Below are 57,162 nucleotides of genomic sequence, written 5' to 3'. Positions count from 1 at the left end.
CTGTCTACTGCGGCCCGGCTCGTGGAACTGGCATGGAACGACAAACTACGTCCGCTGGGGTTGACCTATCCGGCGGTCCTTACGCTCGACGCGGTCGCAACAGGGGGACCCATCACGCCCGGGGATCTTGCCCGCAGCGTCCGGGTTCAAGCCCAAACCATGGGGCCCCTGTTGACCAGGCTTGAATCGCGTGGCTATATCCGCCGTGAGCCCAACCGCTTCGACCGCCGCAGCCAATTGGTATTGATCACCGACCTGGGCCTGAGCCTGCTGGAGCAATCCCATGACCAGGAGAGCACGGTCCTCTCAGCGGTTGATCTGGACTCCGAGGGCCTCCGCGAAGAGCTCCTCGCAATCGTGCGCCACACGAATTTCCACTAAGCGCAGGTCATCCCGCGTAGACGAAAGTTCTTCTATCAAGCAGTATGGAGTTATCCGCTGATGAAGTCCGGCGTCCCAAGGAGAAAACCTCTCCAACCACAACACCGGGCTAATGACACTGACAGTGATGCCCGGACGAGTAAAAAAGGGCATCATGAGTGAACTTCAAATAGGTGACAATTTGCCGGTGGACCTCCTGAGCTTCAGGGCAGCTGAGTGCCTTGTTTCAACGGGAGCACCTGAATCCGAGGACGTGTGCGTCCTCGACGCAGGCCACACAGGAAACCATTTGGCCGCGGGGGCAGACATGGTGGTTCGGGCCGTCTGGGCCTAGACCGCGGGAAGCCTGGACCAAAAGAACAATAAGGTGAGGGCAAGCGACGCCGTACGGCCCGCTTGCCCTCAGCGTTCCTAGGTGCCGCAGAAAGTCCGGTACGGGCCGAAGCTTTCCGGTGCAGGCTCGGCATACTTTTCCAGTCCAGGGCGTTCGCTGTACGGCTCGGACAAGACCGCCACCAAACGCTCCGTAGGGCCCGTGTCCCCTTCCGTGGCCGCAGCAAGGGCTTCTTCCACCAGATGGTTCCGCGGGATGTAGACCGGGTTCACCCTGTCCATGGCATCGGCATCCGGAGACAACGCCCGCCATCGATCCAACCAAGCATCGAACGCAGCCAGATCCAGGATTTGCCTGCGCGAGGGTTCGGTTTCCCCACGGGCTGCCTTGCCGAGGCTCCGGAAGAACGAGGTGTAGTCCGCGCGCGCCTCTTGAACCAACTGCAGGAGCTCATCCACCACAGGTGAGGCAACGTCGTCGTCAATTGCCTCCGGCAGCCCCAGTTTGGCCTTCATTCCGTTGAACCATGTTGCGCTGTACTCCTGGCGGAAACCCTGGAGCGCTTCAACGGCGAGGGCCACAGCCTGCTCCTCATCCTCATGGATCAGGACGGCGATTGACTCAGCAAAGCGGGCAAGGTTCCACTCAGCAACCACCGGCTGGTTCCTGTAGGCGTAGCGTCCCATCTCGTCAATGGAGCTGTAGACCGCCCCCGGATCGAAGCCTTCCATGAAAGCACACGGGCCATAATCGATGGTTTCACCGGACACCGTCATGTTGTCTGTGTTCATGACGCCGTGCACGAATCCCACCAGCATCCACTGCGCCACAAGTTTCGCCTGTACCGAAATGACGGCCTTGAGCAGCGCGAGGTAGCGGTTGCTTTCAGCGGCCGACGACGGGTGGTGGCGTTCGATTGCATGGTCGGCAAGGCGGCGAAGCAGGTCCAGGTCATTGGAGGCCCTGGCGTACTGGAAACTGCCAACCCGCAAGTGGCTTGCCGCCACCCTGGTCAGGACGGCCCCCGGAAGTAGTGCCTCCCTCTGAACCTGCCGCCCAGTGGCAACCACCGCGAGCGACCTCGTGGTGGGAATGTTCAGCGCATGCATCGACTCGCTCACGATGCACTCCCGCACCATGGGCCCGATCGCGGCCAGGCCATCGCCGTTCCGGGCAAAGGGCGTGCGCCCCGAACCCTTGAGGTGTACATCGCGGAGCTTTCCGTCAGCATCTTCAACCTCACCCAGCAAGAGGGCGCGGCCGTCCCCCAGGCGAGGCGAATAGAAGCCGAACTGGTGCCCGGCATACCCTTGGGCCACCGGCGTAGCTTCCTCCGGCAGGGCATTGCCGGTCAGCAACCGCACGCCCTCCGGGGTCCGGAGGAAATCGGGATCAAAACCAAGCTCGACGGCGAGTGGCTGGTTGAGCATCAGAAGCTGCGGATCCGGGGCTTCCTCCGCCCGCCACGGCACAGCCAACTCCGGCAACGCTCCGGCGAACTGCCCTTGGAAGGTGATGGTGGAACGCGCTACGTCACTCATCTCTTAAGGATATAGACGCAGTTCCCCGCTCGAAAGGACAAGCAGCCCGGATAGCATGTGAACTTACTACCCATCCATGGAGGGCAGGCAGGGATCTCCCCGCACTCGCGATAGGCTGGTAGAGGTGCGCCGGGAAGTCTGGTCGGCATAGTTTCGTCGACCCCTTGCAAAGGACACTTGTATGAACAACAACCGGACCGACCCACCGCGCTCCTCCATCCTTGGACGTGGAAGCTACGCCGAATCGCTGCGCATTGGGGCAATCCTCCGTAAGGAAACGGTAGGCGGCGCCCTGCTGGTCGCCGGTGCCGTGCTTGCCCTCATCTGGGCCAACTCCCCCGCCGCGGACAGCTACTTCGCCTTGCGGGACTTCAAGATCGGCTATGAGCCGTGGCATTTGGAACTCAGCCTGGGTGCCTGGGCAGCCGACGGCCTGCTGGCCATCTTCTTCTTCCTCGTAGGGCTGGAACTCAAACGTGAGTTCGTGGCCGGAGACCTTCGTCAGTTCAGCAAATCAATCGTCCCCATCGCGGCGGCGGCCGGCGGAGTGGTGGTCCCAGCCGTCATTTACGCAATCATCAATGCGAGCAGTCCGGAAACCCTGCGCGGTTGGGCCATCCCGACCGCCACGGACATTGCTTTCGCGGTTGCAGTGTTGGCCATCATCGGGTCACATCTGCCCAGCGCCTTGCGCATTTTCCTTCTGACATTGGCCGTGGTGGATGACTTGATCGCCATCAGCATCATCGCCCTCTTCTACTCCTCCGACATCCAGGTCACGCCGCTGCTCTTCGCCTTGATCCCCCTGGCGGCCTACGCGTTCCTGGCCCAAAAGTACCGACGCTTCTTCGGCACCAAGCCCATGGCAGCCTGGCTTATCCTGCTCCCCCTCGGTTTGGCCGTCTGGGCGCTCATCCATGCCTCCGGTATCCACGCCACCGTTGCAGGTGTGCTCCTGGGCTTCGCCATCCCCGTGATCCGTTCACAGGCAAGCGGCGGACCCGAGGCAGGTCCAGGGCTTTCCGAAATTTTTGAGCACCGCTTCCGGCCAATCTCGGCCGGAATCGCAGTCCCGGTCTTCGCCTTCTTCTCCGCCGGCGTCGCAGTGGGTGGCTGGGAAGGACTTGGTTCGGCGCTGACGGACCCCGTCGCCATCGGCATCATCGTGGCGCTGGTCCTGGGCAAGCCAATCGGCATTCTCGGGACAACCTGGGTCCTCACGAAAATCACCAAGGCTTCCCTGGACAGCTCCTTCAAATGGATCGATGTCCTGGGTGTTTCAGTGCTGGCAGGAATCGGCTTCACTGTTTCCTTGCTGGTGGCAGAGCTCAGCTTCGGCCAAGGCAGCATTCACGATGATCACGCCAAGGTGGGGATCCTTGCCGCCTCATTGTTGGCGGCACTGCTGGCCTCCGTTGTGCTGAGCACCCGCAACCGCCAGTACCGCATTGCCGAGGCACAGGAAGCCATCGATTCCGACGACGACGGCATACCGGACGTTTACCAGCAGGACTCCCGTCCCTGAGAAGCAGTCCGGGCGGCCAGCCGCCACAGCTACTTCCGTTGCCGGCCGTCGCCCGGCAGCAACGGCCTGCTCATCGGCACTTGTTCGGTATAGGGCGCGCGGGGCCGGGCGGGCAGCTCATCAATGAGCTCATTTGCAGCATGTGCCAGCAGGTCCCTCTGCAACGGTGGCAGCGAGTGCAGTGATTGGAGGTAGGCATCCACTTCGTATTCGCCCACCATGCCGCCGATGGAAAAGTAGCGCAGCCATAAATCCTCACCGGGGATACCAGCGCTTGCCAAGGCTTTGCGGAGACCCTTGAGCTGGAGTTGTTCTTGAAGGGACAGTCCCTGGCAATCGTTACTCCCGGCTTCCGTCATATGTTCCTTCCCTGCTCCCACCCGTGAGGATCCCGGTGCTGACGGATGCCAGTGACTGCATGGATTCCTGGGACAGCAGAAGAAGTTCCCTGATCGCCTCCTCCTCGGTCAGGCCACGCTGGCCCATGAGATAACCCTGGGCGCGGCTGATCGCGTCACGGCTGTTCAAGGCGTGGACGAGGCCATCGCTGAACCGTTTGGGTGTCTCCGAGGTTTGTATGTTGTCCAGGAGAATCGCGGCACTGCCGGCAAGCTTTTCCAAGGATCGGGCCGTCGCTTGGCCATAGGCGCCAGGGGCAGCGGAATAGAGCTTCATGGCCCCCAGACACCGGGCTCCCCTCACCAACGGGACGCTGATCACGGAAGAGATCGAAAGTTGCACCGCGGCTTCAGCCCACTGCGGCCACCGCTGATCCGTGCCGGCATCATCAACGATCACTGTCCGCTCGGTTGCCCACGCGCTCAGGCAAGGGCCCTGCCCCAACCGGTACTGGGATTGGTCGCCCTCGATCACCAAGGGATCGGTGGCCCCGGCGCTGGTTCTGTTGCCCTGACCATCGATCAGGGACACTCCTGCGCCTGCGCTGCCGGGAAAGGCATCACGGATTCCCTCGGCCAATAATTGAACAGCCCGGTCCACCTTTTCCTCCGTCAGGAGCAATCCCTTGATGCGGGCCAGAGTCAGGGTGAGTTCGTCGAGGGGAAGTTGCTGGGACATAAGACAAAGACCTTTCGCGGGATCAACGTTCCCGCCCAATGGCTTAGGCCGCTTGCTGGACCTGATCGTTTCAACGATCCATTCTCAGAATAGTCACAGCAGTATTCCCTTCTCAACGACCCTGCCGCTGGCAGACCGCCGGACCCATCCGTCCGGCCTTGGGTGCAGGCAATTTTCAGAACCACCCGTACTGCACGCTCCCCCGCATTTAGCGTGGCCGGAAGGCAAGCAAAAGCGCGTCGGATGGGACGAGCTGTATTCTCTACTTGAGCCACATCTTGATGGCCTTTTTTGGTTTGGAACCACGCCCTAAAGGTGCTGAACCATTGACGTTCCTGGGGGAACCATGATTCAGTCCCGATCCTCGCGGGCCCTTGCGGGCATCACGTCAATTGGATTCCGGATCGCCGCCGTGGGCGCCGCGATGATGCTGTCGGCGTGCACCATGATTCCCCTGCCGGTAGAACCCACAGCAACCACGCCTCCAGCCAGCGCGGCTCCGGCGGCGAGAAATACAGAAACCGCGACGGCGGCATGGGAAGTACCGCTCAATCCCATCGGTCAGCCTGTGGTTGCCGACGGCGTTGCCTTGGTTTACGCGAAAACTGCCACCGGGGTGAATGCCCATGCGTTCTCTGTTGCTGACGGCAAACTGTTGTGGACGCAGCCTGTTCACCCGGGGCTCGATGCGCCTTGGGTTCCGTTGGAACCCGTGGTGAGCAGGACAGCCTCGGGCCGAAGCGCCGCGATCTTTCTCCAGGCAGCCACTGCTCCCGTTGACTTCGACGGTGACAAGAACTGGTGGACTGCTCCTGTTGCCTATGATCTGAGCACCGGCAAGGAGCTATACCGCGGACGGCCGGAACTGGTCAGCACCCGGCCTTTTGCCTGCGACGGACTCTTTGACCTGTGCTTTATCACCTACGGTGGGGCATCCCAGGCATCGGAACATTGGGTGGCCATTGACTCCGGTGAGGAGTCTGCAGGTGCTGACATCAACTCTCTTTCCGGGATTTTCTGGCCAGTGGGTGAAGAACTGTATTCGGTGTGGAAGGACGACGTTCAAAAGTTGGCCCGCGTCTCTCACGGCGAAGTTCTGTGGGAAGCGGACTTAGAAACCATTTTTGGTAAGGGCGCCACCACGGACATGGGCTGGCACTTCAAGTACTCGAAAGAATTGGATCTCTATGTTGGCTCTGTCGGCGTCAACCCCACGAATTTTCCCCTCGACACCTTCACGGAGCAAACCTTCTCGCTGAACCTTCGCGAGACAACAACAACAGTCGGGTTCCGGGCCTCCAACGGCAAGATCCTGTGGACGGCCGACGGCTCGCAGCTCGAATGCGCCAAAACAACCGGAATCAAAGCCACCAAGTTGGAGGGCGGCGAGGCCTTCCCGGTCCGATGTGAGTATGTAGACGGCTTCATTGAATTTCCTGCGGGCACGTACCGGGGTGGACATTCGAAAGTGGTGGGTTACAACCCCTTAACCGGTCGTGCCGAATGGGAATCCAAACCGGTGGAAGTGCACGGCTGGGGCGTCAGCGGCCTCATACCGTCAGCCGGCCAGGGTGACTTTGTCATAACCGGCACCCCTTGGGACTCAAACCTGCTGGACACCCGGACCGGCACACCCCGCGGAGCCAGCTTCGAGGATGCATTTGTGTGCTGGGAGCAGACCTCATATGAAGTGCCCGCGAACGGCACCGAGAAAGATCAACCAGGCGACGGCACAGCCGCCGGCTCACAAATCGCTTTCCCATGCCTCAAGAGCGGCAGCCCGGCTCCGGCACTGACGTACGGCGCACTCACTGACGTCAGCACCCAGGACCAGGACACTGCCGTGATCTCCTTGGAAGGAAAAGTGGCCGGGTACAAGCTCCTCAAGGACTTCGTCTAGGCCCTGGCCCCACGAAACATGCCCTTGTCCGTCCCACTCAGCGCACTACTGCGAGGGGGACGAACAAGGGCGGGATCCAGCGCGGAAGCGGAAGCGGGAGCTACCCCTTGAAAACGGGTGCCCGCTTCTCCTGGAAGGCACGGAAACCTTCGGCGTAGTCATCGGTCTTGCAAAGACGTGCTTGCTCCGCGTTTTCCTCGGTCATGGAAGCCCACAGGCCCAGGCGCTGGTCGCGGATGTGCGCTACGAGTTCCTTGGAGGCGTTGAACGCCTCGGTCGCTCCGAGGGCCACGCGGGAAACGATCTCCCGCGTTACCGGCAGCAGGGAATCAGCCGGCATCGCCCGGCTGAACATCCCCTGCTGCACAGCTTCCGCCCCGGAAATGAGGTCGGCGGTGTAGATCAGGTCAAGTGTGCGGTGCATGCCCAAGCGCTCAGTGAAGTACCAGTGCCCGCCGGAATCCAAGGTGGCCCCCAGCTTGGCAAAGGGTGAACCGAACTTGGCGTTGTCCGCCACGTACACAACGTCCGTGGCCAGCAATAACCCCAGCCCCACCCCCAGGCAAGCACCGTGCGCGGCAGCGAACGTGGGCGTGGGGAAGGCAGCCATCTTCTTCAGCAGCGGCTCGACGAGTCCGCCGAGGTAGGCCTGGGCGTCGTCGGTTTCGGGAGTGACGGCAGCAATGTCGCGGCCGGCGCAGAAGGCGCGGCCTTCACCGCGAAGAAGCAACGCCCGCACCTCGCCGCGTGAGGCGGCGGCAGCGGCGTCGTCGTACGCTTTATCCAGTTCGGCAAGCGCGTCCTCGTTGAGGGAGTTCAGCTTGTCCGGGTAGTTCAGGACAATTTCGGCAATGCCATTGGCAATGGAGAGCTCGATCATGGGGACTCCTTAGACGTCGAAGTCGACGGTAACTTCTTCGCTGGTGGGGTGGGACTGGCAGGTCAGGACGTAGCCCTTGTCCAGCTCGTCCTGTTCAAGCGCGTAGTTCTCATCCATGGTCACCGTACCGGTGATCAACTTGGCGCGGCAGGTGCCGCAGACGCCACCGGCACACGCGAAGGGAACGTCGGGCCGTACGCGCAAGGCCGCGTTGAGGATGGATTCGCGGGCGTGGGTGGGACTGGCGACGTCACCGGTCAGTCCGTCCAAGGTAAAGGTGATCTTGTACGTGTCCTGGGACTCGTCCTCCACAACCGGGCGGCCGGAGTTGCCTTCGGGACGGTCCGGACGGCCGGTAGTGAACAACTCAAAACGCACGTGCTCGGGCTCAACGCCGCGGGCAGCGAGAGTGTCGCGGCACAACTGGACCAGCTCGAACGGCCCGCACAGGAACCACTCGTCCACATCCTCGGAACGGATGGCACTGCTGAGCAGGGCCTGCAGCTTCTCCGAGTCAATGCGCCCGGTCATCAGCGGAGCGATGCGCTGCTCACGGGACAGTACGTGGTGCAGCGCCAGACGGGAGGGATACTTGTCCTTCAAGTCCGCCAGCTCTTCAAGGAACATGACGTCCATGGCCGCTTTGTTGGCGTACACCAGGTCAAACGTGGTCTCCGGGTTGGCCGCCAGCAATGTGCGTGCGATGGCGATGACCGGCGTGATGCCCGAGCCAGCAGCGATCGCCACGAAGTTGCCAGGCTCCCCCGCCAATTCCTCCGGGTGGTTCATGGAGTTCATGACGTTGTGCTGGACCGAGGCGCCGTCCTTGCCATGCCGGGAGATGAACGCACCCTGTGGACTCATGACGTCCAGGACATCGCCGGCTTTGAGTTCGGCGTTGGCCCAGGTGGAGAAAAGGCCGCCGAGGTCCTTTTTGATGGCCACGCGGATCTCGCTGCTGCCGTCCTCGAAGCTGCGCGGCTCTGCGCAAATCGAGTAGCTGCGGCGGACTTCGTGCGGCTCGCCCTGCTCATCCGGCAGTGTGGTGCGCAGTGCCACGTACTGCCCGGGAAGGTAGTCGTACTGACCTGCCAGCTCGGCGGGAACACCAAAGGTGACCTCAATGGCATCGTCCGTCAGGCGCCGGACTTCCGAGACGGTCAGGTTGTGGAAAGACGCACGACGGCGGCTGGCCGTCTGGGTTTCGGTGGTCATGGAATTCCTTAGAGGACTTTGAAGTAGTCGAACGGTTCCTTGCAGTCCTGGCAGACGAACAACGCCTTGCAGGACGTGGAACCAAAGCGGGTGAGTTCCTTGGTGTTCAACGACGAACACTGCGGGCATTTCACGGCCAGGCTCAAACGGACAGGACCGGAATGGCCACCCGCGGCAGCCATGCCACTGGGCGGGGCAATCCCGTACTCCTCCAGCTTGGCCTTGCCGGAATCGGTCATCCAGTCAGTGGTCCACGCCGGGGAGAGCACCAGGTTGATGTGCACGCTCGCGTAGCCCTCCTTTTCGAAGGCCGTCCGCAGGTCGTCACCGATGGCGTCCATCGCCGGGCAGCCCGAGTAGGTGGGCGTGATGGTGACCTCGACGGCGGTACGTGACGTGCCGCCGTCGTGCAGGCCATGCTCGGCGGCCGCCTCAGGCGGGTCAACAACGCGCACGCCGCGCAGGATCCCGAGGTCCTCAATGGTGAGGACCGGGATTTCCGGGTCGCAGACCGTGGACGCGATGTCCCAGGCCCGCTGCTCTGCGGTGTTCAGCTGCGTTGGTGACTGCGTATGCGACTGCGTAGCCATGCTGCTCACCAGCTCGCGCCGGGGTGCTCGCGGGCCAGGACCTGCATTTCGGCGAGGATGTAGCCCAGGAACTCGGAGTGCTTGCCACGGCGTCCGCCGCCGAGGGACTGCGGGACGCCCGGAATCTCCAGCTCGGCCTCGGCCATGACCTCACCTGTAAGGCGATCAAATTCAGCGCGGAGGCTGGAAGGCTGAACCGCAACGCCGGCCTCGGCAAGGCGGGTGGTGAGCTCGTCGTCCTCGAAAAGTTCGTCCACATACGGCCATACGAGCTTGAAGCCCTGGATGATGCGCTCCCGGGACTCCTCGGTGCCGCCGGCAAGTCGAAGCACCCACTGGGCACTGTGATCGCGGTGGTAATCCACTTCCTTGACGGCCTTCGCGGAGATGGCTGCAAGGGTCGCGTCCGAAGACCCGGTCAGTGCGGTGTAGAGCTGGTACTGGTAGTAGCTCACGATGAACTGCCGGGCGATGGTTACTGCGAAGTCGCCGTTGGGCTGCTCGAACAAGTGGGCAGAACGGAACTCGTGCTCGCGGCGGAAGTAGGCGAGGTCGTCCTCGGACTTGCCCCAGGCTGCGCCGGCATAGGTCAGGAACGAGCGCGCGTGTCCCAACTGGTCCAACGCGATGTTGCCCAGCGCAATGTCTTCCTCAAGCTCCGGAGCACGGGAAATCCAGTGGCCCAGGCGCTGGGCGAGGATCAGGCCGTCGTCGCCGATGCGCAGGGCAAACTCTGCAACATCCTCGCTGGGCTTGACCTGCCCGCGGCTGATCTCGAGCGCGATGTCCTCCGGACGCAGTGCGTTGCCCGGCGTAATGCGGGTGGCGCTGGCCGAGCCGTCGCCGGAAGCACCGGCGCCGTGGACGCCAACGGAAATGTCGCCGTGGCCTTCGATGGCGAAGTCGGTGTCTTTAGCAGTTTCTTGAGTGCTCACGTCTTTGATGCTCACAGGTGCTTCACGCCTTCGCTCTTGGTGTAGTACGTCGCGTGGCGGTAGTCCTTGCCCTGCGGCGACTCGAAGAAGGAGCCTTTGGAGTCGGGATCGCTGGAGGAAATCGCCTCGGCCGGGACAACCCAGATGGAGACACCCTCGTTGCGGCGGGTGTACAGATCACGGGCGTTCCGGAGGGCCATGGCCGCATCGGGCGCGTGCAAGGAACCTGCATGGACGTGGGACAGGCCCCGGCTGGAGCGGACGAAGACTTCCCACAGGGACCACGGAGACTCTTCATGGGCGCCACGCGGGGTGACGGCCGGGGCTGAGGCGGGTGTCGTCGTCGTGCTTTCAGCGTTGGTTGCCGCAACCTTGGGGGCCTCGCGGTTGATTTCGCTGGCGGCGCTGGCCGGTGCTTCCGGGTTGCCGTGAGGGCTCATGCTGCGTGTTCCTTCTGTGCTTGCTTGCGGGCGTAGGCCACTGCGGCTTCGCGAACCCAGGCACCGTTTTCGTGTGCCTCGCGGCGGCGCTCGATGCGCTGCGAGTTGCAGGGACCGCGGCCGGCCAGGACTTCCTTGAACTCGTTCCAGTCCAGGGGTCCGTGCTCCCACTTCTTGGTTTCTTCGTTGAAACGGATGTCCTCATCGGGCAGGGTCAGGCCGAGGACCCGGACCTGCTCCACCATCATGCCGACGAACCGGCTGCGCAGCTCGTCATTGGAAAAGCGCTTGATGTTCCAGGCCATGGACTGCTTGGAGTTCGGTGAATCATCATCCGGCGGGCCGAACATCATCAGCGACGGCGCGTACCAGCGGTTCACGGCATCCTGGGCCATCTGCTTCTGCGCAGGCGTGCCGTTGGAGAGCTCCAGCAGGATCTCGAAACCCTGGCGCTGGTGGAAGGACTCTTCCTTGCAGATGCGCACCATTGCGCGACCGTAAGGACCGTACGATGCACGGCACAGGGGCACCTGGTTGCAGATGGCCGCGCCGTCAACAAGCCAGCCGATGGCTCCCATGTCTGCCCAGGAAATCGTGGGGTAGTTGAAGATCGACGAGTACCGCGCCTTGCCGGCGATCAGGTCTTCCATCATCTGGTCCCGGGACTGGCCCAGGGTCTCGGCAGCCGAGTACAGGTACAGGCCGTGGCCGGCCTCGTCCTGGACCTTGGCCATGAGGATGGACTTGCGCTTCAGGCTCGGCGCCCTGGTGATCCAGTTTGCCTCCGGCTGCATGCCGATGATTTCAGAGTGCGCGTGCTGCGAGATCTGGCGCAGCAAAGTCTTGCGGTAAGCCGCCGGCATCCAATCGCGCGGTTCGATGCGCGAGTCCTCCGAAATGATGCGATCAAAGTACGCCTCTCCGGCTGCCTCCCGCTCCTGCTCTTCCGGGGACAGCTCAGCGGGCACTGACTGCAGATTCTGCGATGCCATGGTTGCTCCTAATAAATTACCGACCGTTCGTTCAGAATATGCGGAGCGGACGTTTTCAGTCAAGGTCCGGCGCCCTTTACCTCAACCTCACTCTCCGTTTACCACCGCGAAGAAGAGTGGACCGCATGACTGACCTCACCCGCCGCACCCTCGTCAAGACGTCCCTCGCCGGCCTGGCCCTGACCGGCCTTGCCACCAGCGCGGCCCCTGCATCCGCCGCTATCAGCGCCCCCTCGGCTGTGCCCCTGGTCCGCAAACGCCTGACGCTCCCCACCGGGCTGGCCACGGGGGACGTCACCACCGACTCCGCCGTGCTCTGGTCCCGCGCCTCCGGCCCTGGCCGGCTCACCGCCACCCTCCAGGCCGTGGATGAAGCCGGGGACATCCTGCGCGGACGCTACGGTTTCACCCGGACCATCCGCGGCCCGCTGGCTACCGAAGCCAGCGATTTCACGGCCAAAATCCACGCCACCGGTCTACCCTCCGGCACCAGGTTCGCGTTGGAGTTGAACTTCGAGGATGAAAACGGAGCCGGCGAGGCCGTCCGTGGCACGTTCACCACAGCGCCCGGATCCCCCCGGGGAAAGTACGACGGCGGCACTGAAGACGGGCGCGGAGGCGGCAGGTCGCCGTCGTCCGCGCAGTCCTTCGTCTGGACCGGCGACACCGCCGGCCAAGGCTGGGGCATCAACGAGGAACTGGGCGGAATGCGCGGCTACAAGGCCATGCACGACACCCGGCCCGACTTCTTCATCCATTCAGGCGACACCATCTACGCCGACGGACCGATCACCGCCACTGTCACTGAAAAGGACGGCCAGGTGTGGCGGAACATCGTCACCGAAGAAGTCAGCAAGGTGGCCGAGACACTCAAGGAATACCGCGGCCGCCACCGCTACAACTCCCTTGACGCCAATATGCGCGCCATGTTCGCCGACGTTCCTGTGATTGCGCAGTGGGACGACCACGAAACCACCAACAACTGGTACCCCGGCGAAATCCTGGACGACCCCCGCTACACCGAAAGAAACGTCAACGTCCTGGCCGCGCGCGGACGCCAGGCGTGGCAGGAGAACATGCCGATCGCCGACGCCGCGGCGCTCTGGCGCCCGGGAAAGTTCGACGCCGGACAGTACCAGCCCGCGCGCATCTACCGGAAGATTTCACGCGGCCCGCAGTTGGACATCTTCTGCCTGGACATGCGGACATTCAAATCACCCAACACCGACGGCAAGGAACCCTACGCCACCAACATCCTGGGCCAGGAGCAAGTGGACTGGTTGATCAAGGAAGTGCGGAAGTCCAAAGCAACGTGGAAAGTGATCGCCGCCGACCTCCCGCTGGGCATCATCGTCCCCGACGGCGCCGTGAACCAGGAAAGCCTGTCCAACCGCGATCCCGGCGCTCCCCTGGGCCGCGAATTGGAGATCGCTGGAGTGCTTTCGGCGTTCAAGAAGTTCGGCGTGAAGAACACAGTGTGGCTGACGGCAGACGTCCACTACTGCGCCGCCCACCACTACTCCCCCGAAAGGGCTTCCTTCACGGATTTCGACCCCTTCTGGGAATTCGTGGCCGGACCGATCAACGCCGGCTCCTTCGGGCCAAACGAGATGGATGGAACGTTCGGGCCTGAGGTCCTCTTTGCCAAGGCCGGGCGCTTCCCGGGCGAATCACCGCGCGATGGAGAGAACCAGTACTTCGGGCACGTGGACCTGGCCGCGGACGGCACGTTTACCGTGAGCCTCCGCAATGTCAAGGGTGCGGTGTTGTATTCAAAAGCACTTACTCCGCAGGCCTGAGCAGGGAATATTCCTTTGGGTGGGCCCCGGACGAATGCTGATTGTCCGGGGCCGGGACCGCATTAGGCTCAACCAATAGGGTAATTTGCCGGGAAGTGGGATCAGGGTCCAGCTGTGCCAATACATTCCAGCTGAAGCCCCGGGTTTGGCACTTGATAGAATCAACATTGCTGATGCCGACACCTAGGAACACATGACTCTCCCCACTGATACTGACAATTCCCCTGAGGTGTCCCCTTCCGGACATCGGAAAAGTGGCAAAAAGACCGCACGGAACGTCCTGATTGGATTCGCCGCCGCGGTACTGGTGATCGGCCTTGTTGCAGGTGCCTATGTATTCAACCTGGCACAGACCTTCAACTCCGGGACTACCAAGATCGATGTCGCATTCCCGGACGAGTCCACCCGCCCCCAAAAGACCGAACCCATCAACGGCACAGCTGCAATGAATATCCTCGTGATGGGCAGTGATACCCGGGGGTCCTCCGAAGTGGACGTGGAAACCGACGCTTCCACCGATCAACGGGCCGACACCCTGATGCTGGTGCACATCCCCGCTGACCGGAAGAACGTATATGCCGTGTCCCTGATGCGGGATCTCTGGGTGGATATCCCCGGGAAGGGCGAGTCCAAAATCAATGCCGCCCTTGCCTACGGCGGCGTCCCGCTGATGGTCCAGACGGTGGAATCCCTCTTCCAGCAACGCATAGACCATGTGGCCATGGTGGACTTCGAAGGCTTCAAGGGCCTGACGGACGCTCTGGGCGGCGTTGAAATCGATGTCAAAATTCCGTTCTCGCCCAACTCCGGCCCCATGAAGGGTCACGTGTACGCGGCAGGCAAACAGACCTTCAATGGCGACGAGGCCCTTGCCTTTGTCCGCGAACGTAAATCCTTCAGCGACGGGGACTACCAGCGGGTGCGCAACCAGCAGGCCTATCTCAAGGCGATCATCAGCAAGACCATCGCCCGGGAGACCCTGACCAATCCGGTCACCGTCAACAACATGGTTTCCTCAGTATCACCGTTTATCAGCGTAGATAAGAGCCTGGACGCTGCCGCAATTGGAAACCTCGCCCTGGGCATGAAGGATCTCCGGGCCTCCGATACCGTGATGTTCACCCTCCCTACGCTGGGAACGGGCACCTCAGCTGACGGACAGTCCATTGTGGTGGCGGACACCAACGCGATCTCCGAAATCGCAACTGCCCTGTCAAAGGACCAGTTGGGCCAGTATGTGACGGCTCACGGGCTCGAAAAGGGCAACTGAGGCCTCACGGTCCGGGGTGCTGCGGGGTTGCTCCAGGCGCTGTCGCTGCCCATCAGCCAAGTTTGCGCGCAAATTACTAAAGTTTGCGCGAAATGGATCGGCGAGACCCGGTAGCCCCGGATAAACGGTCCAAATTGCACGTCAGCCAATTTATCAGCAGCCTTGGATTGCGCAATTAGTAGGTCTTTCTGCGCATTATGGATCTTGGCAGCAGCCTTGCAGTCGAGATTCAGATGCGAATCGACCATTGCCAATTTGCCTAATTTGGGATGCCTCTGACGCCCCTTTACGATTACCTTTGAAACGTCAAGTCACACCATCAGGTGTTCCGGGCGTCTTTGGTTTCATTCGCTCCATTGGGGCGTTGGGGGTATGGCTATGGGGGCTGAATCGTGATTAAAACCGTTGTGCTGTGGAACGAGATATCGCGGTCAGCCGCAAGGCAGCCCGGCAATACAACCCTGCAATTCCAGGGCTAGCCCCATGACCACCTTTGTCTCCGCCACTCGCGAAGTCGCTTTTGCTCCAGGCTCTACGTGGCTGCGTGCCCAAAGCATCAAGATGAGATTCCTTGATCTCGCCTGCATTGTCATCGCGGTGGGTGGGGCCCACCTGCTCCGATTCGGCACTGCTGATGTCACCGTTGCCGGCGGAGACACGGAGTTGTCCTACACAACTCTTTCCGTCGTCCTGATCCTGACCTGGACGGCCGCGCTGGAGTTCGGCGGGACGAGGGACCCCAAGGTCCTTGGCACAGGCAGTGACGAATACAAACGCGTGGCCGTTTCATCCCTGTGGTTGTTTGGATGTTTAGCCGTGGTCTCCTACGTCTTTCAACTGCAAACAGCACGGGGATACGTCTCCGTGGCACTCCCCCTGGGCGTCATTCTCCTTCTAACGGTCCGCTTCGCTCAACGCCGGAGCCTGCACCGGAGCCGGCTCGAAGGACAGAATCTTCACAAGGTCCTCCTGATCGGTGCGCCGAACAACGTCAACCACCTTTCTGACAAGCTGAACCAGCACATCGTTTCCGGTTACAAGCCGGTGGCAGCCTTGCTCTCCGATTCAGTGTCGACTGCCGCCACCAATTTGCCCGTGCTTGGCTCCTCTCCGAGCGTGGAGATGGTCCTGAGCTCCATCGACCAGACCGGAGCGGACACAGTGGCGGTCTGCGGCGGAGCACACCTTGACCCCGCCTTCCTGCGGCAGCTGGGCTGGGCACTTTCCGCCCGCGATATCGGGATGATCGTGGCCCCGGCCCTCACGGATATCTCCGGCCCCCGAATTCACATGCAGCCCGTTGCGGGACTCCCACTGATCCACGTCACCACGCCAAAACTCAGTGGGATGAAGGCCTTCGCCAAGCGGGCCCTGGACGTATGCCTCTCGTCGATGTTGCTTCTGCTGCTGGCTGTACCCATGCTGGTGATCGCCATCCTGGTCAAACTGGACAGCCCGGGTTCTGCCTTCTTCTTCCAGGAACGGATCGGCAAAGGCGGCCAGTCCTTCAAAATGATCAAGTTCCGCTCCATGCGCAACAACGCAGAGACTTTGCTGGAGGCGTTCCAAGCCCAAAGCCAGGACAGTGTGATCTTCTTCAAGATGAAGGACGATCCCCGGGTCACCCGTTTGGGCGCGTGGATCCGTCGCTACTCCATCGATGAACTGCCGCAGCTCCTCAACGTTCTCAACGGCACCATGAGCCTGGTTGGTCCACGGCCGCAGGTGGCCCGCGAAGTGGAGATGTATGACTTTGCTTCCGTCAGGCGGCTTTTGGTCAAGCCGGGCATGACGGGGCTGTGGCAGGTCAGCGGACGCAACGACCTTTCACTTGAAGAGTCCATCCGCCTGGATCTTTACTACGTGGAGAACTGGTCCTTGGCCCAGGACATCGTCATCCTCTTCAGGACTGCCAAGGCAGTGGTCGGCAAAGACGGCGCCTACTGATCTTGCGGTTGAGCCGCAGGATCGGGGCTTGACCCGCAAGATGGGGCTTGACCCGCAAGATGGGGCTTGAGCAGCAGGATGGGGGCTTGAGCCGCAGCGTCAGCGCGGAACCGCAGCTGAGGTTGGCCCGTCCAACAGGGCCTGTGGCGCTACTTCTGCTGCTTTCGCAGGTTCTCCCGGCTCGGGGTCGTCAGCCGCCAGCAAGGCGAAGAAGGTCCAGATCGGCAGGAACGTCCATGACGACTGTGTGGACACCCCAAGGGCAGTGAACACAGCCAACATGCCCATCAAGGACGCATTCCTGAGGTTCCGCCACAGAAGGACCACGATCAGGAGTCCAAAGGCGATCAGAGCGACGTATCCCAGCTCAGCGGCTACGTGCGCGTAGGCGTTCTCCGCAATGGGACGCGTTTGGTCCGTCGAATAGATCCACGGCAGCTGACGGCCGCTGACGTATTGGTCAAAATATGCACCATAGCGCCCTGGGCCCACACCGAAAATTGGATTGTCCGCGCTCATGTCAAAAGAGATCTGGGACTTTACGCCACGCAGGTTCAGTGACGTTGTGGCGTACTGGTAGTCGGGTGCGAATTCCGTAAACCCTACCTTTGCCAACTGCCTGCCCAAGGTGGTCCGCAAGCTGTCCGAAAAAAGCAGTGCCAAAACCCCAACAAGTGCCGTTGCAACCAAAGGAATCACCACTTTGGAAAACTTGAGGATCACCATCAAGGCAATTCCAACGGCGAGGCCTGCATAGGCCGTGGTTGATTGGGAATACAAGATTGACAGTGCCGCCACCACCGCAGCCAGGTAGCTCTTGTTGTAAAGGGCCACCAGAATTGCAGCCCCGGCAAAAAAGCCCAGGTGCTGCCCCTCCAGGAATGGACCCGACCGAAGTGTCTCCACGGTGTCATCCACGCCCAAGGTCCGGAAGCCAAGGACCCCGATAAGCTGCGTATTTCCGGACAACGCTGAGGCCCACTGCAACAGCACTGCCAGTCCGCAGAGCCAGATCGATGCGACAACCGCCCGCACGGTCTTACGGCGATCCACGTGCCGGAGGACCGACCAGTAACACAAGGCCAGGAGCGCGTAGCCGCTGTAGAGCAGGAGGTCGGTTTCGTAGCCCCTGTCATAGCCCACCGATCTGAGGCCGCCACTGCCCGGGGTGAGGTTGACCAGCCCGGAGAAGACGGTGGCAATGGCGAGAACGGCCACGGCCACACTCGCGAGGTCCCGTTTTCTCCTGGCGGACCTCCGGCCCAGAACATACGTGGCTATGCCGAGGACTCCCAATATTTCACTGATCTTAAGGGGGAAGCCCACGGGGACGGTCAACGCGTACTGAAAGGGCATGAAGACAACGCTGAGCAGCATGAGGCGTTGGAACCAGGGGCCCGTGGCCAGCACCGCCCGCAGGGACTCGGGCCTGGTGCGGGACATCACCGCAGGCTTCCCCTCGGAGGCTCCCACCTCCTGGAGCACGCTCTTTCTGCTCAAGGCACCCACACCTTGGCTGGCCTGATTCCCCATACAAACGCCCCCGATTTTCGTCGGCCCCCATGGCCGATCATCTGCACTTCATTCCAGCAATTTCCACGCTCTTAGCCTTCGCCTACCAGCGGAAGAGCTTCGCGATCCGGCGGAACCGCGCGCCTATGAGACTTGGCGTAGAGCGTCCTGCCCGGTCGTCGGACGCTGCCAGGACCTCTGCTTGGGGCCACACTGCCCTCCGGATGAAAAGCAGGCGTTCTTCGCTTGGGAGGGACCTGAAAATCATCCAATAGGCCCGCCACCAGCCTTTGCTTTCGCGCCACTTCCAGTTCAAGGGAACCTCGTGGTCAACCCGAAACAATGCCGCCGGAAACGCGAGTCGAAGGGCTGACTCGAGGACGGCCGAAGCCTTCACGCTGTTGGCAAACTCCAGCGCTCCTTCGCCGGCGAGCCGCAGTTTCCCGGCATGCTCCTCAGCTCCAACCGCCGGTTTCCCGTGCCTGGCCTCCGGCCGTAGATCGTGGAGCGCGAAGATGACTGCGTGTGCAGGGAGATCGGGCGTCATCATGGGAACCCCTGCAAAGAGGGTGGTTTGTGAACGTTCCATCACCTTTGCGAAAACTGCCAGGTCCTCATCTGCGCACCCGGGGATGTGGCGATGTACGTCCAGTTCACAGCCCCACGTTCCGGGTTCAAGTGCCACTGAGTGGTTGAAGGAGAGACCGGACCACTGGTCCGTCCTTCCGTTCCAGCCCCACGCTTCGAGCGCTGAACAGAGAATCTGCAGGCGTGCGGGATCAGCCCAAACATCCACGTCACCGGAGTGCTCCCTCTCCCGCAAACCTTGGCGGTGAAGCAGGGGACCTTTGATGGAGACAACGTCAACGCCGTTCTCGCGCGCCACGCTGGCAACCAATGAGTAGACCATTTCGTGGACAGGCGAGGACATCCATGGCGGGCTGAGTTCACGTACTCGCGCTGGATGCCCAGGATCACTGGAAGCGATGCCGGCCTCGGCGAACTCACGGACCAAGTCCTGCTCACCGGCATCGAGGGCTGCATCAGGCACTGGGCCTTCCAGGAGTTTCCGCCAAAGGATGGCTGGTGTGCCGGCCAAGCCCATGGGTTCGGAAGGCACGACTGCCAAAAGCATCAGTTCGACGTCCGTCTGGTTTTCATGCCAGCCGCGAAGGTCCAGCGCGCCGTATGCGACAGCTACCCAGCTCGTCATTCGCCGCCCTCCCCTGGGACCCCTGTGAACGGCGTGGAACAGCTGAGATTCCCGCACGCATCTGCAATTTTCAGTCCTGATAAATCTACCGCAATTCCCGCGGGCAAATTAATCAGTGCGCTTACGGTAAACAATCCACACATAGTCGATTATGCCGCGTGATCGGTTATCCTTGATTTTGGTCAACACCAGACAGGCTCCGTTGTGACTACCTCCCTCTAATCAAAATTCGGGTGAGGCACTGCCACGAGCCGGGAGTGTACATCTGATGCGCCGATGAATGGGGGAGCGTGGCAATCGTGGAATACTGGCGTGGGTTTATTGCCGGCTCGGTAGAGAACAAATCAACACCGCGTTCACACGGGCAGGTGCAGGTTGCTGGCTGCTGATTCCAACAGGATTCTTCATGTGGTGGACCGCATCGAAGGCGGCGTGCCAAAAGCTGTGCGCACTTACATCGAAAACAGCCCTAAAGAGTTCACCCACCAGGTTTTGTCGCCTTTTCAACAAGGGCAACCTGCCCCTGTGTGGCAGGGACTGGACGTCGGCCATCATGATTTAGGCTCGGGACTCTTCACACGCATTGCCAGGGTTGGCTCCACCGTCAAACTGCTGAGGCCGCAGGTTGTCCACGCCCACTCAAGCTTCTCCGGGTTCTACACCCGTATCCGCCGCACAGCGGCCCCTGTGGTTTACGAACCTCACTGCTTCAAACACGACGATCCCCACACCTCAACGGTGAAGCGTGCACTCTATCGAGGTGTCGAGAAGCTCCTGGCCCGGAGGACTTGGAAATTCGGGACGTTGTCGTCCCACGAAGAGAATCTGGTCCGCGCCCTCCGCCCGGAAGCCACGTGCATTGCCATCCCGAACCTGCCTACCGTTGCCACCCGTTCCGAAGGGCTGGAACCACAGACCGGGCAGGGCGTACCGGTAATTTCCATGGTGGGAAGAATCGCCCGGCAAAAGGACCCGGCATTCTTCACTGATGTTGCCGCTGCCCTTCGAAGCCAGGTTCCCTCCATCCGCTTCCAGTGGATAGGTGACGGCGATCCCCAACTCCGAAGACACCTCGAGCAGGCAGGGATAGAGGTGACGGGCTGGATCGACAATCCGGGAGTGGCTAAGTTCCTGGCGTCCAGCACTGTCTACGTCCATACCGCCGCCTATGAGGGCTTCCCCCTGAGTGTTCTCGACGCAGCGGCCCAGGGCGTTCCCATTGCAGCGCGCAGGATCAACGCCTTGGACGGTTCGGGCCTCATGCAAGCGGAGGACGCGGACGGCGTGGCCGGCCTTGTTATTGCCATCCTGGACCACCCCGAAACAAAAGAGCTGGCGCTGGCGGCAAACCGCAGCTTGCTGGCCCGCATGAATCGTTCAACCCTGCACACTGCGCTTCGTGACCTCTATGACCTGAAAGGGCCTGATCGTTGAACCGACTCAAGCAAGTGTCGTTCCCCTCCCGGATTCTCTCCCGCCACGTAGGCGGGAACACCACCTATGCACGGGAAATCGCCAAAGGGCTTGAGCTCAGGGGCGTCGAGATCAGCCAACTCAGGTCCTCCAAGCGTGCGGCGCTGACTGCCCTCATGGAGACCTGGCAGGGTCTCACGGTGCCCGCAAAGCCAGGCTTGGTGCTGCACTACAGTGCTGACACCGGCCCTTTGCTGCCTACCCGCGCCCCCTCGGTGGTGACCGTCCACGGCGTCGCCAGCCGCTGGATCACGACGGCCAGGTCAGCGCAGCAGGAAAGAATCTGGCGAACCCGGGTACAACGGGCCATCCGCTCAACCGATGCAGTCATCACTGTCTCCCAGTCCAGCGCAGACGATGTCGCCCAGGTGTTCGGGATGGATCCGGCACTCATCACGACGATTCCCCACGGCATCGATACGGATTACTTTGCCCGGCCTCGGGCCCTCGGGGAACGGCTTCAACATCTTCGGTCCACCCCCTATGTCCTGTACCTCGGAAACATCGAACCCCGGAAAAACCTGATCGAACTTGTCCGGGCGTTCGCACTCCCCGGACTGAAGGACCTGGGGGTGAAGCTGGTGATCGCGGGAAAGCCTGCGTGGAACGCCACTGAAACCATGGCGGCAATCGAGTCTGCCGGAATCGAATATCTGGGTTTTGTCGATGATGACGAGCGGGTAGCCCTCATGCAGCATGCCGCACTCTTTGCGTTCCCCAGCCTCTATGAGGGTTTCGGTTTCCCCGTTCTCGAAGCTTTGGCCTCCGGAACCCCGGTCATCTGTTCGGACCGGGGGTCCCTGCAGGAAGTTGCTGGTCCGTCGCTCTTGTTCGAGGACACCGATGCTGAATCAATCGCCCGTGGCATTGAAGGGGCCCTCGGCAGTTCCGCAGCAACAGAGCAGGTCCGGGAGGCCGGCCTGGCCTGGGCGCGGCGATTCAGTTGGGATGCCAGCGTTGAGGCGCATACCGCGGTTTACGAGAAGGTGTTGCAGCGATGAAGGTCCTGATTCTCCACGGCTACAGCGCCGACAACATTGGCGACGGCATGCTGGTCACCGAGGCAATCGAACTCATCAACGCGACGTTCCCCGCCGAGCCCATCGACCTCACACTGTGTGCCTCGGATCCCGACAGTTTTGATCTCCCGGGTGTATCGCTGCGCCGAAGCAAGCCGAGCCTCCGGGGCTATGACCGCGACTATTTGGCCACCCTGGCAAGCCTTGGCAGCTTCGACCTCATTGTGGGCGTTGGCGGTGGATACCTCCGCGGCGGTAACTGCATAGAGCTTGCCAAAGCACTGTTGGTCCATGGTGTGCAGCTGCGGGCGGCGAGCCGCCACGGGGCGAAAGTCGTTTATCTTCCGCAGAGCATCGGTCCCCTGCGACTGGCCAGCGCCCCTTGGTTCCGGCGGCATCTTGGTCGCCTCAGCCGCGTCTGGGCACGCGATGACCGCACCGTCCAGGAGCTCGGGCTGCCGACCGTCGTCGGGCGTGTGCCCGATATGGCAGTCCTGCGCGTTCCGGCGCGGACCACACATTCAGTGGAACCTACTCCCGTGTATTCAGTCCGGAACCTCCGCGGCGGCCTTCCTGCGCCGATCATTGAGCTGGCGGGCTTGCTCGGATCGTTCGACGGATACGTGCAAAGCCAAACCGGCGGAAACCAGGACCTCTCCCCCATGCAGAGCCTCAAGCCGCGGCGGATCCTCAGCCGCGGGGACTTGCTGGAGGGCACATCCGCCAAGCGGGTAGTAGTAGCCGTGCGGTTGCATGCTGCCCTCATGGCCTTGCAAGCGGGCCATTACGTTGTTCATCTGTCCTATGAGCGAAAAGGTTTTGCGGCGTTCGAGGATCTGGGGCTCAAAGACTTCGTCCACAACGCCTTCGCCTTTGATCCGGAAACTGTGCACACCCAGGTTGAACGCCTGTTGACCGATGAGGCTGCCCGCACGGAATACGACGCAGCAGTCAACCGTGCCGCCGCCAACACGGGCGAGGCCTACACGGCCCTGGGTGAGAGCCTTCACAATGCCGTCCAAGGCATCAAAGCATGACCACTGCTACGGCCACCCGGAGCAGCGTGCTCCAATCGTTGGTCATGGTCGCGTCAGGAGCTGTCACAGCGATCGTTCCTGCAGCATTCCAAGCAGTTGCAGCCAGGCTGTTCGCCCTTGAAGGACAGGCACATATAGCCCTGATCCTGAGCATCGGTTCCTTTTGCGCCGGTGTCATTGCTGCAGGCCTCCTGGAACCACGGATGGCCGATTCGCAATTGGCCGAGAAGACCTACATCCCGGCGTGGGCCACGGTCCTGGGCGTCGCGGGAACGCTGGCGATGATCATTTTCCCAAGCTCCATTGCAGCCTTGGCCTTTGGTTTGCCGTGCGCCATGGTGGCCCTGCAGATAGGCCGGATGCATGCTGCCTACACGGCCGGGTGGAAGATGGAGGCCCTGACTGCCACCGCGCTGGTCCTTGGCGCCGGAACCGCCTTGATCCTTGCACAACACGATTCACAGTGGGCCGTCGCGGTCCTGGGCTCATCCATGGCAGCGGCGATCGCAATCCGAGCCCTGAAAACCCCGTATAAAGCATTGGGCCGGCCACGGTTTGCGCCAACGGCCTGGATCACCCTTGAGACCGCTATGGTGGCCCTGGTTCCGTTGGGGATCGTAGCAACCGTGTACCTCCTTCAGCGGGATGAGGAAGCTGTTGCCCTCAAGGCCACCATCACTGTCCTCGGCGCGCTACAACCCATCCTGGGGTACATGCGAACGCGGCTGCTCGGAGCGGAATCCAAGAGTCTCGCCTTGGGCATGTCCGCCCTCAGCATCGTGGCCATTGCGCTCATTCTGGTCCTGGAAGTCCTTGGTGTCTTCCAGGCATTGTTCGGCTCCGCGTGGAATGTGGTGACACTCGGCGCCCTATCACTGGCCTGCCTCTGGAAACTGGTCAGCATCCCGGGGACGCTGCCCTTCACGTACCTGCGGCGGGCCGGGATGGTGGGCCAGGTCTTCTGGATTCGGATCGTGTCTTCGTTGTTGTATCTCGCGGTCAGCGTGGCTTTGATTCTCTGGAGCGACTCCCTGGCGGTGCTTTTCCTGGGGCTTACCGTCGTGGAGTCCGTAACGGGCCTGTTGCTGTACGCGCGGTACCGCTCGGTCTCAAGGGCAACCCGGGCCGCCTGACGCCTGGCCTTACTCCGGTGGTCCCCACGTGTCGAAGGGAAAGACCCGCCAGTCCACCCGCCCCGTGATTTCCCCCCGATGGACAGTCCTGACGCAGTCGGCAGCAGCTGCCGGATTCCTGCAGGCTGCAACGGAGTCTTCCGAGTTGGACCGGTGGTCGCCCAACACCAGGTATTGGTCCTCGCCGAGGAGCAGCGGCTCAAAGCAGCGGGGCGACTTTACCGCCGTCGAGCAGTCAAGTGAGCCCGGGTGCAACGGAAAATCCTGATAAACATACGGTTCTCCGACAACGTCACCATTGACCATGACCGAGCCGGCGGCGTCGCAGCATTCAACCGTGTCACCAGGCACCCCGATGATCCGTTTGACCAAATACTCCGTGTTGCCCGGGCCGATGCCGGTCAGTTCACCGAACCAGCCCACACTGCTGCGCAGGAACCTGCGGTCAGGTGCCGGCCCCCAGCTTGGCGGCTTGCTGAAGACAACCACGTCCCCGCGTTCGGGGGCTGCAGCGAGGTAGGCCGTCCGGTTCACCAACACGCGGTCGCCCACGTTGAGGGTTTGCTCCATGGAGCCTGTGGGCACATGGTAGATCTTCACCAGGAAGCCTTGGACCAGTGCCACCAGGATCAACGCCAGCAGTGCGTGGCTCCACGGTGAACGGAGCAATCGACGACGCCGGCGGGCAGCTTGCGTAGTAACGGGCGCCATTGTTACGTGGCCGGGATGCGTACGAGCAGCCCCGCATCGGCAAGAGTCGAGAGAACCTGCACTACCGCTTGGTGGAGGTTCTGTTCAGGGGGAGCGCCGAATTCGAACTCCACCTCTTGGGCAAGCGAATCAAAATCGCGGCCCTCGCACAGTGACCTCCAGACCAGCGGTCCCACTCCATCCAGGACATGGACAACCCGGTTTGAATCCAGGACAGCTGTGAGGCCACCGGATTCCACCGCATCCAGTACCGGAGCAGGAAAATATGACTCCGCCGCCAGCGGACTCTGCACTCCGGTGGATTCCATGGTGGGCAGGACTGCCTCCCAGGCCTCCGGCTCCTCCCGTGCCAACAGCTCAGGGACGAGGGCCAGGACCTCAGGTGCCTCACCGTAAATGACTTGCCGAATGGCGCCGCAGCGGTCTACATGGGTAGCAATGGTCTGGAGTGGCTTGTCCATGTCGGCCAGATAGCTGATCTCCGGGACGATCGCTACCAAGGCCTCGCACAGTCCCAAGGTGCCGATCCCGGGCTCCCCGGTGAAATCATCCAGCCGGGACACCAGCACCAACCCGGCCAAATGAAGGGGCGCAGCCGGCAGCCCGCCAAGACCCAGGGCAGAAGGGGCCAGCTGCTCCTTGTACACCTCGGCAGGCCGGATAACGGACAAGGGTTTCCGGTAAGGGTGCACCGTGCCGTCGGCCGCGATGCCAACAGTCTCATCAGTGACGTAGCCATATTCCGCAGCGAGGTGCCGCGCCAAGGTGGTCTTGCCCCTTCCGGACGGACCGATAAACGCCAGCACCTGGCCGGACGGGTGGGCAATTCCTGCCGCATGCAGCATCAGCAGGCGGCCCCGTTGAGCCTCGATAGCTGCCAAAGTTGTGTGTGTGGACAGTTCCGCAACAGATTCCGGGAGTCCGTCGTCGTCCGGGAAAGGCCAGAGCAATTCTGGGACGTTGTCCTCAACGCCGCGGGCATCCCTGTTTTCGGCAACAGCATCAGACCAGGGCTTGTGGAGTTTCCCAAGCCGGTCCGCATCGACCTGTTGTCCCGAAAAATCGAATCGAATCCTGACTAAACCGCCCAATGCATCGATCAGGATGTCATCGCTCTGCATTTCCCCCACCTATGATCAGCAGGCCAAACAACCGAAAAGTGTTTTCTGTCGACGGCCTTCAAACACCCTAATCCGCATTACTGAAACGCACGAAAACGCGTCAGCCAAATGACTGACGCGCTTTCGCGGTAATTCGAAAAAAGACCTAGAGCAGACCGGCACCAACAGGAACGGAGATGCTGCTCGTAGCGGTCAAGGTACGGCCGCCAATAACCACGGTTACCGTGACAGGGAACGTTGCCAAAGCACTGATGGCAAGTCCAGTGCTGGTACCTGCGAGTCCAAAGACGATGGGAAGGTTCAACGTGCCATTGCTGGCGACCGTGACGGGCACGTTATTGGTCCAGGTAGTGGCCGGGAAGCCGAACTGTCCAACAATCGGAGCGGACTGGTACACGGCAGTGCGCTGCCCGGCAGTGGTAGGCGTTCCGTTGAAGGAGTAGACACCAAAGCCGCGTGCCCGTCCAACCGAGATGTTGATGCCGCCCGGCCGGGCAACCGATACCGTCACGGCAGCGGTTTCCGTTACAGCGCCCGGGCCGTTCGTGAGAGTGAGCGTGGTAGGAACGGTAATGAGTGCCTGGGCCGTCAGCACACCGGTGGTATCGAGGAGGTTGAGGGAAAGAAGGTCTGTAGTGGAGGCCGTGAAGGCAAGGTCCAAAGTGTTCACCGACGCTACAGCGGCCGGGGCAGCCACAGCTGCAGCAATAACGGGCACGGACCAGGCAGCGCCCTTGACCACTGCGCGGCGGGAATGCGGCTTGTAACCAGTAACTTCGTCGCTCATTGCACTTCTTTCAACTCGGAATGAAAACCATCGGTTGGAATCCAGCACATGCCGAGTTCCCCCATCAGGAATAGACATTACCTATGCATTTTTGACCGAAAGCAACAGATTCACCCCTTGCGGGAACTTTGTCGCTGAACGGTTCAAGGTCTGCGCGAAACGTCCTCTGCCGTTACCGGCAGGTGGCGCTTAGGACGCTGCAGCCTCGCTCCCCCGGCGTTCCCTGAGGTCCCGCGGCCCGCAGCCATACAGCTCATCCAACGCCCTGCGCAGGGCAGCCGTTGTCCCGAAGCCGGTCTGCTCGGCGATTTGCTGGACGCTCAGGACGTCATAGCGGGCGTCCGTCAGCAGGGTCCGCGCCAGCCTGCCGCGCTGCCTGCGGATCTCGGCAGCAATGGAATTTCCCACTTCCGCGAACGCGGCCTGCACCCGTCGCAACGACGACTGGACTGCCTTGGCCACTGCCTCGGGATTCAGCTCCCGGTCAGCACAGCGCTGGGCGATGACCGCCATAGCCTGGTCGCGGAGCACCGAAGTCAGTGATGTGGAATTCCAGGAAACCCCGCAATGATCGAGCAGGAGGCTGCCCGTGAGCTCCAGAAGGATCTGCTCCGTGGCATAGAGCTCAATGGCTGAACCGTGCCGGGCGGGTTGGTTTAGAATGGCCCCGATAAAGGCCTCAGCAGCATCATCGAGCCGTGAGCGGACGGGGGTGATGGTGACGCTGTCCAGCGCGTGCGGGACGAAGGTCTCCGCCGCACTTCTCTGGATTCTGATTCGTTTGGCGTCCGCTTCGCCGATGAACGGAGACGGCAATCCCCTGCCGGCGGGGACCACAACAACCGACTGGCTGGCCGGAAGCTGCACCCCTGAAAGGGGGTCCCGAATGAGTCCGGACGCTACGAAATAAATGTCCACAGTGTCGTCTAAACCGACATCGAGGGCGTTGAAATCCCCGGAAAGCGAACTGATAGTCAACTCGCCGAACACGCATTCTGCATGCCGCTGAAGACCCTGTTGATCCTGCGCGAAGTACACCGCTCCCATTTGGAGAAAGTCAGTATCCTGCATTTTTCATAAACCCCCCATCCCACCGTAAGGTGGGTATCCCCTTTAGGTCAGCACGTTACGATACTTACAACGCAGTGCAAGAACTGCGTTCTTTTTGTGTCGACGTGTCGGCGCCACACTGCATCAGGGGGACAATTTCATGGAGCTCACGGACTATTGGAAGGTCCTGCGGGCGCACTGGATTTCAGTGATTGCCATTACCGTGTTGGGTGGAATAGTCGCTTTCGGCTGGACTTTGACTCAAACCAAGGTCTTCAGCGCCGATGCCAGCGGCATCATTTCAGTGGGCGTCAATAAGGATCTGGGAACGGCCATGGCCGGTGAGAGCTACTCCAAATCCCGGGCAAAGTCCTACCTTGACGTCGCCAAATCACGGTCCGTGGCAGAAACCGTTATCCAGGACCTCAAGCTCCAAGGAACGTCCCCTGAGCAGCTGATCAGCCGGATCTCCGCCCAGAATCCGCAGGACACCGCCACCCTGAAGTTCTCCGCGCAAGCCAGCAGCCCGGAAGGTGCACGCGACCTCGCAGAGGCGTGGGTCAGGGGCGTCGCAAAGCAGGTTGCCGAGCTTGAAAAGGGCAGCAACAGCAGCGAAACCTCCATTGTCAGCTTCCGCTCGCTGGATGCTGCACAGCTTCCCACCACCCCGACCTCCCCCAACACCAGGCTCGCGTTGATGATTGGCGTAGTTGCCGGCTTGCTGCTGGCAATCGGGTACGCACTGCTGAGGAACATCTTTGACCGCCGGGTCCGTTCCGCGGTCCAGCTGGAAGCCGAAACCGGCGTCGCCGTTATTGGAACCGTCCCGTTCCACAACAACTTCGACGGCGTCAACCGCCTCGTGATGTCCCGCGGTGGTAACGATCTTGAGAACAAAAACCACCAGGACTACGCCGTAGCCGAAGCCATCCGCGAGCTCCGGACCAACCTCCAGTTCATGGACGTTGACGAGCCGCCCCGCATCATCGTTGTTACTTCCGCGCTCCCGGGTGAAGGAAAAACCACGGTGGTGGCCAACCTGGCCCAAACCATCGCAGCCTCCGGCCAGCGCGTGGTTGTGGTGGACGGTGACCTCCGACGCCCCACCGTTGCCAAGACCTTTGGACTGTTGACCAACGTAGGCCTCACCGATGTCCTCATCGGCAGGGCCACGCTCAACGACGTCCTGCAGCCATGGGGCGAAAGTGGCGATCTCTTTGTGCTCGGTGCCGGCTCAGTACCCCCGAACCCCAGCGAACTTCTGGGTTCCAACGTCATGCGGACGTTGCTGGAAGACATCGCCAAACACGCGATCGTCCTGGTGGACGCCCCGCCGCTGTTGCCGGTGACGGACGCAGCAATCCTTACTGCCCGCACGGACGGAGCCCTGGTGGTCAGCCGCGCAGGCAAAACCACCTACGACCAACTCAAGCGTGCACTGCAGAACCTCGAACGCGTCAAGGGCAGGCCCCTGGGTCTGATCATCAACGGCGTTTCGCGCAAATCCTCCAAGGGCGAGGACTACGGGTACCAGTACTACACGTACTACAACCGCAAGGACACCGGCGAGGAAGCTGCAAAGGCCAATCACGTTCCCGCAGCTGAGTCCACTCCGGTGGCTGCCACGGAGCAGGTCCAGCTCACCGACCAGCGTCGTGGCCGCCGTCGCGAAAGTACCAACGCCCTGTGAGCGTCACCGGCCAAGGTGCCCAGCCGCCGTCGTCCATTCTGACCGTCTGCACCGGCAACATTTGCCGGTCACCGCTGGCCGGGCAACTGATCCGTACGCGGCTCCAGGACCTCGGACTGACCACCTTCGAGGTAGTCAGCGCTGGCCTGCATGCGGCCGTTGGGGCACCCATGGAGCCCCTTCCCGCCGCCCTGTCCAGGGAGTACGGCGGCAACCCGGAGGGATCTTTGGGCCGGCAGATCTCTGCCGAAATGGTTGACGCCGCCGCCTTGGTGCTGACCATGACCCGCAAGCAGCGGGACGAGCTGGTGAAGAAATATCCCGGCGCCGCGCAGCGCGCGTTCACCATGGCCGAGTTCGCCCGCTCGGCAGCGAACCTCCCGTCCGGCGAAGGCACGGCAGCGCCTGCCGCCGCCAGCTGGGCGTCAGTGACCGGCGCAGCGACAAACACACCCCTGGCCGGCTTAGTCAGCCGTGCTGCAGCGGTCCGGTCAACGGCCGGCTTGCGGGACGAGGACGACATTCCCGATCCCATCAACGCCACCGAAGCTGTGCACCGCGACGTCGCCCGACGCATCGCCGGCCACAGCAACGAGGTCGCGGAAATCCTGCGCAAACACCTCTAGGCGGCAAGTCTTTTCATCAACCAGAGGCCCACCAGGGCCCCCGCGGTGTTCGCCACGACATCCGAGATCGCCGTCACCCGGCCCGGAATTACCAGCTGCATCGTTTCGATCAACGCCGATGACCCGACGGCGAGCAGCCCCGTCGTCCACCAGGTCCACAGCCCGGGCCCAAGAAGACGCACAAACGCTCCGAACGGCATGAACAGGACAATGTTGGCAGCAAACTCGACGCCCACTGCAGCGGTTTCGAGTGGCAGGCCCAGCAGCGAAAGCCAGCCGGCGATGACCCCCACGAACCCCGTCACGGTGCTGGCTTCACGCGCCGGGAGGAAAACCACCAAGGCCAATGCCACCAGATACACGCCGAACAAGGCCTGGATCCACCGATGGGCGACCTTCGGGTAAACCACCACCAACCTCCTCCGGATCGCTCGTGCCTGCAGCCCTCAACTATAGGTCCTGCCCCTGCCCCCAGGGTTTTCCTGCGGCCTGTCCTGCTCTCCGCGGGCGTTTTCGGCGTATGCTCTCCTCAGCGCAGGCAAGACGCGTTGTTCGCTTTTGGTGGGGCCACTTTCTAAGGCAGGGGTTCAGTGGCAGGAGTGAAGCACGGGGTTCTTCCGATGCGCTCGACGACACGGCACGGATGGCTACTTTTCCTGGTGCCCGTAACGCTGTGCCTGGTGTTGCTGGCCGTCGGATTGGCAAGCGGATCAGGAACGACGACGGCGCAACTCGCCGGTGACCTGGCGATCCTTCTCGCTGCACTCACCGCGCTGACCACCCACACGCTCGCGGCCCGTCGCCGGAAGGACAACTCCGCTGGCCGCTGGTTCATCGTGGCCGGACTGGCCGCCTGGAGCGCCGGGCAAAGCGTGTGGACCATCAACGGCATCGCCCTGGACCACCAGTATCCCTTCCCGTCGTTCGCGGATATCGGCTTTGTTTGGTACGCCCTGCCCACGTCCATTGGCCTTGTGCTCCTCTTGAGGGGCCAGGGGCTGCGCTTGCCCCTTCGCCGCACCATCCTGGATGCCGGGGTAGTGGCCAGCTCCACCTTCTTCATCGCCTGGAGTTCCGTTCTGGGGCCATTGGCGTCAGCCACGGACCAGGATGCCTTCTCCCGAATAACCCAGATGGCGTACCCCATCGCGGACGTCCTCATGGTCTCCGTGGTCATCGTCCTGACCATGCGGGCGGCCCGCGGACGCCGGCTGCCGTGGCTGAGCATGGCCCTCGGTTTCTGGATCCTGGCCATCACCGACCTGACATATATGAGCCTCACCCTCCAGGGCATCACCGGGGTTACAGGTTCCCCCTTGGCCTTGGGCTGGGTGCTGGCCTTCCTGCTGGTAGGGCTCAGCCCACTGCTCCCCGAAGCGGACAGCACGCGGAAGGACGGGCGGGCCTACGCCGCGGCCCTGGAGCTTCTCCCCTACGTGCCTGTCTTCAGTGCGGTGTTCTTCTCCCGCACGCGTCCCATTGGCGAGGACCCCGTCCTGCTGGTCACCGGGCTGGTGGTGGTGGTCTTCGTGATCGTGCGGCAGGTGCTGATCGTCGTCGAAAATGTGACGCTGACCCGCGATCTCGAATCGAAAGTGGCAGAACGTACTGCCCAGTTGGAAGGACTCGGGGCGATCGTCAACTCCTCCGGCGACGCCATCATTGGCGAAACACCGGACGGCGTCATCACCAGTTGGAACCCCGGAGCCGAACGCATCTACGGATATCCGGCCGAGGAAGCCATCGGCAGGAAGGGCGACTTCTTTGTCCCCGCGCACCTGCTGGACAAGGAACGCCAGGCCTTGGAATCCACCGCCCGGAGCGGTGAGGTGCAGAACTACGAAACCGAGCGGCAACGCGGTGACGGCGCCACCATCCCCGTCTCAGTGACCCTGTCCCCCGTCCGCAGCGAGAACGGAATCCGCGGCGTCGCCACCATCTCCCGCGACATTACCGAACGCCGGGCCGCCGAAGCCGAACTGCTGGCGGCCCGTGAAGCAGCCTTGGAAGCGAGCAGGCTCAAGTCCGAGTTCCTGGCCACCATGAGCCACGAGATCCGGACTCCCCTGAACGCAGTCATCGGGCTGACCTCCCTCATGATGGACACGCCCCTCAGCGAGGGACAGAGGCAGTACGCCCAAGGCGTCAAGGGCGCCGGCGAAGTCCTGCTAACGCTGATCAACGACATCCTGGACTTCTCCAAACTGGAGGCCGGGAAAGTGGATCTGGACGTCAACGCCTTCGATCCCCGGGCCCTGGTGGACGAGGTGGCCGGGTTGGTTGCAGAGGCAGCCCAGGGAAAGAACCTGGAACTCATCTCCTACTGCCACCCTGATGTCCCGGAACGCCTGATGGGCGATGCCGGCCGTATCCGGCAGATCCTCCTGAATCTGTCCTCCAACGCCGTCAAATTCACCCCCGCCGGCGAAGTGGAAATCCAGATTTCCGTCATCAACCGCGATTCGGACAACGCTTCGCTGCGATTCGAAGTCCGGGACACGGGCATTGGAATCAGCGCCGCGGACCATCACCGGCTCTTCGAATCCTTCGCCCAGGCAGATGCCTCCACCACCCGCCGCTACGGAGGCACCGGGCTGGGCCTGGCGATCTCCCGGCGCCTCACGGAGGTCATGGGTGGCAGGATCGGCCTGGAAAGCGAACCGGGCTCGGGCAGCAAATTCTGGTTTGTCCTTGAACTTCCCATCGGCCCGGCGCCAACGGACACAGGAACCTTGCCCGCCACCCTGGCCGGCCGCAGGGTCCTGGTGGTGGACGACAACGCCACCAACCGTTTGGTGCTGGAAAAGCAGCTCGCCAGTTGGGGCATGGAGCCGGTAGCCGTCGCCGATGCCGCCTCCGCCATGGACGAGTACCGCACAGCCGTGTTAACACACCACCCTTATGACATTGCCGTGGTGGACATGTGCATGCCCGACACCGACGGCTTGGAACTGGCACGCCAAATCAAGGACGAAAACGACGGCGCCGGGTCGCCGGGAATCATCCTGCTGACCTCCACCATGCAAGTGGAAAGGGGCGACCTCCTCAGCGCCGGGATCCGCGAATACCTCACCAAACCCGTGCGAAGCTCAGAGTTCTACAACCGGCTCCTGCGCCTGATGGCCACCCGGATTCCGGGTTCCCCTGCACAGCCGATGCAAGTGGAGGCAGTTACATTGGCTGAGCCGGTCCCGCGCCTGGGCAAACTCCTGGTGGCAGAGGACAACGAGGTCAACCAGTTGGTGGCCCGGGGCATGGCGAACAGGCTGGGCTACGACGTTGAAATTGTGGACGACGGCGCCAAAGCAGTGACCGCAGCCCTCTCCGGAAAGTACGCAGCCGTGCTCATGGACTGCCACATGCCGGTCATGGACGGATTTGATGCCACCCGGGCCATCCGGGCCAGGAACGGTCACGCGGCCCGGATTCCCATCATCGCCATGACCGCTGGAGCCTTGAACGAGGACCGCGAGCGCTGCTTCGCCGCGGGCATGGACGACTACATCAGCAAGCCCGTGGACCTCGCCAAGCTCGCTGGTGTGCTGACGCGCTGGGTTCCGGAACAAGAGCAAACGTCGACGGCGGTGGGCGGCTTTGCGCCCGGAGCTGCGGTGGGCGTCGCGCAGGTGCCGGCGGCAGGCGTCGCGCCCGGAGCTGCGGTGGGCGTCGCGCAGGTGCCGGCGGCAGCGTCGACGTCGAACGTTGGTGTTGACGGCGTTGGTGTTGACGGCGTTGGTGTTGACGGCGTTGGTGTTGAAGGTGACGTCCTTGCTGGGGCCGCTGTTCTCGATGCTGTGGTTCTTGACGCCGACAGGTTGCAGATACTCCGCGAACTTGGGCCCGCCGACGGTCTGGGCCTCCTGCCAGACGCAATCCGGGCCTTTCGGCAAGACTCCCAAACCACCCTGGCAGCACTGGGTACCGCACTGGGCGCAGGGCAAGCGTCCGCCGTCGAAGCGGCCGCTCACAAACTCGCCGGCGCGGCCTCCAACATTGGAGCAGCAGGTGCCGCAGCACTCTGCAAGGATCTGGAGCGGTTGGGTCGCCAGGCAGGGCCGGACCTGGCTCCGCTCGGGATGCCCGTCCTCACAAAGTTGCAGGCAGAACTTGAGCGGGTGGACGTTGCCCTCGAACGCACTCTCCAAGGAGCTTCATGAAAGTCCTGATCGCCGACGACGACCAGATCTCCCGGATGATCACCAAGGCCGCCGTTGAGCAGTCCGGCCATGAGTGCATCGTGGCGGTGGACGGCGACGCGGCTTGGCAGCTGTACCAGCAACACGGCCCCGAAGCCGTGGTAACTGATCTGATGATGCCGGGCCTGAACGGGCTGGATCTCTGCCGCGCCATCCGCGCATCCGAGGAAGACAGCTACACGTACATCATCCTGGTGACCTCGCACGGCTCCCGGCAGGACGTGCTGGCAGGCATGGAAGCCGGGGCAGACGATTACGTCACCAAGCCCTTGGACCCGTTCAGCCTGCACATCAGGCTCTTGGCGGCCCGGAGAATCACCTCGTTGCACGCAGACCTTGCCCGTTACCGTTCGGCACTGACCGAGCAGGCGCGGACGGACCCTCTGACCAAGCTGCATAACCGTCTGAAACTCACCGAGGACCTTGTCTTACTTCACAGCCGCGAAAACCACGATTACTGCCTGGCCATGGTGGACGTGGACAACTTCAAGAGCTTCAACGACATCTACGGGCACCAGGCCGGGGACGCCGCGCTGGTGGCCATCGCCACAACCCTTGCCCGCGAAGTCCGGAAGGCCGACGCCGTCTATCGCTTTGGCGGCGAGGAGTTCCTCCTGGTCCTCCACGACCAGTCCCCGGCAACCGCCGCGGCCGTCATGGAGCGGGTCCGGACTGCAGTCCATGGCCTGAGGATCGAGCATTCCGGGGATCCTGACGGTGTCCTGACCATCAGCGCCGGGGTCTCGGCCTTCACGGACGGGCACCGGGCGGGCAGCGAGCAACTCCTGCGTGAAGCCGATCTTGCCCTCTACGCGGCGAAGGCCTCCGGCCGAAACCGGGTGACTCTGGCCGATGCCCTCGCGGAATGAACGGACAGGGATGGTAGCTGGGTGACGATGGCCTTATGGCGTGGTCCTCGTCAATAGTCAGCATGTTCCTGTCTGTATGGTGTTGTTCTGGTTGATGTTGCCGGTTCCGGGTGCGATGTAAATATTCCCGGCTGCACACGCCCTGTTGTTCGTGGCTACGACGTTCGTGATCGGGCCGTGGCCGTCAAAGTCGCCGATGTGGATAGCGTCGTAGCTGCCGTCGGGGAACGCGTGACCGGCTTTCAGGTCGTGGATGTAGTTACCAGTCAAGCTCACCCCGTTGACCGCGCCGGTACCTTCGTCGTAGTACCCGGTGCGGATACCGTACGGCGCCCCATAGAACTCGTTGTCGGCGATTTTCACGTTGTAGATGGAGTGGTTGCCAACGGCAAGTTGCATACTGTTACCCCGGTGTCCGCCCCGGACTTTGTTCCCAATGTAATTAATGTCGTGGGTGGTTCCGTTGATGGTGTGGGCCACAAGGCCGTCGTCGCCGTCGGTTCCAACGCGCTGATCGATGGTGTTGCTGATGACGTCGCCGAACGATGAGTCCAGGACATGGATGCCGTCGAGCTGGTCGTACTTACCGCTCGTCGCGACGATGGTGGTGCTGTTCTTCACGCAGAACCTGGTGGTCGCCACCGCGACAATCGAGTAAGTGAAGGGGTTCCTGACGTGCACTCCGTCCACGAGGTTGTTGAAGCCGCCCCGGATATCAACGACATACTCGTCCAGGCGTTCGCCCATGTTGATGCTCACTGGGAGGGTATTTCCTGAATGGTCCGCTGTGAGGTTCGTGATCGTGGTGTTCGTCGCGCTGTTGGTGGTGACGATGGGATAGCCACCTGACGGTCCCTTTGTGGACAGGAAGTTGGGTCCCGCTTTGAGAACCGTGCCGGGACCTGCGCCCTGAAGTTTGACGTTGTTCGCCATCCGGAGTTTGCCGTTGATGATGTAGATTCCCGCTACGAGTTTCACTACCCCGCCGCCAGCTGCCCCTGCTGCGTTGATGCGGCTCTGTATGGCGCTCGTATCGTCCCCGGTGTCGTTGACGGTGGTGGAGACGTTGTAGGCCGTGGTTGCGCTGCTGCCCGTCGCGCCGCTCTTCGTGCATACCGCCGCCTCATTGGTGGCTGTGGCCGCAGCTGATGCCGTCGCCGTGGCGGGTGTCGCAGGAACCCCGGTCAGTGCGAGTGACACGGCTGCGGCAGCAACTGCAAAAACGGACCGCCGCCGTCGTGGTTTCGCCCAGGTGCGGCGTATGGACGGTCCCAAACCAATGTCAACAGTTTCCACTGCAATCCCCTATGTGCCAGGTCGCTCGGTCCGCGCCGTTGGCAGGAGTCTATGTTTGACACGCATTCTGGGGAAAACCTGCTGCATTGACCTGTGGATAAGTTCCGCCCGTCGGTGCCGGGCCAACAACCGGCGTACTGACCATCAACGCAGGCATTCCAAGCCTTCATTCCTGCGGCGGTAGGTTCTTGCCATACTCAGCATGTTCCTGTCTGAACGGTGTTGTTCTGGGTCATGTTGCCGGGGCCGGGTGCGACGTGGACATTCCCTGCTGCACACGCCCTGTTGTTGGTGGCAACCACGTTCGTGATCGGGCCCTGGCCGTCAAAGTCGCCGATGTGGATGGCGTCGTAGCTGCCGTCGAAGAATATGTGACCGACTTCGAGGTCGTGGATGTAGTTACCGCTCAGGGTCACGCCGTTGACCGCGCCGGTCCCGTCGTCGTAGTACCCGGTGCGGATACCGTACGGCGCCCCATAGAACTCGTTGTCGGCGATTTTCAGGTTGTAGATGGAGTGGTTACCGACGGCAAGTTGCATACTGCTGCCCCGGTGTCCGCCCCGGACTTTGTTCCCGATGTAGTTGATGTCGTGGGTTGTTCCGTTGATGGTGTGGGCCACAAGGCCGTCGTCGCCGTCGGTTCCAATGCGCTGGTCAATGGTATTGCCGATGACGTCGCCGAACGATGAGTCCAGGACATGGATGCCATCGAGCTGGTTGTACTTGCCGCTTGTCGCGACGATGGTGGAGCTGTTCTTCACGCAGAACCTGGTGGTACCGACGGCGACGATGGAGTAAGTGAAGGGGTTTCGGACGTGCACTCCGTCCACGAGGTTGTTGGAGCCGCCCCGGATATCAACAACATACTCGTCCAGGCGCCCCCTCAGGTTGACGCTGGCCGGGAGGGTATTTCCTGAATGGTCCGCCGTGAGATCAGTGATCGTGGTGTTCGTCGCGCTGTTGGTCGTCACGATGGGGTAGCCACCCGACGGGCCCTTTGTGGACAGGAACCTGGGGCCGGCCTTGAGAACAGTGCCGGGACCTGCGCCCTGCAGTTTGACGTTGTTCGCCATCCGGAGTTTGCCGTTGATGATGTAGGTTCCGGCTACGAGTTTGACGACACCGCCCCCGGCTGCCCCTGCGGCGTTGATGCGGTTCTGTATGGCGCTTGTGTCGTCCGTTGCATCGTTTACGGTGGTGGAGACGTTGTAGGCCGTGGTCGCACTGCTGCCCGTCGCACCGCTCTTCGTGCATGCTGCCGCCGCATTCGTGGCCGTGGATGTTGCTGATGCAGAAGGTGCCTGGCCGGGGGTTGCCGGCGGCATGTTCTCAGCCGGAGCAGTAGAGAACCCGCCCAAGGTCAGCAACGCGGCGGCGGCAGCAACCACCAAAGCTGACCACCGCCGTCGTAGCTTCGCCCAAGCGCGGCGTAGCGACTGTCCCGAGTCGTTCTCGGCTATTCCCACTGCGATCCCCCAGGTGCCAGGACGCACCGTCGGCGTCGTCGGCTGGAGTCTACATTTGGGCGCACGTACCGGAAAAACGCTGGGCGTTGACTTGTGGATAAGGTCCGCGGAGTCGTCATGCGGCATTCTGGGTGGGCCCCGGCACAAAGTAGGTTTCCGGTTTCCGTGGAATCTCCCCGCCAGGGAAAAGGGCGTCGGACTGTGTAGCGTACTCTCTGATCCGCCCACGTTTGGCGTCCAGTCCCGTATCCCAGGTCCACGGAACAAACCCCATTTTCGACAAATGCGGCTGGTCCGGAGCTGTCGTCAGGTCATAGGGAAAGTCTGAGTACATCACCACGTTGTCCGGATGCCCCTTACCTACCTCGCGGGTGATCAGATGGTCCACGTGCCTTCCTACTCCTGCGGGGCAGAAGAGCAGCTCGGCTTGCGTTTGCGCCATGAGCCCGGCAACATCGCCCCGGAGTTGGCGGATGAGCGCTTGATCGCCCCTGGCGATCCTGCCCAAGGCGATGTCGAACCGGTAGGTGGCGTAGCGGTGGTTGAGCTCCGGCAGAAGCCTGTCCCAAGCACTGCTCCCCAGCATCGGTGGCTTGCGGCGGCGTCGAAACAGCGCATCCACTTCGCCAAGATGAATGGATTGAACTCCCATGCCAGCCAGTACGGCGCGGTCTTCCGACTGCCTGGCTTGGTAGAGCTCCGCAGCGTCGGGCACGGCACATTGGCGCAGAAAGGACCGGGTGGCCCGCGTGTGCGGTGCCGGCCCTGACTCTGTGAAAAGAGTAGCGACGATGATCTCGCGTCCCTGTGCTTCGGCTTCCATGAGAGCGCCGCAGGACAGCACTGCGTCGTCCAAGTGGGGTGAGAGGAACAGCCAAGGCGCATCCCCTGCCATGGAACGTTCAACTCTGGATTGCACGTGCATTCAAGCCCTTTCAGGGTGACGGGCTTTCGACCGCCGGGTTGGAGGTTTCTTTAATTCCTTGACTGCCGTTTTATAAGCGTGTGCCTGCATGTCAGCGAGCGCATCCCAGTTGTAACCGGCGGCGAACGTCCGTCCTCGCGCAGCAACGTCCGCCAGATCTGCCTGCGGGTACCGGCGGGCGATCTCGTCTCCCAGCGCCTGGGCGTCGAAGGCCTCAACCACCCATCCTGTGCCCGGCAGAATGATCTCCCTCAGGCATGGGATATCGAAGGCAATAACCGGAGTGCCCGCTGCTAGGGCGTCAATGGCCACCAAGCCGAATGTCTCGTGCCGGGAAGGCACCACCAGAAGCCGGGCTTCGCTGAGCGCTTGGAACTTCCTGTCCCCGGACAGCCACCCGAGCATCTGCACGCGCCCGGAAAGGCCGGCGTCCCGGATGGCCTTGCGCAATCGATCCTCGTCCGGACCGGCGCCGGCGATCAGCAGGTTCCCGTCAACCCTGCCGCAGGCGTGCGCCCAGGCTTCCAAGAGCAGATCCAAGCCCTTGTGCCCGTACTCCAGACGCCCGATGAAGAGGACATCCTTCCCCACGAGGGGCTCGCTGTTCCAGACGGCGGGATCCACACCGTTGCCGATCACGTCAACATGAAGGTCCGGGTTGAGCGCCTTCAAGCGGTCGCCGATTCCCTGCGAAACCGAGATGAGGCGTCGGTGCTTCCGGACACCCAGCCGCTCAATCCAATGCATTGGGAGTTTGTACTGCCGTGCCTTATCCCTGGCATGAAGCCACTGCACAACTCCGATCGTGGGTCGCTTGGTCCACAGGGGGGCGGCCATGGTGGAAAAGGGAGCGAAGAAATCCTCCACCACCAACTCAACAGTTGACCGGCGCTTACGTACTTCCACAGGCAGCCAGGCAATGTACGCCAGCAACCTGGTCAAACGGTTGCCGCCCTTTCCGAAGCCGATGGGTACATAGTGCACGCCGTCCTCCACCCGTTCCTGCCAACCGGGATACCGTGTGGTCAAAACCGTCACACTGAAGCCAAGGGCAGCCAACCGCCTGTTGATCTCATGGGTCCTTACTGAACCCCCGCCCGCCCCGGGCATGCGTGGATCTTCAAAGCCCAAATGGAGAACTTTCATTGTTACCGTTCCGTCCCGTAGTCCTTGTAGGGCACCCCAACGTTGGCCGTAGCCGCTGCCTCCAAAGCAACGGGATCCACGTACCAAATGGTGGTCTCGCCGTTGGTGGGACCAAGTGTGGTGACCATGGGAGTTGCATGGTCCTTCAACCAGGCCAGCATGGTGGGGTTGGCGTAACCATAGCCCTGGCTGGTGGGCTTGGATTGGGTGAGGATGTAGCTCACCCCTTGCTCTTTCATCAGCGGCGCCGATGGCCAAATGCCGAACCGGGGATCATGCATGTACGCGAAGTGCCCGGTGCTGTTGGTGACACTGATCCGTGCATCGGCAGGCAGGTTGGCCCGCACCCAGTCGTTGGCCCTGACAAAGCCGTTGTCCACTGTCAGCGCGGTCCGGAGTCCCAAAACTACGGTCAACACCACATAGATCACGCTGACGATGGCAAGTGCATTGCGGCCCTTGGGGTACCTCTCCCGGAGTTCCACCACCGCCAGGACCGAACAAATTACTCCGAACACCATGACGCCGTACCCGTACTGTTCCTCAAACGTCCCGAAGACGGCGCTGTAAGCACCGGCGGCGCCCAGTGCCAGGCCTCCCAGCCCAATGAGTCGCCGCCCGGCATGATGGCTGAAACACAGCAGCAAGCCCACCACTGGGCACAAGCCCAGCAGGATGTAACTGGTAGCGAAGTGTCCGCTCTGCTCAATGAGCCGCGAGACCAGGCTCGGTGAGCCCTCGGAGGTGAAGCCTGTGCTCTTCTCTACACCTGACATGCGCAGCAGCCCGTTGCTCTTGGCCCACACCCAACTGGGAAAGTGACCGTGGCCGGCCACGACAATCAGGTAGATCACATAGGGCACGAAGCCCAAGCCGGCAACAACGAGTCCCTTTCGCCACTGGAGTGTTTTCTTCCACACGATGGCCGCAAGTACGGGGGCTACGGTGCTGATGAAGAAGAAGTCCTTGCACAGGATGGAGTAGCCAAGAAGTAGTCCGGCCGTTGCCAGCCGCAGAAACGAACGCATTTTGCTCTTTGGCTGCCGATGGTCCACCAGAAGCAGCAATCCTGCCAGCCCCGGCACCATGGCCGAGGTCTCCAGGAACGCATGGCTGTTGTTCCTCAGGATGAATGGTTCGAAGGCTAAGAGCACGGCAGCGAGCCACGCGGCGGTGGGAGTGGACAGCTTGCGCACCAGCAGGAAACCAAGGCCAACGGTCAGGGCACCCATCATGCCGTTGAGCCAGCGCAGTTGGAGCGTCACCTCGATGATCTCGCCGGTAATTCCGAAAACCTTGATGACCCCGGCCTCCAGCAGGAAGTACCCCGGTGGGTGGAGGAAGAACGGCCCATCAGGCAAGGTTGGGAATTCTCCGGCGCTGACGGATTCACCGAGCCGGACATACAGCATCTCGTCCACCCACAGTTCGAAGCCCCGCTCAAGGCCAAGCGCGCGGACACCGAAGGCGGCGGCAACAACCACAATGAATGCGGTCAGGTTGCCCGAAAGCGCCCGTGCGACCCAACTGGCCCAGAGGCTCGTTGAAGGTGCTTGAGGCTTGACCCGGCGGCCGATGGTTTGGCCGGATGTGCCGGCCCGGCGTCGTCGTGAAATTTTGAAGTCGTTTCTGTGCGGCAGCAGCCCCCGTTGATGGGCGAGAACCATGAGGCCGCTGACAGTGGCCAGGGCCAGCCACACCAAGGGCTGGATCTGGGCGGTCACAGCGAGCGCCACTATCAAGGCGCCGGCCAGAAGCAGGAACGGGCCGGCGCCCCGGCCGGGGTGAGCCGCAATGAGGACCGGGCGTGCCAGGAGAGCCAGCACACCACCGGCCATGACGGCTCCCACTGCGGAGCCCACAGCCATGCCGGTGACTGCATTGACTTGCCAGCCAACCCACAGGCCACCCACCACCAACACACACGCGCAGGCCAAGCCAATCTGGCATCGGCGATAGGCCCGCAAAGCAAGCAGGACCGTGGACAGAACCATGAGGACCGCGTACCCCAGGCCGGAAGCAGCCAACCAGGGCAGGAGCCCCAAGGAGCCGTGGTACTTCTGGGGAACAATGAATCCGGCCATCAACGGCGGGGCTGTAGCGATGATGGCGAAGGCCACCACGGCAAGTTGCCCGAATGAGGCAAAGGCTGCACCCAGGACCTCACCTGCTTTGGCGCCGGGCGTGCGCAGCAACGGGAAGGCCACCAATGCGGTTCCGGCTGCCACATAGACCGGCCCTTTGGCGATGGTCGCAAGCGCCTGGAAGCCCGCGGCATCGGCCGAGCCGCCGGCCAGGAAGCCGACCACCACGACGTCGACGCCCACCAACACAGAGACGACGCCGAGAACGGAGGCGATGTCACTGGTTTCGGCCCATCTCCACTTCTCCAGCAGAACCCGCGGACGCCACCGCAGGTCCCGGTAGAAGGACCACGGCACCACCAGGGGCGCAAGGCATCCCACGACGAAGCCCAAGACCGCTCCCCCCGCGCCCCAGGCCATGGCGATCACCACGACGCTGAAGATGAGTCTGAGGAGAACCTCACCAACGGTGGAGATTGCGTACCAACTGAAACGGAGTTCACCCTGCAACCACCCCGCGGGTGCATTCGCCATGAAGATGACAAAGGCTGCAAGCGCCACCACTGCGGCCAGGCCGGGGTCCGCGAGCGCGAGCGTCACGCTGCCTGAGATCGCTGCCGCGGCAAGTCCCGCCAGGCAGGAAACGAAGACCGAGAACGCAACGCCATTACGGCGTTCCTCGGAGCCTGCCGGGTGAACGGCAACAACGTGCGACAAAGGAAGCGGGACCAAGGCATTGGCCACGATTCCCACAACCCCCAGGATCATGGCCGCTGCGGCGAACATGGTGTAGTCCGCGGTGTCCAGCTTGGTGGCCATGAGCAGGGTGCAGGCGTAACTCATGACGCCCACAACCCCTGCAGACACGGCAAGGAAGCCGCTGTTCGCGGCAATTCCCGGGTCTTTGTCCGACGCCCTGCGGTTTGCCCTGGGCCTTTCCTGTACATCAAGAGTCATTGTTTTCTGGGATGGATCCATGGATGTACGCCCGTTACTGGCCGTCAAGGGCGTCGGCGGGAGTGAAGGCGCTCCCGGGACCGGCCAGCAAAGCAGTGCGTCCGGCGGAACGGACTTCTGCAGACGTCACGCCAATTCTTTGCATGGCCGCGAAGGCCTCGAACTCGTCCCGTCCCTTCATCAGGACAGCGAGGTGTCCGTCCTCGGTGACAGCAACTTCGTCCGTCCTGTGGAGGATGGACTGAAGATCGACACCCTCGGGTTGCTCGAAGCGCACCAGGGTGGACAGGTCCGAGTGGCATGAACGCGGGTCCCCGCCATCACGCCGGATCTTTTCCTCTTCCAACAGGGCTCCAGTGAGCAGTCTGGTGCTACGGTCCCAGGTGAAACAGCGCGCCCATTCCCGGCAATCCACCGAAACGTCCAGCGCCGCGTCGGGCTCACTCATGGCCACCAGCGCCTCAACCAGCGCCACTCCGAATTCCTTGGGGGTGTCCACCAGCCAGCCGGTCCTGCCGTCCACTACCGAATCCCGTATCCCGGGAACCCGCAGGGCAAGGCAGGGAACTCCCCACGCAGCGGCCTCGATCACCGAGCAGCCCCAGCCTTCCGAGGCCGAGGTGGAGGCCGTCAGCCAGGCCCGGCTCAACAATCTGTCCCGGACGTCATTGGGCTGGTAGCCGTGGAAGGTTACTGCGTGGTCCAGGCCAAGGTCCATCACCAACTGCTGCAGCCTGGCACGCTCGGGACCGTCCCCCACAATGTCCATCCTCAGGTTCTGAATGCTGCGCGCCGCCACAGCGAACTGGCCCACCAGCAGGTCCAGCCTTTTGTGCGGCACCAAGCGGCTGACGACGGCGACGGTCGGTTCCGGCGCTCGATCGGCAACGGCATCCGGAATGTCGATGGTGCCGTTGGGCACCACATGGACAGGACCTGAAAACCCGAGCTTCCGCAGTTCCAGACGGGTGGAGGGCGAGACCGCAACGATGGACCGCTGCCCGTACACTGCTTTGGCTCCCGGGCTTTCCAGGAACCGGCCAACGGCAGCCAGGGGCGGTGAGAACCTGGTGCGGAATTGCTCCTGGTGGACATGGTGTATCACCTGGATGATCGGCAGTTCCCGGGGAAGGAACAACGGCGAAAAGAACGGTATCCCGTTCTGGCAATCCACCACGGCATCAAATTGGCCGCCGCTCCGCAGAAGGCGGAGCGCGGCGTGTCCATAGATGGACAGGGCTCCGCCTCCCCGCAGGATACGGATGCCATCGATGACGTCCTCCGGCGCCTGGCCGTCGTCGCGACCTGTAAACCAGGTGACCTGGACGCCGTTCTGCACCCACCTCCTGGAAATCTCATGGATGTACTGCTCGGCGCCCCCGGCCTGCGAGTGCTGGACGTCGCGCCAGTTGAGGACCAGCACGTGCTTTCCTGCGAGGAGGTCGGGAGAATTCAACGCGGTGAGGCCGGACGTCATGGGGTTGCCCGCTGAAGTTGGATCACCGAGGCAAAACTGGCTACCCCATCCTGGAAGGGGCGGAACGTTGATGCTGCCCCATCAGTCCATGCCACGGGAAGTTCGACAATGCTGGCGTTGTTGTCCTGCAGGCGCAGCAGAAGCTCAACGTCGAAGGCGAACCCTGTACTGCGGCACTGCACCATGGCTGCGGTGAGGGCATCCCGTTCAAAGAACTTGAATCCGCACTGGGTATCCCGGATGCCCTTGACCTTTGATTTGGTCAGCGCGCGGAAGGCAGTGCCTCCCACCCGGCGTCCAAGGTGTTGGGGCCGGACCAGGGTTGAGCCGGGTGCGTGGCGGGACGCGATCACCGCTGCTGCGCCATCGGAGAGGTGCGCCATGGTCTCGGTGAGGGTTTCCAACGGTGTGGCGAGGTCGGCGTCGAAAAAGCCAGTGAACCTGGACGTTCCGCTGAGCAGGCCGCGGCGGACTGCAGCGCCCTTCCCCTTACGGGAGCACCCCACCACGGAAATGGGTACGGCGTCTCCCTCTTCCCGGGAGATCCGGCGGACCACTGCGGCGGTTTCATCAACGCTGCCGTTGTCCACCACGACGATCCGCGACGACCACGGCTGTCCGGCCAGGAAATCGACGGTCTGTTTCAGGGTGTCCGGGATCCTCGCGGCCTCGTTGTAGGCAGGAATGACTACCTCAAGGTCCACGCTCGAGCGGCGCAATGAGTCTGAATGTCGGCGTGCTTGAAGACTCCCTCTCTTGCCTATGTGCACACTGTGCTGTTGAAGAAGGACCATCTGAACCTCCATATATCCGGGTACGGCACAAAAACGTGCTCGCAATATAAGCAGTGGGGGCACCCCGGAAGTCATGACGCCAATCCCAGCCGTAGTGCTCCAAGTCATAAGCCACTCTCAATACCGGAAACCGTGCCCGGCGCTCTGAGCGAAATTGCTGGTTCGTTGTCCGGGCCCGTCTATAGAGTGGCCACATGAGCCACACATCTTCGGTCCCTGCCGCTGCTCCGGAATCCACAGCAGTGCCTCCTGTCGCAAAGCGGATCCCCACGCGCCGTGAACACCACGGAGACGTTTTCGTGGACAACTACGAGTGGCTCAGGGACAAGGAATCCGCCGAAGTGGTGGACCTCCTGAAGGCAGAGAACGCCTACCAGGAAGCTGTTACCGCGCACCAGGAGCCCTTGCGTGAGGCCATGTTCCAGGAGATCAAGGGCCGTACCCAGGAAACGGATCTCTCCGTGCCCAGCCGCAAGGACGGCTGGTGGTACTACAGCCGTTCGGTGGAAGGCAAGGAGTACAGCATCCAGTGCCGTGTCCTGGCTTCGAACACCGGAGACCCCGTAGCTGACTGGACACCCCCGTCCGTGGAGCCCGGAGTGGAAATCGACGGCGAGCAGATCCTCCTGGACGGCAACATCGAAGCTGAGGGCCAACCGTTCTTCAGCGTGGGCGGTGCTGCGGTGACAGTGGACGGCAACCTTTACGCCTACGCTGTGGACAACTCAGGCGATGAACGGTTCACCCTGAGGATCAAGGACCTGCGGACAGGCGAACTGCTCCCCGACGTCATTGAGGACATTTTTTACGGGGTGGCCTTCTCCCCCGACGGCACCCGCCTTTTCTACACTGTGGTGGATGATTCGTGGCGGCCATACCAGGTCAAGGCCCACGTTCTCGGTACGCCTGTGGCCGAGGACGAGGTTCTCTACCAGGAGGACGACGTCGCCATGTGGCTGGGCTTCGATCTCTCCGCGGACCGCCGCCACCTGGTGCTCAGCATCGAATGCTCGGAGTTCAGCGAGACGCGGCTGCTCCGCTTCGCCGATTACGACGCCGGCCTCAGCACCGTGATCTCCCGCGACCACCACCTTCTGTACGAGGCCGAGCCCTTCGTCCTGGACGGGAAGGAAACCCTCCTCCTGACCCACAACAAGGACGCCATCAACTCGATGGTCAGCTTGGTGGACCCGGCCGAGCTCAGCAAGCCGCTGGCAGAGCAGGACTGGCGTACCGTCGTCGAACATTCCGACGACGTCCGCGTCAACGGCGCCGGCGTGACGTCCACGCATCTGGTGCTGTCCGTCCGCAAGGACACCATTGAACGGGTCCAGGTGCTGCCACTGGCCGGGCTTGGCACCGGGGCCCAGGGCCGCCCGGTGGAGCCGGCCTTCGACGAGGAGCTCTACACCGCCGGGGTGGCCGGTTCCGACTACGAGGCCCCCGTGATCCGGATGGGATACACGTCCTACTTCACACCGTCGCGCGTTTACGATTTTGTCCTTCCCACCTCCGAACTGCCCGCGGGCCGGCTCCTCCTCCGCAAGGAAAGCCCTGTCCTGGGCGGCTACTCCGCGCAGGACTACGTTGCTACGCGCGAATGGGCAATCGCCGACGACGGCACCCGGGTCCCGCTGTCAGTGCTGCGTCACGCCTCGGTCCGGCAGGATGGCAGGAACGCCGGGCTGGTGTACGGCTATGGCTCCTACGAAATGAGCATGGATCCGGGCTTCGGGGTGGCCCGGCTGTCCCTTCTTGACCGCGGCATCATCATGGTGATCGCCCACATCCGTGGCGGCGGCGAACTTGGCCGCCGATGGTACGAGGACGGCAAGAAGCTCACCAAGAAGAACACCTTCACCGACTTCATCGCCGCAACGGATTGGCTGGCCGGGTCGGGCTGGGTTGACCCGTCGCGCATCGCAGCGATGGGTGGGTCTGCCGGCGGATTGCTCATGGGCGCCGTGGCGAACATGGCTCCGGAAAAATACGCTGCAGTGGTAGCGCAGGTGCCCTTCGTGGATGCCCTGACCACCATCCTGGATCCCGAGCTTCCCCTGTCCGCCCTGGAATGGGAGGAGTGGGGCAACCCGATCACGGATCCCGAGGCCTACGCCTACATGAAGTCCTACACTCCGTACGAGAATGTGGCCGCTGCGGCCTATCCCAAGATCGCTGCGGTGACATCCTTCAATGACACCCGTGTGCTGTACGTCGAGCCTGCCAAGTGGGTCCAGGCGCTGCGCTCAGTGTCCACGGGTTCGGAACCAATCGTCATGAAGATCGAAATGGACGGCGGACACGGCGGAGCCTCGGGCAGGTACGTGCAGTGGCGTGAGCGGGCCTGGGACTATGCGTTCGTGGCCGACTCCGTGGGAGCCACCGAACTCCTGCCTGGCGCCGGCCTGAGGTAGGAGTTTGTCCTCTTAGGCTCGGCGGGCCCGGAGCAGCGCGAAGTATCCCGGGATCAGGTCCGGGGTGGACGGGCTGCTCAGCGGACGCGTCTCAATGCTCGTGGCGCCCTCCTCAACCAGGGTCCAGTCCGCCGTCGGGAAGGCCTTGCTCCGCTGGGCCGCCCCGAACCGGCCAGGCATTGGCAGCCCCCGGATGGCCCACTCCAAAGGGCCAGGGATGGATTTGCGGGTGGCCCCAAGGTGGCTGACGTAATCCACGGGAGTGCCGGGGAAGTTGGTTTCGGCCAGGAAGACGCCGCCGCGGGTCCCGACGACGGGCAACAGGTTCGCAGCGAACGCAGAGCGGCCGTTTCGGTCCAGAACGTGCAGGACCCCACGGATGAAGACGTTCGCATCCCCGGTCCAGCCCGCTGCTTCCAAGGCCGTCGCCACCGTTAGTGCGGCGTCAGGTGCCGTCATGTCGCACAGGGCGTAGGACGCCGTCGGGATTCCCGCTGATTCCTGCCGCGCCCGCTCGACGGCGTTCGCGGAGTAGTCAAGCCCCAGCGCATGCGGGAAGTGGCCTGCCAGCAGACGGGTGAGGCTGCCATTGCCGCATCCGACGTCCACCACGGGCAAGGAACGGTCCAGCTGCGCCAGTTTAGGGAGGTAGCCGTTGAGTTCGTGGTCGCTGCCCGAATCCCACAAGACATCGCCCGTGGCACCGGTGGAACCAATATCGCCCCAGAACCGGTCCCAGGCAGTGCGGGGATCCTTGGGGGCGGCGGAAGAGAGCCTGATGAGGCGGGGAATCAGCAGGTACTTCTGCAGCGCGCTAAACATCCTCCAAATATAAGTGGCGCTAGGCCTCCACCAGCCACTCCAACGCCTCTGTTTCAGAGGTGAAGAACTTGGTGGGGCACGGGGGCTTCATGATCCCGAGGAAAAAGTTGGCAATGACCCTGTCCACCGGCGAAGAGCCCCAGAGCGCGATCCGGTTTGCCTGGCATGGTTTGGCAAAGACCGAGCGGGCACCGCGGGTCACATCATCGGTGGTGGCCATGTCCACGATCATCGGATGGCGGTCTTCCCCGCAGAGCTCGTTCACCCGGTCCATGGCCCGCTGGGCATCGGATTCCTGGATCCGGGCTCCGCGGGGCCACGTCAGGCGAAGGATGCCCGGTTCCTCAAGCTCCAGGTCGAACGATACGTTCTGGTGATCCTGCGGTGTTGCTGGGTGGTCCACAGTGCTCCTTGCATATTGATCCTGCTGCAAGGGAGGCGGGCGATGCTCCCCTGCTGACATCCTCAAGGCTGTCGAATCCCAAGGGCAATGTAAAGGTATGGCCCAGGACTCATCAGGCACAATGGACGCACAGGCACCTTTGTCCGCAAAGCCGCTGATAGTGTGTTGGCACATCGTGAAACACCGCGAATGAAACGTTGGAACGGAAGGGGCTCAGTGGGCGAGACCGTTGCCGACGTACAGCATGCCCGCTCCGCCCTAGTGGCGGATTCAGACAGGGACCGTTTGGCCGCGACGACGGCCGCCCTTGCCGAAGCGGGATTCAACGTTTCCCATGCCCCGGATGCGGCAGCCTTGGCCGCCCATCTCCAGCACACCACCCCGACGGTAGTGGTGGCTGATAGCTCGCTGGCCCACGGACTGCGCAACCCCGGGGTTCCCATACTGCTGATCCTTGCCCCGCAGGAATCCCTGGACTTCCAGGAAGTGGAATCCTGGCGCGTGACGGACTACGTCGTCAGTCCCATCCGATCCGGAGAACTGGTCCACCGCGTTGAAACGCTGATCGGCCTGGCCGCCGAGCGCTCACGCTCCCGCAGCGAGGTTGAAGCCTTGCGCGAAAGCCTCAGGAACGTCTCCTCGGCCATCCGGGAAACCAACGATCCCCAGTTGATAGCTGACCACGTGGTGAGTGGATTCGGGGAGGCTCTGGACGTGGACCACGTCTGGTTCGCTACTTTCCGCGATGAACGCGTTCCCAGCATTCGTGCACAGTGGAACCGCCCCGGTCTTTCGATGCTTCCGGCAAGGCTGGGCGAGAGCGAAAACGCCATTGCCGAGGCAGCCAACAGATTGTGGGCCGACGCGGACGTGCTGGCGGTCGAGGACCACCGCGAAGACCCGGACTCCGGGATTGCCAAGGCTCTGCGTGAATGGTCCGGCGAGCTGAAGCCCGTGTCCACGGTCCTGCTCCCCGTGGGTGAGGGTGCGTCCGCTATGGGCATCATCCTGCTCTCCACCGTCCAGGAACGCCATGAGTGGACCCGCCCCGAGATCGCGCTGATGCAGCACGTGGCCGGAAACGTGGCGCACGGGCTCATCCAAGGCCACCTCATCAGCGCCCAACAGCGGGTCCTGCACCAGCTGCGGCAGCTGGACAAGGCAAAGACCGATTTCCTCGCAACAGTCAACCATGAACTCCGGACACCCTTGACCTCCATCACCGCTTACCTGGACATGATCCAGGACGGATCCGGCGGGCCGGTTCCTGACGGAATCAGGAAGATGCTGGAAGTCATCGCCCGGAACTCCACCCGGCTCCGGCGGCTTATTGAGGACATGCTCACGGTGTCCATGCAGGATGGCAGCAACTTGGACCTCAAGCCGGTGGACATCGCCAAACTCCTCCAGGTGGTGGTGGCTACCCTTCGGCCACTGGCCGAATCCCGCCATGTCTCCTTGTCCTTTACCGAGGGGACGGACGACATCGAAGTCACAGCTGACGAGGCCAAGCTGGAACAGGTTTTTACCAACATCGTTGCCAACGCCATCAAGTTCACCCCCGAGGGTGGCCGGGTGGGCATCACCAGTTCGGTCTCGGACTCCGAAGGCGGCGGACTGGCGCTGGTGGAGGTCGCGGACAACGGCCTGGGCATCCCCGAGCACGATCTTCCCCACATCTTCACCCGCTTCTACCGGGCCTCCAATGCTACGTCCGCGGCAGTCCCCGGCAGTGGCCTGGGACTTGCCATAGCGCACGACATCATCAGCCGGCACATGGGCCGCATGTTCCTGGATTCCACCCTGGGGTCCGGAACCACGGTGTCCGTGGAGCTGCCCGTGGGCGGTCCGTAATCACCCGCCCCGCGCTGTGACAGCCCTGTCAACGCGGGGCCGGCGCTAGTGCGCTGTGGTCACTAATGCTCGACATACTGCTAAACAAAAACTGATGCCCCGGGCAGCAGCCCGGGGCATCAATTGACGTTATTTGGCCTTGAGAGGCTCTCCCCCAATGTTTAGTTTGGCCACCAACCGATGCTTGTTGTGCTCGTCTTGGTGGTGGTGATGCTGTTCGGCCACCAGCCGATTGCCGTGCTGTCCTGCGAAGGCTCGGCATTAGCCGGGGCAGCGAATCCCGTTACTGCCAGAACCGCCGCCATGAGCAGGGTTGCCGCAAATTTTTTCATCCGCTATGCCCTTTCGTACTGATGCGAATTTGTTGTCTGTGACTTGAATAAAGTCACGCTGCAAACTATACGAGCTTTTCTTCCGCAATGACATGGATAATGGGCACATGCAAAGTCCGCACCTCGCCTCCCACCTCGTTGCCGGTCTCACGGCACGCGCCAAATGGAAGGAACGGGACTTCGACGAGGCCTACCGCCTTGCCGGAGACGCTGCAGGGCTGGCCACCATCGCCGGAGATGACGAGTCCTGGTGGAACATGCGGTATCTGCAGGCAGAGTGCCTCCGCGACCAGGGCCGGATCGATGAATACCTCAACGTCGCCCTGGAACTGAACGACCACGCCCTGACCGCGTCCTCGCCCGAGCTTGGAGCCAAGGCTGGAACCATGGTTGCCGTGGCTTTCCAAGGGCTGGGCAGGCTCCCCGAAGCTGCCACCATGGCTGCTGATGCGGCGAAACTCGCGGCCAGGGACCCCGAATTGCTGTACGTCCAAATCCTGGCCCAGCGTGCCCTGATCGCGGCGTTGGCCGAGAGCCGGCTCCTGGACGATGCCTGGCGCGAATCCCTGGTTCTGGAAACCCTGCTGACCGACGACGTCGATGAAGACACCGCCGGCAAGGGCTACTGGGTGATCGGCAATGTGGCATTCCTGGTCAATCGCGTTGCCGACGGCGGCCGATATCACGACCTCGCGGCCGAAAGGCTGTCGCCGTCCAAAGACGTTGATTTGTGGGCTCGATTCAACCGGGCTTCAGCGGAAATGCGCCTTCAGGCCAAACTCAGTGACGCCGCAACCCTTCGCTGCATTGAAAGGGCTGAGCTGGCAACGGACATTGTGGGCGGCTCCGAGCGGGACCACCTGGAAATGTCGCTGGTCCGCGCCCACTGGTATTTCCTTGGCGGCGATATTCTGCAGGCCATCGCCATCCTTGAACCCTTGTGCGCCCGGTCTTCCATTCTGGCAACGCAAACCTCGGCGGAAGCACATTTCCTTTTGGCAAAGACACTGCTCGCCTCCGGTCGACGGGAGGATGCGTTGGCTGCGTTCGAGGAAGCCGCCACTTTGTTCGAGCAGGCAGCGTTGCCTGACCGCAGCGCGGCCGTCAGGGAGTACCGTCGTCATAGCGACGAGCAACGAGGCGGGCCACACGGGGAGTGAGCATGTCCGAAGGAAAGATGTACTCCGGCAACGACCCGCGCCTGGGACTCCTCCTGGAAGGCATCGTCAAGCTGGCAGCCGGTGACCTCCACACGAGGATCGAAGTCTCAAACGCACGCGACGAAATCGACGCCGTGATCATGGGTACCAACCTCCTGGCTGAGGACCTGCAGATCGTTTACGAGGAACTGGAGCAGCGGGTCCAGGCGCGCACCCGGCAGCTCAACGAAGCCCACTTGGCGATGCAGCACATGGCCATGACGGATCCCCTGACCGGCTTGAACAACCGATCAGCTTTTGCCACGGCGCTTAGCGAAGCACAGGCACGCGGTGTTGAGAGCGGCCTCAAAGCAGCCATCCTCCTCCTGGATATGGACGGCTTCAAAACAATCAACGACTCCCTGGGGCACACCATTGGGGACAAGGTCCTGGAAACGGTGGCCACCAGGATCACCGGGGCCGTCCGCGAGCAGGACATGGTGGCCCGCATGGGCGGGGACGAGTTCGCCGTGCTTATTCCCGACGTCACCCCGGCCGCAGCGGCATCCATTGGCAACCGGATCCTCGCTGCCGTCATAGGCCCCATGGAGATTGAAGGGCAACACCTGCGTTGTGGGGCCAGCATGGGCCTGCGGATGGCGGACCCCGGGCACCGCGCCGAGGAATTGATGATGGAAGCGGACATCGCCATGTACGAGTCCAAGGCTGACGGTCGCGGCAAACTCAAGGTGTTCGAGCCAGCCATGCTGCATGCCCGGCAGATGCGGAACCAGTTGGTGGGTGAGCTCAAAGAAGCAATCACCGGCTCGCAACTGGTGCTGTTCTACCAGCCCATCATCCGGCTTGATACCCGCGAAATCGAAGGTGTGGAAGCGTTGGTCCGCTGGAACCACCCCACCCGTGGGCTCATCATGCCGGACGAGTTCATTCCCATTGCCGAGGAAACGGGAATGATTTCCGACCTGGGCGGCTGGGTGCTCCGCACCGCCGTCGAGCAATTGAAGCAATGGCGTACCGACCCCCTCACGGCAGGTCACAACTTCAGCATGCGCATCAACGTTTCAGCGGCGGACCTGCAGCGGCTGGAGTTCATCGAAGACGTCCGCGAGGCCTTGGCGTCGGCTGATCTGGACCCGTCGCTGCTGGTCCTGGAACTTACCGAGAGCGCCGTCATCCAAGGCAACGACCTTGACCGCTACACGCTCAACAGCCTGCGCCGGCTCGGAGTGGGGTTGGAAATCGACGATTTCGGCACCGGTTACTCCTCCATCAGCTACCTGCGCCAGCTCCCAGTGGATACGGTCAAAGTGGACCGGACGCTGCTCTCGGCGCTGGGCAGCGACCCGTCCCAGCCCGCGCTGCTGGCCGCCGTGCTGCAACTGATCCGCGCCTGTGGCCTCGCTGCGGTGTGGGAAGGCGTCGAGACTGCCGACCAGGCCGAGTATCTCCTCAGCATCGGGTGCACCAGCGGCCAGGGGTACTACTTCAGCCGGCCCTTGCCCGAGGCGCAGCTGACCGAGCAGCTGAAGCACCACAAGACCTGGCCCGTCAGTTGATGGTCCGGGTCCAGGGGTGGTGCCGGGTGCGCCATTCGGAGTCGAGAATCGCGTAGATATTCTCCGTTGCCCACTGGCCCTTGTAGTGCCAGTTATCCACCAGCGTGGCTTCAAGCCGCATGCCCAGGCGCGTGGCAATCCCGGCCGATCCTTCGTTGAGGGCGTCCAGTTTGGCGTCAACCCGGTGGAATGACAGCGTTTCGAAGGCAAGCCGCAGGACGGCTTCCGCTGCCTCTGTGGCGAAGCCGTGGCCCTGGGCATCCGGGTGGAGAATCCAGCCAACCTCGGCTTGCCCGGTCCCTTCGAGCCATTTCAGCACTACCTCGCCAAGGAGGCCAGGCTGGTCCTTCCGCTCGATGGCCAGGCACACCCAGTCGCCTTCCTGCTTGAACTCGAAGTTCGCGTAGCGGCCCAGGACTTCCATGGCCTTGGTCTTGCTCAGTTCGTTGCGGAACAGGAAGCGGGCCGTTTCGGGAAGGGACTGGTAGCCGTGGAATCTCTCAAGGTCCTCGGCATCGAAACGGCGCAGGATGAGTCGGTCTGTGATGATGGGGAGCTCAATTTCGGGCATGTCTTCGAGGCTACTAGGTGGGAGCAGATACTGGTCCAGTCTTGACACGTGGCGCGATCTGGGATTACCTAATGAACATTCGGTAAATAAAGCTGGAGGCAATGACGCATGGTTGAAACAACCCTCTCCGGTGCTTCGCACCACATCCTGACGAACGACTACGCGTCCGAATGGATGGGCATCGAGGTCCTCAAGCTCGACGACGGCCACGCCACCATCCGCATGCACCTCCGCCAGGAAATGCTCAACGGATTCGGAATGGCCCACGGCGGAATGATCTTCGCCTTCGGTGACACGGCCTTCGCCCTGGCCTGCAACCCGGCCAACCCCACGCCCCAGCAAGCCGCCAACATCACGGTGGCGTCCGGCGTCGACATCAACTTCATCAAGCCGGCGTTCCAAGGCCAGGTGATCACCGCCGTCGCAAACCGCCGCGCGAGCACCGGCCGAAGCGGCCTCTACGACATCCAGATCTATGCGGCCTCGCCCGACGCCCCCTCCACCGACACCCAGCCCGGGGAGCTCATTGCCGAGTTCCGTGGCCGCAGCCGCACCATCTCCAAGAAGTAGGAAAATCCCATGACGCAGAACACCGTGGCCGCACCCGCAGCTTCCCCCACCAAGGCAACTGACGCCGTGCTGGACCGTGAAGAGACCATCTCCCGCGACGAACTCGAGGCCCTCCAACTCACCCGCCTCCAGCACACCGTGGCCTACGCCTACGATCGCGTGCCGTTGTACAAGCGCAAGTTCGACGACGCCGGCGTGCACCCCACCGACCTCCGCGAACTCAGCGACCTCGGCAAGTTCCCTTACACCACCAAGGAAGACCTGCGCCTGGAATACCCGTTCGGGATGTTCGCCGTCCCGCAGGACCAGGTGGCACGCATCCACGCGAGCTCCGGCACCACCGGCCGCCCCACCGTGGTTGGCTACACCAAACAGGACCTCGCCAACTGGGCAACCCTGGTGGCCCGCTCCTTCCGCGCCTCCGGCATCCGCCCCGGCATGAAGGTCCACAACGCCTACGGCTACGGGCTATTCACCGGCGGCCTCGGAGCGCACGCCGGCGCTGAAGCGCTGGGCTGCACCGTGATCCCCATGTCAGGCGGACAAACCGAACGCCAGATCCAGCTCATCCAGGACTTCAAACCGGACGCCATCCTGGCCACGCCCACCTACCTGCTGACCATCGCCGACGCCATGGCAAAACAAGGCATCGACCCCACATCCACTTCACTCAAATACGCTGTTCTCGGCGCCGAACCGTGGACCGAGGAAATGCGCCACGAGCTCGAAGTCACCATGAACATCAAGGCCTCCGACATCTACGGACTCTCCGAGGTCATGGGGCCGGGCGTCGCCGGCGAAGCTGTTGAAACGCAGGACGGCTGCCACATCTGGGAAGACCACTTCCGGCCCGAAATCATCGACCCCTTCGATCACTCCACAGTCCTGGGCGACGGCGAACCCGGCGAGCTCGTCTTCACGTCCCTCACCAAGGAAGCGCTCCCGATCATCCGGTACCGCACCAAGGACCTCACCCGCCTGCTCCCGGGCACCGCGCGCCCGGCACACCGCCGCATGGGCCGCATCACGGGCCGCAGCGACGACATGATCATCCTGCGCGGCGTGAACCTGTTCCCGTCCCAGATCGAGGAAATCGCCCTCCGCATCCCCGAACTCAGCCCGCACTTCCAGCTCGAAATCACCCGCCCCGAGGGCAAGCGCATGGATTCGCTGACGGTCAGGATCGAGCGGCGTGAGGCAGTGTCCCCCGAATCAAGCACGACGGCGGCCCACACCTTGCGGGAGCAGATCAAGATTCATGTCGGGTCATCGTGCGTAGTAGACGTGGTGGAGCCGGGCTCCCTTGAGCGGTCCAACGGGAAGCTCCGCCGCATCTACGACCTGCGCCCCAAGGGCTGAGCATCCCCGAGATCGTGAGAAAATGCCAGCATGCCTACTGAGACCACCACCAAGCGCGGACGGCCCGGTTACGACCAGCAGTCGGTGCTCCGCATCGCCGTCGACGTCTTCAACCGCCACGGGTACGACGCAACGTCCATGGGCATCCTGGCTGAAAACCTCGGGATCTCGAAGTCAGCCATTTACCACCACGTGCCGTCCAAGGGCGATCTGCTGAAGCTCGCCCTGGACCACGCGTTGGGCGGCCTGGAAGCCATTCTCGAGGAACCCTCGGCTACCTCCGGACCCGCAGATGCGCGCCTGGAGTTCGTCCTGCGGCAAACCATCGCCGTGCTGGTGGATCGCCTCCCGTTCGTGACCCTGCTGCTGCGTTTGCGGGGAAACACGGAGATCGAGCGCGATGCCCTGGAACGGCGCCGTGCGTTCGACCACAAGGTAGCTGCCCTGATTTCCGCCGCCCGCGAGGACGGGTCCCTGCGCCAGGACATCGATCCCCGTACCGTGACGCGCTTGTTGTTCGGCACCATCAACTCGATCGTGGAGTGGTACAAGCCCGGCGGCTCGCTGTCGCCGGAGAAGCTGGCAGACGACGTCATCACCATGGCCTTCGAGGGCCTCCACACGGCCTCCTGACGGCCGCGCACGCTTGGGCGTGACCCTCTTCCACGTCCCCCGGGCTTGGGCGTGACCCTCTTCCACATCCCCCGGGCTTG

49 protein-coding genes (1 of these 49 running past the window's edge) are annotated in these 57,162 nt (G+C 62.4%); 22 read left to right on the top strand and 27 right to left on the bottom strand.

All coding sequences use genetic code 11. The features are described 5' to 3' along the window. Positions 1-381, top strand: the 3' portion of a protein-coding gene (locus BLQ01_RS00950; protein ID WP_223943581.1) for a MarR family winged helix-turn-helix transcriptional regulator. 27 nt of this gene lie to the left of the window's left edge; only the last 381 of its 408 coding nucleotides appear in the window; its start codon lies off the left edge, out of view; its stop codon occupies positions 379-381. Between the two features lie 154 nt (positions 382-535). Further along, a complete protein-coding gene (locus BLQ01_RS00945; RefSeq protein WP_026546453.1) occupies positions 536-715 on the top strand; it encodes a hypothetical protein in 180 nt (59 codons plus the stop codon). Positions 716-792: 77 nt separating this feature from the next. Here BLQ01_RS00945 and BLQ01_RS00940 read toward each other — a convergent pair whose 3' ends face one another. Continuing rightward, entirely contained in the window at positions 793-2,256 is a 1,464-nt protein-coding gene (locus BLQ01_RS00940; protein ID WP_091549758.1) for a protein adenylyltransferase SelO, read from the bottom strand. 181 nt (positions 2,257-2,437) lie between these two features. Between BLQ01_RS00940 and nhaA the strand changes: the two genes are divergently transcribed. Continuing rightward, positions 2,438-3,781, top strand: coding sequence for a Na+/H+ antiporter NhaA (nhaA, locus tag BLQ01_RS00935; RefSeq protein WP_026541240.1), 1,344 nt, complete (start codon positions 2,438-2,440; stop codon positions 3,779-3,781). 29 nt (positions 3,782-3,810) lie between these two features. On the opposite strand, the gene BLQ01_RS00930 is transcribed toward nhaA, so the two are convergent. Both BLQ01_RS00930 and BLQ01_RS00925 read right to left on the bottom strand, forming a co-directional pair. Next, positions 3,811-4,140: a hypothetical protein gene (locus BLQ01_RS00930; RefSeq protein WP_223943583.1), complete on the bottom strand. Its 330-nt coding sequence runs from the start codon at positions 4,138-4,140 to the stop codon at positions 3,811-3,813. Next, positions 4,121-4,858, bottom strand: a complete 738-nt coding sequence (locus BLQ01_RS00925) for a GAF and ANTAR domain-containing protein (RefSeq protein WP_091549757.1) — start codon at positions 4,856-4,858, stop codon at positions 4,121-4,123. Before BLQ01_RS00925 ends, BLQ01_RS00930 begins: the two co-directional genes overlap by 20 nt. 346 nt (positions 4,859-5,204) lie before the next feature. Between BLQ01_RS00925 and BLQ01_RS00920 the strand changes: the two genes are divergently transcribed. Further along, entirely contained in the window at positions 5,205-6,758 is a 1,554-nt protein-coding gene (locus tag BLQ01_RS00920; protein WP_091549756.1) for an outer membrane protein assembly factor BamB family protein, read from the top strand. A 100-nt stretch (positions 6,759-6,858) separates the two neighbouring features. Here the strand turns inward: BLQ01_RS00920 and BLQ01_RS00915 are convergent, their stop codons facing one another. Genes BLQ01_RS00915 through paaA form a run of 6 tightly spaced genes read right to left on the bottom strand, consistent with a single transcriptional unit; the run spans position 6,859 to position 11,810 of the window. Then, a complete protein-coding gene (locus tag BLQ01_RS00915) occupies positions 6,859-7,638 on the bottom strand; it encodes an enoyl-CoA hydratase/isomerase family protein (RefSeq protein ID WP_091549755.1) in 780 nt (259 codons plus the stop codon). Between the two features lie 9 nt (positions 7,639-7,647). Further along, on the bottom strand, positions 7,648-8,853 hold the full coding sequence (gene paaE, locus BLQ01_RS00910) for a 1,2-phenylacetyl-CoA epoxidase subunit PaaE (protein ID WP_026541244.1): 1,206 nt from the start codon (positions 8,851-8,853) through the stop codon (positions 7,648-7,650). 8 nt (positions 8,854-8,861) lie between these two features. After that, positions 8,862-9,443, bottom strand: a complete 582-nt coding sequence (gene paaD, locus BLQ01_RS00905; protein WP_175493311.1) for a 1,2-phenylacetyl-CoA epoxidase subunit PaaD — start codon at positions 9,441-9,443, stop codon at positions 8,862-8,864. A 5-nt stretch (positions 9,444-9,448) separates the two neighbouring features. Next, positions 9,449-10,378, bottom strand: a complete 930-nt coding sequence (paaC, locus tag BLQ01_RS00900; RefSeq protein WP_091550318.1) for a 1,2-phenylacetyl-CoA epoxidase subunit PaaC — start codon at positions 10,376-10,378, stop codon at positions 9,449-9,451. Between the two features lie 11 nt (positions 10,379-10,389). Further along, positions 10,390-10,818 carry a 1,2-phenylacetyl-CoA epoxidase subunit PaaB gene (gene paaB, locus BLQ01_RS00895; protein ID WP_026541247.1) on the bottom strand — a complete coding sequence of 143 codons (429 nt, stop codon included), beginning with the start codon at positions 10,816-10,818 and terminating at the stop codon, positions 10,390-10,392. Then, a complete protein-coding gene (gene paaA / locus BLQ01_RS00890) occupies positions 10,815-11,810 on the bottom strand; it encodes a 1,2-phenylacetyl-CoA epoxidase subunit PaaA (protein WP_026541248.1) in 996 nt (331 codons plus the stop codon). Before paaA ends, paaB begins: the two co-directional genes overlap by 4 nt. Positions 11,811-11,935: 125 nt before the next feature. Between paaA and BLQ01_RS00885 the strand changes: the two genes are divergently transcribed. The 3 genes from BLQ01_RS00885 to BLQ01_RS00875 all read left to right on the top strand — a co-directional run bounded on the left by BLQ01_RS00885 (position 11,936) and on the right by BLQ01_RS00875 (position 16,826). Continuing rightward, complete coding sequence (locus tag BLQ01_RS00885) at positions 11,936-13,609, top strand: alkaline phosphatase D family protein (protein ID WP_091549753.1); 1,674 nt, start codon at positions 11,936-11,938, stop codon at positions 13,607-13,609. 193 nt (positions 13,610-13,802) lie between these two features. Then, a complete protein-coding gene (locus BLQ01_RS00880; protein ID WP_091549752.1) occupies positions 13,803-14,879 on the top strand; it encodes an LCP family protein in 1,077 nt (358 codons plus the stop codon). A 483-nt stretch (positions 14,880-15,362) separates the two neighbouring features. Beyond that, on the top strand, positions 15,363-16,826 hold the full coding sequence (locus tag BLQ01_RS00875) for a sugar transferase (RefSeq protein ID WP_081733333.1): 1,464 nt from the start codon (positions 15,363-15,365) through the stop codon (positions 16,824-16,826). A 99-nt stretch (positions 16,827-16,925) separates the two neighbouring features. Here BLQ01_RS00875 and BLQ01_RS00870 read toward each other — a convergent pair whose 3' ends face one another. Both BLQ01_RS00870 and BLQ01_RS00865 read right to left on the bottom strand, forming a co-directional pair. Continuing rightward, positions 16,926-18,326 carry an O-antigen ligase family protein gene (locus tag BLQ01_RS00870; RefSeq protein ID WP_175493309.1) on the bottom strand — a complete coding sequence of 467 codons (1,401 nt, stop codon included), beginning with the start codon at positions 18,324-18,326 and terminating at the stop codon, positions 16,926-16,928. A gap of 115 nt (positions 18,327-18,441) precedes the next feature. Then, complete coding sequence (locus tag BLQ01_RS00865) at positions 18,442-19,551, bottom strand: nucleotidyltransferase family protein (RefSeq protein WP_091549750.1); 1,110 nt, start codon at positions 19,549-19,551, stop codon at positions 18,442-18,444. A 375-nt stretch (positions 19,552-19,926) separates the two neighbouring features. On the opposite strand from BLQ01_RS00865, the gene BLQ01_RS00860 reads away from it, so the two are divergent. From BLQ01_RS00860 to BLQ01_RS00845, 4 genes are read left to right on the top strand one after another with little or no spacing between them, the layout of a single operon-like run. Further along, complete coding sequence (locus BLQ01_RS00860) at positions 19,927-20,985, top strand: glycosyltransferase (RefSeq protein WP_081733501.1); 1,059 nt, start codon at positions 19,927-19,929, stop codon at positions 20,983-20,985. After that, complete coding sequence (locus BLQ01_RS00855; RefSeq protein WP_217638345.1) at positions 20,982-22,025, top strand: glycosyltransferase family 4 protein; 1,044 nt, start codon at positions 20,982-20,984, stop codon at positions 22,023-22,025. Before BLQ01_RS00860 ends, BLQ01_RS00855 begins: the two co-directional genes overlap by 4 nt. Then, entirely contained in the window at positions 22,022-23,080 is a 1,059-nt protein-coding gene (locus BLQ01_RS00850) for a polysaccharide pyruvyl transferase family protein (RefSeq protein WP_091549749.1), read from the top strand. Before BLQ01_RS00855 ends, BLQ01_RS00850 begins: the two co-directional genes overlap by 4 nt. Continuing rightward, positions 23,077-24,213, top strand: a complete 1,137-nt coding sequence (locus tag BLQ01_RS00845; RefSeq protein ID WP_091549748.1) for a hypothetical protein — start codon at positions 23,077-23,079, stop codon at positions 24,211-24,213. The genes BLQ01_RS00850 and BLQ01_RS00845 overlap by 4 nt, the downstream gene beginning before the upstream one ends. A gap of 9 nt (positions 24,214-24,222) precedes the next feature. Here the strand turns inward: BLQ01_RS00845 and lepB are convergent, their stop codons facing one another. From lepB to BLQ01_RS00825, 4 genes are all read right to left on the bottom strand, one after another. Beyond that, positions 24,223-24,924: a signal peptidase I gene (gene lepB / locus BLQ01_RS00840; RefSeq protein ID WP_091549747.1), complete on the bottom strand. Its 702-nt coding sequence runs from the start codon at positions 24,922-24,924 to the stop codon at positions 24,223-24,225. 2 nt (positions 24,925-24,926) lie between these two features. Beyond that, complete coding sequence (locus tag BLQ01_RS00835; protein WP_091549746.1) at positions 24,927-26,045, bottom strand: PqqD family peptide modification chaperone; 1,119 nt, start codon at positions 26,043-26,045, stop codon at positions 24,927-24,929. A gap of 145 nt (positions 26,046-26,190) precedes the next feature. Next, positions 26,191-26,832 (bottom strand): hypothetical protein, encoded by a 642-nt coding sequence (locus tag BLQ01_RS00830; RefSeq protein WP_254779097.1) that lies wholly within the window; start codon positions 26,830-26,832, stop codon positions 26,191-26,193. Positions 26,833-27,021: 189 nt separating this feature from the next. Further along, the gene (locus tag BLQ01_RS00825; RefSeq protein WP_175493308.1) at positions 27,022-27,810 is read right to left on the bottom strand and encodes a helix-turn-helix domain-containing protein; all 789 of its coding nucleotides are present in this window, start codon (positions 27,808-27,810) and stop codon (positions 27,022-27,024) included. A 232-nt stretch (positions 27,811-28,042) separates the two neighbouring features. Here BLQ01_RS00825 and BLQ01_RS00820 point away from each other — a divergent pair, with 232 nt between their 5' ends. Beyond that, complete coding sequence (locus BLQ01_RS00820) at positions 28,043-29,572, top strand: tyrosine-protein kinase domain-containing protein (protein WP_051420711.1); 1,530 nt, start codon at positions 28,043-28,045, stop codon at positions 29,570-29,572. Further along, positions 29,569-30,198: an arsenate reductase/protein-tyrosine-phosphatase family protein gene (locus BLQ01_RS00815; protein WP_091549744.1), complete on the top strand. Its 630-nt coding sequence runs from the start codon at positions 29,569-29,571 to the stop codon at positions 30,196-30,198. Before BLQ01_RS00820 ends, BLQ01_RS00815 begins: the two co-directional genes overlap by 4 nt. Here the strand turns inward: BLQ01_RS00815 and BLQ01_RS00810 are convergent. After that, positions 30,195-30,611, bottom strand: a complete 417-nt coding sequence (locus BLQ01_RS00810; RefSeq protein WP_254779094.1) for a VanZ family protein — start codon at positions 30,609-30,611, stop codon at positions 30,195-30,197. The two genes, BLQ01_RS00815 and BLQ01_RS00810, sit on opposite strands and share 4 nt — an antisense overlap. A gap of 207 nt (positions 30,612-30,818) precedes the next feature. Between BLQ01_RS00810 and BLQ01_RS00805 the strand changes: the two genes are divergently transcribed. Continuing rightward, positions 30,819-34,355, top strand: coding sequence for a hybrid sensor histidine kinase/response regulator (locus BLQ01_RS00805; RefSeq protein WP_091549742.1), 3,537 nt, complete (start codon positions 30,819-30,821; stop codon positions 34,353-34,355). Further along, positions 34,352-35,263 carry a GGDEF domain-containing protein gene (locus BLQ01_RS00800; protein WP_026546473.1) on the top strand — a complete coding sequence of 304 codons (912 nt, stop codon included), beginning with the start codon at positions 34,352-34,354 and terminating at the stop codon, positions 35,261-35,263. Before BLQ01_RS00805 ends, BLQ01_RS00800 begins: the two co-directional genes overlap by 4 nt. A 57-nt stretch (positions 35,264-35,320) precedes the next feature. Here BLQ01_RS00800 and BLQ01_RS00795 read toward each other — a convergent pair whose 3' ends face one another. The 7 genes from BLQ01_RS00795 to BLQ01_RS00765 all read right to left on the bottom strand — a co-directional run bounded on the left by BLQ01_RS00795 (position 35,321) and on the right by BLQ01_RS00765 (position 45,333). Next, a complete protein-coding gene (locus BLQ01_RS00795; RefSeq protein ID WP_026541261.1) occupies positions 35,321-36,559 on the bottom strand; it encodes a right-handed parallel beta-helix repeat-containing protein in 1,239 nt (412 codons plus the stop codon). Between the two features lie 197 nt (positions 36,560-36,756). Next, positions 36,757-38,025, bottom strand: a complete 1,269-nt coding sequence (locus BLQ01_RS00790; protein ID WP_162150852.1) for a glycosyl hydrolase family 28-related protein — start codon at positions 38,023-38,025, stop codon at positions 36,757-36,759. A gap of 115 nt (positions 38,026-38,140) precedes the next feature. Continuing rightward, positions 38,141-38,920, bottom strand: a complete 780-nt coding sequence (locus BLQ01_RS00785) for a PIG-L deacetylase family protein (protein WP_035760927.1) — start codon at positions 38,918-38,920, stop codon at positions 38,141-38,143. Positions 38,921-38,950: 30 nt separating this feature from the next. Further along, positions 38,951-40,096, bottom strand: coding sequence for a glycosyltransferase family 4 protein (locus BLQ01_RS00780; protein ID WP_254779091.1), 1,146 nt, complete (start codon positions 40,094-40,096; stop codon positions 38,951-38,953). Positions 40,097-40,098: 2 nt separating this feature from the next. Continuing rightward, a complete protein-coding gene (locus BLQ01_RS00775) occupies positions 40,099-43,137 on the bottom strand; it encodes a hypothetical protein (RefSeq protein ID WP_026541265.1) in 3,039 nt (1,012 codons plus the stop codon). A gap of 34 nt (positions 43,138-43,171) precedes the next feature. Further along, entirely contained in the window at positions 43,172-44,614 is a 1,443-nt protein-coding gene (locus BLQ01_RS00770; protein ID WP_091549741.1) for a glycosyltransferase family 4 protein, read from the bottom strand. Continuing rightward, positions 44,611-45,333, bottom strand: a complete 723-nt coding sequence (locus tag BLQ01_RS00765; RefSeq protein WP_043431925.1) for a glycosyltransferase — start codon at positions 45,331-45,333, stop codon at positions 44,611-44,613. Before BLQ01_RS00765 ends, BLQ01_RS00770 begins: the two co-directional genes overlap by 4 nt. Positions 45,334-45,602: 269 nt before the next feature. On the opposite strand from BLQ01_RS00765, the gene BLQ01_RS00760 reads away from it, so the two are divergent. After that, a complete protein-coding gene (locus BLQ01_RS00760; RefSeq protein ID WP_091549740.1) occupies positions 45,603-47,822 on the top strand; it encodes a S9 family peptidase in 2,220 nt (739 codons plus the stop codon). A 12-nt stretch (positions 47,823-47,834) separates the two neighbouring features. On the opposite strand, the gene BLQ01_RS00755 is transcribed toward BLQ01_RS00760, so the two are convergent. Together BLQ01_RS00755 and BLQ01_RS00750 are read right to left on the bottom strand one after the other, a co-directional pair. Further along, positions 47,835-48,644, bottom strand: coding sequence for a class I SAM-dependent methyltransferase (locus tag BLQ01_RS00755; protein WP_091549739.1), 810 nt, complete (start codon positions 48,642-48,644; stop codon positions 47,835-47,837). Between the two features lie 19 nt (positions 48,645-48,663). Further along, positions 48,664-49,047 carry a DUF7793 family protein gene (locus BLQ01_RS00750; RefSeq protein ID WP_026541270.1) on the bottom strand — a complete coding sequence of 128 codons (384 nt, stop codon included), beginning with the start codon at positions 49,045-49,047 and terminating at the stop codon, positions 48,664-48,666. 189 nt (positions 49,048-49,236) lie between these two features. Between BLQ01_RS00750 and BLQ01_RS00745 the strand changes: the two genes are divergently transcribed. After that, positions 49,237-50,901 (top strand): ATP-binding protein, encoded by a 1,665-nt coding sequence (locus BLQ01_RS00745; protein WP_254779088.1) that lies wholly within the window; start codon positions 49,237-49,239, stop codon positions 50,899-50,901. Between the two features lie 161 nt (positions 50,902-51,062). On the opposite strand, the gene BLQ01_RS22250 is transcribed toward BLQ01_RS00745, so the two are convergent. Further along, positions 51,063-51,233: a hypothetical protein gene (locus BLQ01_RS22250; RefSeq protein WP_162150362.1), complete on the bottom strand. Its 171-nt coding sequence runs from the start codon at positions 51,231-51,233 to the stop codon at positions 51,063-51,065. A gap of 107 nt (positions 51,234-51,340) precedes the next feature. Between BLQ01_RS22250 and BLQ01_RS00740 the strand changes: the two genes are divergently transcribed. Both BLQ01_RS00740 and BLQ01_RS00735 read left to right on the top strand, forming a co-directional pair. Next, positions 51,341-52,393 (top strand): hypothetical protein, encoded by a 1,053-nt coding sequence (locus BLQ01_RS00740; protein WP_035760890.1) that lies wholly within the window; start codon positions 51,341-51,343, stop codon positions 52,391-52,393. Between the two features lie 2 nt (positions 52,394-52,395). After that, positions 52,396-53,949: a putative bifunctional diguanylate cyclase/phosphodiesterase gene (locus BLQ01_RS00735; RefSeq protein ID WP_081733337.1), complete on the top strand. Its 1,554-nt coding sequence runs from the start codon at positions 52,396-52,398 to the stop codon at positions 53,947-53,949. Here the strand turns inward: BLQ01_RS00735 and BLQ01_RS00730 are convergent. Then, positions 53,942-54,520 carry a GNAT family N-acetyltransferase gene (locus tag BLQ01_RS00730; protein WP_026541274.1) on the bottom strand — a complete coding sequence of 193 codons (579 nt, stop codon included), beginning with the start codon at positions 54,518-54,520 and terminating at the stop codon, positions 53,942-53,944. The two genes, BLQ01_RS00735 and BLQ01_RS00730, sit on opposite strands and share 8 nt — an antisense overlap. Positions 54,521-54,628: 108 nt before the next feature. Between BLQ01_RS00730 and BLQ01_RS00725 the strand changes: the two genes are divergently transcribed. Genes BLQ01_RS00725 through BLQ01_RS00715 form a run of 3 tightly spaced genes read left to right on the top strand, consistent with a single transcriptional unit; the run spans position 54,629 to position 57,082 of the window. Beyond that, positions 54,629-55,090 (top strand): hotdog fold thioesterase, encoded by a 462-nt coding sequence (locus BLQ01_RS00725; RefSeq protein WP_026541275.1) that lies wholly within the window; start codon positions 54,629-54,631, stop codon positions 55,088-55,090. A gap of 9 nt (positions 55,091-55,099) precedes the next feature. Next, positions 55,100-56,449 carry a phenylacetate--CoA ligase PaaK gene (gene paaK, locus BLQ01_RS00720; protein ID WP_091549737.1) on the top strand — a complete coding sequence of 450 codons (1,350 nt, stop codon included), beginning with the start codon at positions 55,100-55,102 and terminating at the stop codon, positions 56,447-56,449. Between the two features lie 30 nt (positions 56,450-56,479). After that, the gene (locus BLQ01_RS00715) at positions 56,480-57,082 is read left to right on the top strand and encodes a TetR/AcrR family transcriptional regulator (protein ID WP_026546483.1); all 603 of its coding nucleotides are present in this window, start codon (positions 56,480-56,482) and stop codon (positions 57,080-57,082) included. Positions 57,083-57,162 lie beyond the last annotated feature (80 nt).

It is taken from the genome of Arthrobacter sp. UNCCL28 (assembly GCF_900102805.1).
Classification (GTDB): Bacteria; Actinomycetota; Actinomycetes; order Actinomycetales; family Micrococcaceae; genus Arthrobacter; species Arthrobacter nicotinovorans_A.
This window is presented reverse-complemented; position numbering and strand designations above follow the sequence as displayed.

What these genes read in the sequence shown, in the direction of transcription:
- BLQ01_RS00730 (WP_026541274.1), bottom strand. Translation starts at nt 54,520, where the DNA reads ATGCCCGAAATTGAGCTCCCCATCATCACAGACCGACTCATCCTGCGC.
- BLQ01_RS00915 (WP_091549755.1), bottom strand. Translation starts at nt 7,638, where the DNA reads ATGATCGAGCTCTCCATTGCCAATGGCATTGCCGAAATTGTCCTGAAC.
- BLQ01_RS00740 (WP_035760890.1), top strand. Translation starts at nt 51,341, where the DNA reads ATGCAAAGTCCGCACCTCGCCTCCCACCTCGTTGCCGGTCTCACGGCA.
- BLQ01_RS00745 (WP_254779088.1), top strand. Translation starts at nt 49,237, where the DNA reads ATGAAACGTTGGAACGGAAGGGGCTCAGTGGGCGAGACCGTTGCCGAC.
- nhaA (WP_026541240.1), top strand. Translation starts at nt 2,438, where the DNA reads ATGAACAACAACCGGACCGACCCACCGCGCTCCTCCATCCTTGGACGT.
- BLQ01_RS00830 (WP_254779097.1), bottom strand. Translation starts at nt 26,832, where the DNA reads ATGAGCGACGAAGTTACTGGTTACAAGCCGCATTCCCGCCGCGCAGTG.
- paaK (WP_091549737.1), top strand. Translation starts at nt 55,100, where the DNA reads ATGACGCAGAACACCGTGGCCGCACCCGCAGCTTCCCCCACCAAGGCA.
- BLQ01_RS00770 (WP_091549741.1), bottom strand. Translation starts at nt 44,614, where the DNA reads ATGACGTCCGGCCTCACCGCGTTGAATTCTCCCGACCTCCTCGCAGGA.
- BLQ01_RS00780 (WP_254779091.1), bottom strand. Translation starts at nt 40,096, where the DNA reads ATGAAAGTTCTCCATTTGGGCTTTGAAGATCCACGCATGCCCGGGGCG.
- BLQ01_RS00785 (WP_035760927.1), bottom strand. Translation starts at nt 38,920, where the DNA reads ATGGCAGGGGATGCGCCTTGGCTGTTCCTCTCACCCCACTTGGACGAC.
- BLQ01_RS00945 (WP_026546453.1), top strand. Translation starts at nt 536, where the DNA reads ATGAGTGAACTTCAAATAGGTGACAATTTGCCGGTGGACCTCCTGAGC.
- BLQ01_RS00735 (WP_081733337.1), top strand. Translation starts at nt 52,396, where the DNA reads ATGTCCGAAGGAAAGATGTACTCCGGCAACGACCCGCGCCTGGGACTC.
- paaB (WP_026541247.1), bottom strand. Translation starts at nt 10,818, where the DNA reads ATGAGCCCTCACGGCAACCCGGAAGCACCGGCCAGCGCCGCCAGCGAA.
- BLQ01_RS00755 (WP_091549739.1), bottom strand. Translation starts at nt 48,644, where the DNA reads ATGTTTAGCGCGCTGCAGAAGTACCTGCTGATTCCCCGCCTCATCAGG.
- paaA (WP_026541248.1), bottom strand. Translation starts at nt 11,810, where the DNA reads ATGGCATCGCAGAATCTGCAGTCAGTGCCCGCTGAGCTGTCCCCGGAA.
- BLQ01_RS00800 (WP_026546473.1), top strand. Translation starts at nt 34,352, where the DNA reads ATGAAAGTCCTGATCGCCGACGACGACCAGATCTCCCGGATGATCACC.
- BLQ01_RS00725 (WP_026541275.1), top strand. Translation starts at nt 54,629, where the DNA reads ATGGTTGAAACAACCCTCTCCGGTGCTTCGCACCACATCCTGACGAAC.
- BLQ01_RS00930 (WP_223943583.1), bottom strand. Translation starts at nt 4,140, where the DNA reads ATGACGGAAGCCGGGAGTAACGATTGCCAGGGACTGTCCCTTCAAGAA.
- BLQ01_RS00920 (WP_091549756.1), top strand. Translation starts at nt 5,205, where the DNA reads ATGATTCAGTCCCGATCCTCGCGGGCCCTTGCGGGCATCACGTCAATT.
- BLQ01_RS00875 (WP_081733333.1), top strand. Translation starts at nt 15,363, where the DNA reads ATGACCACCTTTGTCTCCGCCACTCGCGAAGTCGCTTTTGCTCCAGGC.
- BLQ01_RS00885 (WP_091549753.1), top strand. Translation starts at nt 11,936, where the DNA reads ATGACTGACCTCACCCGCCGCACCCTCGTCAAGACGTCCCTCGCCGGC.
- BLQ01_RS00880 (WP_091549752.1), top strand. Translation starts at nt 13,803, where the DNA reads ATGACTCTCCCCACTGATACTGACAATTCCCCTGAGGTGTCCCCTTCC.
- paaD (WP_175493311.1), bottom strand. Translation starts at nt 9,443, where the DNA reads ATGGCTACGCAGTCGCATACGCAGTCACCAACGCAGCTGAACACCGCA.
- BLQ01_RS00850 (WP_091549749.1), top strand. Translation starts at nt 22,022, where the DNA reads ATGAAGGTCCTGATTCTCCACGGCTACAGCGCCGACAACATTGGCGAC.
- BLQ01_RS22250 (WP_162150362.1), bottom strand. Translation starts at nt 51,233, where the DNA reads ATGAAAAAATTTGCGGCAACCCTGCTCATGGCGGCGGTTCTGGCAGTA.
- paaE (WP_026541244.1), bottom strand. Translation starts at nt 8,853, where the DNA reads ATGACCACCGAAACCCAGACGGCCAGCCGCCGTCGTGCGTCTTTCCAC.
- BLQ01_RS00760 (WP_091549740.1), top strand. Translation starts at nt 45,603, where the DNA reads ATGAGCCACACATCTTCGGTCCCTGCCGCTGCTCCGGAATCCACAGCA.
- BLQ01_RS00940 (WP_091549758.1), bottom strand. Translation starts at nt 2,256, where the DNA reads ATGAGTGACGTAGCGCGTTCCACCATCACCTTCCAAGGGCAGTTCGCC.
- BLQ01_RS00835 (WP_091549746.1), bottom strand. Translation starts at nt 26,045, where the DNA reads ATGCAGAGCGATGACATCCTGATCGATGCATTGGGCGGTTTAGTCAGG.
- BLQ01_RS00925 (WP_091549757.1), bottom strand. Translation starts at nt 4,858, where the DNA reads ATGTCCCAGCAACTTCCCCTCGACGAACTCACCCTGACTCTGGCCCGC.
- BLQ01_RS00715 (WP_026546483.1), top strand. Translation starts at nt 56,480, where the DNA reads ATGCCTACTGAGACCACCACCAAGCGCGGACGGCCCGGTTACGACCAG.
- BLQ01_RS00845 (WP_091549748.1), top strand. Translation starts at nt 23,077, where the DNA reads ATGACCACTGCTACGGCCACCCGGAGCAGCGTGCTCCAATCGTTGGTC.
- lepB (WP_091549747.1), bottom strand. Translation starts at nt 24,924, where the DNA reads ATGGCGCCCGTTACTACGCAAGCTGCCCGCCGGCGTCGTCGATTGCTC.
- BLQ01_RS00820 (WP_051420711.1), top strand. Translation starts at nt 28,043, where the DNA reads ATGGAGCTCACGGACTATTGGAAGGTCCTGCGGGCGCACTGGATTTCA.
- BLQ01_RS00805 (WP_091549742.1), top strand. Translation starts at nt 30,819, where the DNA reads ATGCGCTCGACGACACGGCACGGATGGCTACTTTTCCTGGTGCCCGTA.
- BLQ01_RS00775 (WP_026541265.1), bottom strand. Translation starts at nt 43,137, where the DNA reads ATGACTCTTGATGTACAGGAAAGGCCCAGGGCAAACCGCAGGGCGTCG.
- BLQ01_RS00865 (WP_091549750.1), bottom strand. Translation starts at nt 19,551, where the DNA reads ATGACGAGCTGGGTAGCTGTCGCATACGGCGCGCTGGACCTTCGCGGC.